We start from the raw sequence: 54,961 nt of genomic DNA on the forward strand, positions 1-54,961 counted from the left end.
GGTCGCCGGCCTCGACCATCTGGCCGTTGCCGATGATCATCGCCACGTGCCCGTCCCACACCACGAGGTCGCCGGGCAGCACCTGGTCCGCGGGCACCGAGGCGCCCATCGCCTGGGACGAGGCCGGGCGCGGGATGTCGAAGCCCGCGCCCCCGTAGGCCCACTGCGTGAGGCCGGAGCAGTCGGTGCCCTGGGGCGGGTTCGCGCCGCCCCACACGTACGGGGTGCCGAGGGCTGACAACGCGTTGCGCACGGCCTTGGCCGCGGTCTCGTTCGGTGCCTCGGCGCTGCTGCCGTCGGGCAGGTTCACGCCGACGCCCTCGCCGGGCTGCGGCGGGATCGCGACGGGCAGGCGCGGGCCCGAGCCGCCGCCTCCTCCTCCGCCGCCGCCGCTGCCCGAACCTCCGCCACCGCCGCCGCCTCCTGAACCGCTGCCGCCACCGCCGCCAGAGCCGGAACCGCTGCCGTTGTTGGAGCCGGGGCCGGATTCCTGCTTCGGGGTGTCGGAGGCGCCGGAGGTCGAGGTGGTGCCCTCGTCGCCGCCCAGCGGGTCGCCGAGTTTCGCCAGCGCGCCCGCGTCCGGCTTCTGCAGGCCGTTGAGCTGCCCGACGAGTTGCGTGAGCTGGTCGCGCACCTTCTGCAGTTCGGCGGCGGTCTTGCCCTGGTAGCCGGACGCCATTCCGGCGAGGTCGGCCACGGCCGCCAGCACGACACCGGGGCCTGCCACGAGCGACAGGGCGAGCGCCGCGGCGAGCTTCGGGGTCGCCTTGGACGTGAACTCGTCGATGAGGCCCTGGATCGCGGTGCGGCCGCCGGTCACCGCGGACACGCCGGTCGAGGCCGCGGTCTTGAGCGCGGAAGCGTTGGAGGACAAGAGGGTCGCGGCCGAGGCGAAGGTCGAGACGCGGGCGGTGAAGGCGTTGGCCTTGTCGCCGGACCACGTGTTCAGCACGGCCGTCGAGGCCGAGCCGTGCCGCGTGCCCAGGTCGGTCATCGCGGTCTGCGCGCGGCCGAAGGCGTCACCGGCCCGCGTGGCGCCGCCGGTGTCACCGTCCAGCTTGGCCAAGTCCTCCTTCATGGGCGCGATGAACTGGCTCAGCAGCCCCTCGACGCTCATGCCTGGCCCGCCTTGGTGATCGCCGCCTTGTGCGCTTCTTCCTGGGCGATGTACGACTCGCGGGCCTTCGAGACCGCGGTGCCGAGACCGGCGAGCCCCGTCGACGCGGCCTTGAGCGCGTCGAGCTGCGCCTGCGCGGCCGTCTGGAAGGCGGCGTTGAGGCCGACCTCGTTGCCCAGTTTGCCGAAGCAGTCGCCCGGGAGGCTGGTCGTGCCGTTCAACGTGCCGCTGCCGACGGTGCCGACCTCGCTCGCCAGACCGCTCACCGCGGACGCGTATCCGGTCAAGGCGTCGAAGTCGACCTTGAGGCCTTGTTCCGCCATCTGAAAGCTCTTCCCCCAGTAGTGACCTGTTCGCGTTGATCCTGCCCCGATGGGCGGTACCTCGCCCGTCGTTCCGCCAAGATCATGGAACGGTGGGTGTGATCGAGCACTGGAACCGGATCCTGGCATGGCTGGCGGAGCACGCTCCGGCCACCCGTGCCGTGTTGCGTCCGAGGTATGACGCGCTGCCGGAGCTTCGGGTTCCGATCGATCTCCAGCTGTGGTGGAGCGTCTACGGCGGCACCGAACAGGGGCGCTTCGCCGAGATCCTGCCGCCCTTCTACACGCCGCTGGGCGCCGATCGCGCGTTCGTGCTCAGGGACACCCACGTGAGCAAGCCCGTCGACGTCTCCGAGGCCGGCGCGCCGACTTCGGGTTTCCACCCCGAGTGGCTGCCGATCGCGTTCGACGGCACCGGCGACGTGCTCGCGGTGGACCTCCGCCCCGGCGTGCTGCGCGGCTGCGTGGTCGAGTGGGACCAGGAGCGCAACGAGATGGTCAAGCCGGAGTGGACGTCGATCGTGGAGATGTTCGACCAGGTCGCGACGGCCCTGGAGACGCGCAGCGCGGTCGGCCACTGCTTCCCGGAGATCAACTCCGCGGGCGAGCTGGGCTGGCGGACGAGCTAGTGGCGTGACCCAGCCCCTTGGCGGGTGAATTCACGCTCAGCAGGGCGCCTCGCGGCACCGCCCCCACACCCCCATACGGTCCAGTATGAGGACATGGGGGCGGCACCACGATGCACCCGTCTGACCGCGAATTCACCCGGCAACGTTCTGGGCCACGCCACTAGACCCGTTCGAGGATGCCGAGCGTGATCAGGCCCTCGACGATCTGGTCGACGCCCAGCGCCGCGAGCAGCACCCCCAGCACCCGCACGAGCACCCAGGCGTAGGTCATCTTCACCCAGCGCATCGCGATGCCGAGCACGGCGATCGCCGCCAGGTCGAGCGCGATCACCGCCGCGAACCCGCCTGCCAGCACGAACGTCGTCTCGACCGACTTCGTGTCCGAGAGCAGGAACAGGTAGGCCAGCGCCACGGGGTTCGCGTAGTAGGCGGTGGCCAACTCGTGCGTGCCGCGCGTGTCGTCGTGCGTCGGTTCCTGCTTGCGTCCGAGCACGAGATCAAGCGCGTGCACGAACAGGATGACGCCGCTCGCCAGGTACAGCGCACCCTCGCTGATGTGGAAGACCGAGAGCAACGCCCGCCCGGCCACCACGACGAACAGGCCGACGCCCAGCGCGATCGCGGTCGAGGTGAACGCCACCCGCCAGCGCGTGCGGGAGTCGGCGCCCTCGGTGTCCATCAGGAACGCCAGCAGGATCTTCGGCGGGCCGACGACGGCGACCAGGATGCTGAACGCCTCCACGAACTTCATGGCGGCCATGATCAGGGGATGGGCCCGGCGGCGCGCGTCACCTCACGCCGCCGGGTGAACGTGGGGTCAGGCGAGTCCTGTCACGCCGAGGTACTTGTCCTTGGCCCAGCCGAAGGAGTTCACCGGGTCGCTGGAGGGGACGGACTGGCTGCGGCCGAAGCAGACCGACCACGAGTTCGCCCCGACACCGGACGACGGGCACTCCCAGATGCCCATCTGACTCCGGCCCTCGGACCACAGGTCCACCGTCGCCGTGGCGGAGAAGAGGCCGGACTGGTTGTTGCGGACGATCACCGCACCCTGCGCGGAACCCCCGCTGGCCGACCTGATCGCACACACCTGCGCGACTACGTTGGTCGTGACCGCCTTGCTGGCGGCGCAGACCCACGTGTGCGGGCTGGACGTGATCGGGTTCGTGTTCCCGTACGCCTTCCAGCTGCCCGCCGCGGCCGAGGCCGGGCTCACCGTCATCGCGGTCAGGCCGAGAAGGGCGGCGGTGACCGCGATCGTTCGCTTGGCTCTCATGCGGACAGGATCCACACAGGTCTTGCAGGCTTTCTGGAATCCGCAGGTCAGCCTGCGCTGACGAGCTCGCGCTGCGGCACAACGGTCTTCACGCGGGCGTAGACCTTCACGGCGGCCAGCGCGCCGAGCCAGCCGAGCGCGGTGCCGGTGGTGTTGGTGATCAGGTCGTCGACGTCGAAGATCCGGTTGGCCCACAGCAGTTGCGAGCCCTCGATCAGCAGCGAGACGCCGTAGCCGATCAACGCGGTCTGGCCGATCGTGCGCCTGCCCCAGAACATCAGCATCGCGCCGAGCGGCACGAACAGCAGCACGTTCAACGTCATCTGGTCGAACGCGATCTGCCCGTCGCGGAAGGTGTCGGCGACCCACTGGAACGGGACGAGCTGCACGGACTGGCGCGGCGGCGCGGTCTGCATCGGCAGGAACGTCGCCGAGAACAGCATGCTCGCGTAGACGGTGACGGTGGCGCCGCGGAAGGTGAGCTGACGGAACAGCAGCTGCGGGAGCAGGAAGACGACAGAAAGGAAAACGCCCCACTGGATGCTAGCGAGCTGTGCATTCGTCATGAATCCAAGTTATGAAAAAGGCCCTCCGCGCACATCGCGCTGAGGGCCAGTTCCATCCTCGTACTTCCGGCCGAGTACTACTCGGCCGCGTAATCCCGAGGGCTGATGCCGCGTAGTACCGGGCCGCACGCCAGGGCCGCCACCAGCGCGACCACGACGCCGACGCCCACCGGGGCGATCACCCACGGCGTGATCGGCATTTCGCCGTGACCCACCAGTCCGCGCGCCAGGGTGAGCAATCCGAGGCCCACGACAATTCCCGCACCGCACGCCGCGATTGTGACGGCGAACACCGGCAACATCACTTCTCGGCGCAATGCGTGAGCCAGGACACGAATCGGAGTCCCTGCCGCGATCAACGCGCCGAAAGTGCGCCTGCGGTCGATCACCGAACCCGCCGCGGCCACCGCCGCGCCGATGCCACCGAGCACCGCCGCGATGGAGAGGCCGATGATCGTGGCCCGCTGGAGGTCCGCCATCAGCGTGTCGCCGAAGAGGCCCCGCTGCTCGCCGTCCACGAGCCGCACGCCCGGCAGCGTGCCGAGCAGCGCGGTGTGCACGGCGTCGCGGTTCTCCGGCGTCGTCGGCACGCCGACCATCGACACCTCGCCCGCCAGCGACGGCAGCAGGTCGCGGTCGATCACCGCGCTCACCCGGCCGCTGCCCTCGAACGGCCGCGTCTCGTACTGCGCCGGCAGCTGCGCGGTCAGCACGTCCTTGCCGCCGCTCGACTTGAACTCGTTGCCCTGCAACGGTCCTGGCGAGTAGACGGCGGGTCCCTCCTGGCAGTGGAGGCCGGTCAGCACCTTCGCGACTTCGGCGCACTCACCGACGACGACGTACGTGCCGTAGTCGCCGCTCCTGATCGTGCCGTCGAGCATCGTGACGATCGGTCCCGAGGTCGCCAGGCGCAACGGCGTGATGTCGTGCGTCACCTGCTCCGCCACGATCGCGTTCTCCAGCCACGTCGAGTCGCGGTACGGGACCTGGCTCTCCAGCCCCGGCAGCATCGTGAGCGCCATCGAGCCGGTGAACACGGCGATCACCACGCCCGCCGAGCCGCGGAACGCCGCCACCGGGTCACCGGCGAGCCTGCGTCCGGCCAGCAACGTCGACGGCCTGCGCCACCGCCCGACGAAGAACCTGCCGACCCACGCGGTCAGCACCGGTCCCGCCAGCACCAGCGCGAGCGCCACCGCGCCGAGGCCGAGGAGCACGACGGTGAACTGGCCGTCGCCGCTCGCCTCCTGCGCGTACATGATGCCGAGGAAGAACACGCCCAGCGCGCCGGCGATGGTCAGCAGCCGCCACGACCTGACCTTGCGCTTCGCCTCCGCCGCGAGCGGCTGGTTCACCACGCGCCGCAGTCCCATGATCGCGGCTCCGACGACCAGCAACGGCGCGAGCACCGCCACCGCCGCCACGACCGCGGGTTCCGGCACGAAGTCACCGGGGTACCAGGTGCCGCCCTCCCACGGGACTTCGGCGGTGACGTGGCTGAACGGCCGCGCCAGCACCACACCCAGCACGCTGCCGACGACCGCACCGATCGCGGTCTCGACGGCGGTCATCACCACGACCTGCCGCGGACTGGCACCGGCGAGCCTGAGCGCGGCGAGGCGCCGTTCCCGTTTCGCCGCGGTCAGCCGGGCGGCCGAGGCGACCAGCACCAGGCACGGCACGACCAGCACCACGAGCCCGACGCGCGTGAGCAGGTAGAGCATGCCGTGGTAGTCGTCGCGGTACGAGCCGGCGCCGCCCCGCAGATCCGCCGCGGGGTAGCCGTTGTCGACCTTCTCGTGGCCGATGATCGCGACGAGTTCGCCGGGGAACTTGAGCGCATCCGGCCCCAGTTCCGCGATCCGCGTGCCGGGGAAGCGGTTGCCGAGTTTCTCCGGAGGGGTGTCGCGCACGAGGTCCGCGAGTGCGGGCGACAGCAGCACCTCGCCCGCCTCCGGAAACCTGGCGATGCCGGCCGCGACCGGGATGGTGCCCTGTTCGGTGCGGGCGACGTCGAACCGTTCGATGAGCTTGCCGTCGTACGAATCCTGGTTCATGGCAACGGAAACGGCGCCCTTGTCGTTCTGGCCGATTCCGTCGCGCCACGCCGTGCGGTCGGCTCGCGCCTGCAGGCCGTTCGGAGCGGCGAGCAGCCACAGGACCAGCGACACCGCGATCATCACGCCCAGTGCGACCAGCACCGTCGCGACCTGGCTGCGGCGGTCCCTGCGCAGCACCGCGAGAGCGATCCTCACGCGGACACCCCCGCCGCGATGCGCCCGTCCTGGATCTCGACGACGCGCAACGCCCGGTCGGCGATCGCCTTGTCGTGCGTGACGATCACGATCGCCGCGCCGGTCTCCTCGGCGGCCTGCAGGAGCACGGTCATCATCTCCTGGCCGGTGCGGGTGTCGAGGGCGCCGGTCGGTTCGTCCGCGAAGATCACCCGCGGGCTGTGCGCGAGGGCCCGCGCGATCGCGACCCGTTGCGCCTGCCCGCCGGAGAGTTCGCTCGGCAGCCGCTTCTCCATGCCCTGCAGGCCGAGCCGGGACAGCCACAGCCGGGCCGCGCCGAGCGACTCCGCGCGTGCACCGCCGGCGAGCAGCATCGGCAGCGCCGCGTTCTCCTCGGCGGTCAGTTCGGCCACGAGCATGCCCGACTGGAACACGAACCCGAACGCCGTGCGCCGCAGCGCGCTGCGTCCCGTCTCGTTCAGCTCGCCGATCGCCCGCCCGTCCAGGAACACCTCGCCGCCGTCGGCGCGCAGGATGCCGGACAGCACGTGCAGGAGCGTCGTCTTGCCGGATCCGGACGGACCGACGACCGCCAGCACGTCCCCGGCCTTGATGTCGATGTCCACCCCGGCGAGCGCGTGCACGTCGCCGTAGGTCTTGACCAGGCCACGAGCGGCCAGAACCGAATTCATGTTTCTCAAGGTGCCGTGCGCGGCGAGGGAAAACCTCGGCCTTAACGACACACCGGATCAGCCGGATGACCGAGGCCGTAGAGGTGTGGTGGTCCTACCGTTGTCTCCCGTGGACAGTCATCGGGGCCAATGGCCGATCGCCGCCGTTCTCGCCTTGCTGATGCTCGGCGAGCTCCTTCTGATGAGCGGGGGCGGCAGCCCCGAGGCGCTGGTGTGGCTGATGACCGTGCCGGTGTGCATCGTCGCCGTCATGTCGTTCAAGTCGCGCGCCTTCACCATCCCGGTGGCGGTCGCGTCGATCTTCCTGTCGTCGTTCGTGATCCGGCTCTTCAACGTGAACCTGCCGACGCTGCTGAGCCCGCTCACCGTCGCTGAGACCGCCGCGTGCCTGGTCATCACGGCCGTGGTCGTGCGAGAAGAGCCCCGCCGCGCCGCCACGTGGTCGGTGGGCTGGCTGGTCGCCGTGAGCTTCTTCGCCGCCATCGTCCGGGACAACTGGATCTCGTCGAGCAACTACAACGAGATGCTCGGCTCGCTCGTGCTGGGCTTCACCGCCGTCGGCACCGGCCTGTACTTCCGCGCCCGCGACACCGAGGGCGGCCGCCTGATCGCCGCCGCCGTCACCGACGCGCAGAAGGAAGAACGCATCGCCCTGGCCCGCGAACTGCACGACGTCGTCGCCCACCACGTGACGGGCATGCTCGTGCAGGCCCAGGCTGCGTTGGAGGTCTCCGACGACGACCCGCACGCCGCCCACCGCCTGCTGCCCGGCATCGTCCGTTCGGGCACCGAGGCCCTGGGCGCGATGCGCCGGCTCGTCGGCACGTTGCGCCAGGGCGAGAACGAGGCCGCCACCACGGACCTGGCCGCCGACGTCATCTCGGCCGTCGAACGCACCCGCGAGCTCGGCTTCGAGACCCGCCTGCGCATCGACCTGCCCGACGTGGTGCCGCCGGAGCTCGGCCGGTCGGTGCTGCGCCTGGTCCAGGAGTCGCTCACCAACGTGCACAAACACGCCGTACGGCCCACCATGATCGACGTGGAGATCTCGCGGACGTCCGGTGGGGCGTTGCGCGTGATCGTGGCCGACGACGGGCAGCTGCACGAGCTGAACCAGGGTGGCTACGGTCTCGTAGGTATGCGTGAGAGGGTCGACCTGCTGGGCGGCCTGTTCTCCGCGGGTCCGCGCGAGCACGGCTGGCAGGTGCTCGCCGAGCTACCCCTGGAAGGGAAGAAGTGATCTCGGTCCTCATCGCCGACGACCAGGAGATGGTCCGCGTCGGGTTTCGGATGATCCTGGAGAAGCAGCCGGACATCACCGTCGTCGCCGACGTTCCCGACGGGATCTCGGCCGTCACCGCCGCTCGGGAGCACAACCCCGACGTGGCACTGCTGGACATCCGCATGCCCGGGATGGACGGGCTCGAGGTGACCAAGAAGCTGTCGCCCACGACGAAGGTGGTCGTCGTGACCACGTTCGACCTGGACGAGTACGTGCACACGGCGTTGGAGAACGGGGCTTCCGGGTTCCTGACCAAGGACGCCGGGCCTGCACTGCTGGTCGAGGCCGTTCGCGCGGCCGCCGCGGGAAACGCGTTGATCTCGCCTCAGGTGACAGTGCGGATGCTGGAGCACTTCGCCCGGCCCGCCCAGCGGCCTGACCTGTCGTTGCTCACGGCTCGCGAGCAGGACGTGGTCCGCGAGGTGGCGCGGGGGCTCTCCAACCAGGAGATCGCTTCGTCGCTGTTCCTGTCGCTGTCCACGGTGAAGACCCACCTGGCTTCGGTGCAGACCAAGCTGAACGTGCGCAACCGCGTCGGGATCGCTTCCTGGGCGTGGCGCGCGGGTCTGGTGAACTCGTGACCGAGCCGGAGTTCCCGCGCACGATCGGCAAGGTGGCGGCGCGTGAACTGGCGTCGCACGGCTACACGACGTTCGACTCGCTGACGAAGGTGTCCGCGAAGACGTTGCTGAAGATCCACGGCGTCGGTCCGAAGGCCATCAGGATCCTCGGCGAGGAGCTGGCGGCGCAGGGCAAGGCCTACGCCGCCGACTAGCTTCCCTAGACACCCATCGGGTGCCAGACCGTCTTCGTCTCCAGGTACGCGCGCAGGCGCGACATGTCCGGCGTGGCGGTGAAGTCCTCGCTGGGCTTGTTGCGCAGCACGCGCTTCACGGTGCCGGCCGCCGACCGCTCCAGGTCCGCGCGGATCGACTCCGGCGCACCGGTGAGGTCCAGCGCGTTCACGTCGCCGTGCGAGGCCAGCCACGGCGCGATCTCCGCGGTGCGGCCGGTGATGATGTTGACGACGCCGCCGGGGACGTCGCTGGTGGCCAGCACCTCGGACAACGTGATCGCGGGCAGCGGGCGGTCCTGCGAGGTGATGACCACGCAGGTGTTGCCGGACGCGATCACCGGTGCGATCACCGAGATCAGGCCGAGCAGCGACGACTGCTGCGGCGCCAGGACGGCGACCACGCCCGTCGGTTCCGGGGTGGAGAACGAGAAGTACGGACCCGCCACCGGGTTCGACGAACCCAGGACGGCCGCGATCTTGTCGGTCCAGCCCGCGTACCAGACCCAGCGGTCGATCGCGGTGTCCACGAGGGACTGCGCCTTCTTGAGCGCGACGCCCTCGGACGTGCCGACCTCGGCGATGAACTGCTCGCGGCGGCCTTCGAGGACCTCGGCCACGCGGTACAGGACCTGGCCCCGGTTGTAGGCCGTGGCGCCGGACCAGCTCGCGAAAGCCTTGCGGGCGGCGGAAACGGCGTCGCGCGCGTCCTTGCGGGAGCCCTGCGCGGCGTTGGCGAGGAACGTGCCCTTCGCATCGGTCACCGGGTAGCTGCGGCCCGACTCGGAGCGGGGGAACTTGCCGCCGATGTAGAGCTTGTAGGTCTTCTCGACCGTGATGCGATCAGACATCGAGGTAGGCCTCCAGACCCGTGCGGCCGCCCTCACGGCCGAAGCCCGACTCCTGGTAACCGCCGAACGGGGCGGTCGGGTCGAAGCGGTTGAACGTGTTGGACCAGACGACGCCGGCACGCATGCGTTGTGCCATCCAGAGAATGCGCGAGCCCTTCTCCGTCCAGATGCCCGCGGACAGGCCGTACGGCGTGTTGTTCGCCTTGGCCACGGCCTCTTCCGGCGTGCGGAACGTCAGCACGGACAGAACCGGGCCGAAGATCTCCTCACGGGCGATGCGCATCGCCTGCGACACACCGGAGAAGACGGTCGGGGCGAAGAAGAAACCCTTGTCCGGCAACGGGCAGGAGGACGTCCACCGGGTGGCGCCCTCGGCGTCGCCCGCGTCGGTCAGCTCCTTGATCTTGGTGAGCTGCTCGCGGGAGTTGATCGCGCCGACGTCGGTGTTCTTGTCGAGCGGGTCGCCGACGCGCAGGGTAGAGACGCGCGCGTGCAGCTTCTCGAGCAGTTCGTCGGCGATGGACTCCTGCACGAGCAGGCGGGATCCGGCGCAGCAGACGTGGCCCTGGTTGAAGAAGATGCCGTTGACGATGCCCTCGACGGCCTGGTCGAGCGGGGCGTCGTCGAACACGATGTTCGCCGCCTTGCCACCCAGTTCCAGCGTGAGCTTCTTCGACGTGCCCGCGAGCTGGCCCTGGATGATCTTGCCGACGTCGGTCGAGCCGGTGAAGGCGACCTTGTTGACGTCCGCGTGCTCGACCAGCGCGGCGCCGACGTCACCGGCGCCAGGGATGATGTTCACGACGCCCGGCGGCAGGTCGCACTGCTGGATGATGTCGGCCAGCACCAGCGCCGTGAGCGGGGTGGTCTCGGCGGGCTTGAGCACGACGGTGTTGCCGCACGCCAGCGCCGGTGCGATCTTCCACGCGGCCATCAGCAGCGGGAAGTTCCACGGGATCACCTGGCCCGCGACGCCCAGCGGCTTCGGGTCGGGCCCGTAGCCCGCGTAGCCGAGCTTGTCCGCCCAGCCCGCGTGGTAGAAGAAGTGCGAGGCCGCCGTCGGGATGTCGGTGTCGCGCGACTCCTTGATCGGCTTGCCGTTGTCGAGCGACTCCAGCACCGCGAGCTCACGGCCGCGTTCCTGGATCTGCCGCGCGATCCGGTAGATGTACTTGGCCCGTTCGGATCCGGGCATCTTCGACCACACGCGGTCGTAGGCCTTGCGCGCGGCCTTGACCGCGGTGTCCACATCGGACTGACTCGCGGTCGAGACCTCGGCGAGCACCTCTTCGGTGGCCGGGTTGATGGTCTTGAGCGGCTCGCCGGTGCCCTCGACGAACTTGCCGTCGACGAACATCTTGTAGCTCGGCTTGAGGTTCGCGATGTCCCGCGACTCGGGCGCGGGGGCGTATTCCCACATGTCTTCAGTCCACCGTCACGTAGTCCGGGCCGCTGTAGTGGCCGTCCAACTGGGTCCGACGCTGCATGAGCAGGTCGTTGAGCAACGTCGACGCGCCGAACCGGAAGAGGTGCGGGTCGAGCCACTCCGGACCGGCCACCTCGTGCACGGCCACCAGGTACTTGATCGCGTCCTTGGTCGTGCGGATGCCACCGGCGGGCTTCACCCCGCGCAGCTCACCCGTCTGGTCCTTCCAGTCCCGCACCGCCTGCAGCATCACGTGCGTCACCGGCAACGTCGCGGCGGGCTGCACCTTGCCGGTCGACGTCTTGATGAAGTCACCACCGGCCAGCAGCGCGAGCCACGACGCGCGGCGCACGTTGTCGTACGTCACGAGCTCGCCGGTCTCCAGGATCACCTTGAGGTGCGCGTCCCCGCAGGCTTCCTTGATCTTGACGATCTCCTCGAACACCTGCCCGTACCGGCCAGAGAGGAACGCGCCGCGGTCGATCACCATGTCGACCTCGGCCGCGCCCTGCTCGACGGCGAACCGGGTGTCGGCCAGCTTGATGTCCATCGTGCTGCGGCCACTGGGAAACGCGGTCGCGACGCTGGCGACGTTGATGCCGGTGCCTTTGAGGTCGTCGGCCGCCGTCTTCACCATGTCCGGGTAGACGCAGACCGCCGCGACCTTCGGCACGTCGGGCCGTTCGGGATCGGGCCTGCGCGCCTTGGCGGCGAGACCGCGCACCTTGCCGGGGGTGTCAGCGCCTTCCAGCGTGGTCAGGTCCACCATGCTGATCGCCAGGTCGATGGCGTGCAGCTTCGAGGCCTTCTTGATGCTCCGCGTGCCGAGGCCCGCGGCTCGTTGCTCGACGCCGACCTGGTCGACGCCGGGGAGCCCGTGCAGGAAACGCCGCAGCGACGATTCGTCGCGCACGGCGTCAGCCAGGGCCGACGGCAGTGTCGTTGGAGCAGCCATGCCTGGGAGTCTAAGCGGAATGGGACGCCCGTCCTAAGTGAGGACGTTTGCGCAGATCAAGGTACGTCTGCGGCCGGTCTGAGGGTCCGTTCGCCAGTGCCGTCGACGACGACGATCGCGCCGCGGCGACCCAGTTCCTCGTAGTGCTCGGCGAACGCGTCCAAGTCCTCGATCTCGTCGTCCAGCCAGGACCACTCACCCGGCAGCTTCGCCAGTTCGTTCCGCAGGATCCCGAGCACCTGGTCGATGCGGTTGACGTCACGCCGATACCGGAAGTCCAGGTCCGGGTACGAGATCAACACGGTCCACCGGTGGGTGGCGCGTTCCCCGTCGATCTTGAGCATGATCGAAGCGCCTGCGAAACCGGCGAGTTCGACGAGGTCGGCGACCTTCATCAGTCGAGCAGCTCGCGCAGGATGTTCTTCTTGGGCTTCTTCGGCCCCTTCACTTCCACGCCACCCATGAGCGCGAGCCCGGTGATCCGCACCGTCGGCGCGCCGGGGATGTAGCGGCGACCAGGCGCGCGGTCCTCGAAGGCGCCCATGAACCCGAACCCGTCGACCTTCACGTTGATGTCGTCCGGCACGCGGATCTCGACGCCGCCCCAGAACGCGAAGACGCTGATGGTGACCTCGGCCTCGGCGAAGCTCGCGTGGGTGAGGTCCAGCTCGATGCCGCCCATGACGGCGACGGCGTTGTGCAGGCGCGGGACGACCCACTGGCCCTTGCGGTTGACGCCCGACCAGAAGGCCACGGACACCGCGCTGCCGGGCTGGCCGCCGATGCGGTCGCTCGTCGCCGGCTGGTACTGCGGCACGGCCGGGGTCTGCGGCAGGCCGCTCAGCACCAGGTCGGCGGTGATGGGAACGAGTTCGCCGTACGTCTTCGCGGCGTAGACCGCCACGAGCCGTTCGTCCAGCTCGTGGATGTCGAGGCGGCCCTCGGCGGTCGCCTTGTGCAGCACCTGCGCGATCCGTTCCCGGTCCGCGTCGGAGGCCCGCATGTGACTCTGGTCAGCCGGTACCAGCTCGTCGCTCACCCGATCGAGTCTAGTGCGGCGCCTGCACTCTTCGCCGCGTCTTTCACCAGTGGGCAGGGCACCGCGATGCACTCGTCCGAGGGGCGAAAGACGCGGCGACTGATCAGTACCCCTGAACCCAGGGCGTGCAGGCGACGAACCGGTCGCCGAACTGGTTGTAGAACCACGAGCACCCGCGCCAGCGCAGCGGCGAGCCCGAGTAGCGGTACTGGGCGTAACCGCGACCGGCGGCGAGGTGGTTGGTCCTGTCGCTGTCGATCCACACGTCGACGTTGCGGCTGTTGTTCAGCCCGGCCTTGATGATCCCGGGGTAAGCGGTGACGCTGACGAAATCGCCGTTGTAGTCGTAGCGGCAGTTCCGGAACCCGCTGCCCTGGCTGCAACCGGTGGCCGACGCGGCCGGTGCGGCGACAACGGCGGCCCCCAGCAACAACCCGGCGGCGGTCAGTGCGGTGGCGAGACGGTTGAACATCCTCATGCCGAAAACGCTATCCATTCGATGTTGGAACAATCTTGCACAGCAGGTCAGGAGGCCTGAACGTCGACGAGGCCGAGAACGCTCACTTGCGGTTCGGCGCGTACTTGACCGTGATCGCGAAAGCGATCACGAGGAGAGCGGCGAGCGCCGCCGCGAGCGCCGGGCTGTAGCCCCACGTCAGCGGCAGCACACCGATCAACACGGCGAGTGACCCCGACACACCCAGGATGACCAGCGGGGATTCACACAATTGCTGGACGGGCTTCTGTTCGATCGTCACCGTTCGCACCTCCGCGTCTCAACTGGCTACGAGACTCTTCGGAGCTGCTTTGGTGATTCTTTACTCCCGGATCGGGTTGTGCGGGCCCCTGATCAGGTGGTCATCGGAACGGGTTGGTCACCGGAGGGTTGGCCAGTCGCAACGACTTCTCCAGCGCCTCCACCTCCGCGCGAGGCGCCTCGCCCTGCGCGAAGCCGACGCCGCCGCGAAGGGCGAGCCGGATGCCGTTCTCGAACTCCAGCTGGACGTCGCCGTCGTCGTCGAAGACGCGGTTGAGCTTCCAGGAGGTCTCCACGGTGTACGGGACCTTGATCGCGATGTGCTCGCCGAACGTCAAGTTCTCCGCGAGGCGTCGCGTCCGCTCGCGGTCGTCGGGGAAGCCCTGGACCCTCACGACCGCCCACGCGCCCGGCGACCACTCGAGTGCCAGCGAGTCGCCGTTCCACCGCGCGCGCATGCCGTTGACGTCCGGCACGGGCTCACCCGCCGGATAGCGGAAGCTGTCCGCGGTGAAGACGTTGACGCTTCCCGCCTGGTCGCCGTTGCTGACCGGCCGCAGGAGGATCACCTGCATGTCCCACCCGGTGATGTAGCTCCACGGCCGCAGCCCGTCGGTTTCACGCACGCTCACGTTGCGCACCAACGGATCGAACGCGGACCCGGCTGCCGGAGGCGCTCCGCCCGGCCGGAGCAGCAACGGCAGCACGCCGGCGACGATCAGCACCAGCACCCCGGCCGCCGCCACCCGCAACGACCTCGTGCGCTTCCCGGTCCTGATGGCCCGCGACACGCTGACCCCGTCCGACGCGGGCGCCTCCACGGTCCGCAGCGACCCGAGCAGCCGGGCACCGTCCTCTTCGGACATCACTGAGTCACTCCCAACTGTGTGCGCAGGGCCGCGAGCCCTTCCGACGTCTGGCTCTTCACGGTGCCTTCCGAGCACTTCAGGACACGCGCGACCTCGGCGACGGGCAGGTCGAACAGGAATCGCAGGACGAGCACCGCGCGCTGGCCGGGTGCCACGCGCATCAGGGCGACCCGGACTTCCTCACGGGTCTCGACGTCCGGGTTCGCGACGGCGCGCAGCTCGTCGACCCGGTCCAGCAGGCGCACGCGGCTCCACGGCCGCCTGCGTTCGTTGAGGAACGTGCGCACGAGGATCGTCCGCACGTACGCGTCGATGTTGTCGGCGGCCTTGGCTCTTCGCCAGTTCGTGTAGAGCCGTGTGATCGCGACCTGCACGACGTCGTCGGCGCTGTGCACGTCGCCGCAGAGCAGGTAGGCCGTGCGCCGCAACCAAGGCAGTGCCGCCGTGACGTACTCGGTGTACTCGTTGTCGGCCAACCCTCCCCCTTCCGTCCGCACTCAGGACACGGCGCGGAACGGGGGAGGTTGGGTGACCTGGGTCACGGAGTCGGCTGGCGCAGCGGCAGTCCGGCCGCCCGGTAGATCGAGTCGATCACCGTCATGTTCTTCACCGCGTCGTCCGCGGTCGTCGGGAACGGCTTGCCGTGCAGCACGGCGTCGGTGAACGCGTCGAGCTGGTAGGCGTACGTCGCGCGTTTCCCGAAGGTCTCCGACGACTTCTTGTCCTTGAGCTTCAACGACAAGCGGTGCAACGCCTGCGGGCCGAGCGGGTTGAAGACGCTCAGCGTGCCGTTCTCGCCGACCGCCTTCATCGACAGCTTGAACACCGTCGACGACCACAGCGAGGCGTGCACGGAACCCGTGTGGCCGGAAGGGAATCGCAGCGAGGCACGCATCGCGCGGTCGATGGAAGGCCCGCGCAGCAACGCTTTCGCGGACCGCACCTCGGGCTCTTCGGCACCCAGCAGCCGTGCCATGTGCACGGCGTAGCAGCCGGCGTCCATCATCGCGCCGCCCGCGAGCGAGTAGTCGTAACGGATGTTGGAGAACATCGGCAGCGGGAAGCAGACCGAGGCCTCCACGTGCCGCAACGGGCCGAGCACGCCGGAGGAGATGATCTCGGCGACGCGCAGGGCCAGCGGGTGGTAGCGGTAGTGGAACGCCTCCATGACCACCAGGCCGGACGCTTCGGCGGCCTTGGCGACGGTGGCGGCTTCGGCGGCGTTCGCGGTGAACGGCTTCTCGCACAGCACGTGCTTGCCGGCCTCCAGCGCGGCGAGCGTCCACTTGCCGTGCAGGCCGTTGGGCAGCGGGTTGTAGACGGCGTCCACCGCCGGGTCCGCCAGCAGGTCCTCGTACGAGCCGTGCACGCGCGCAATGCCGTGCTTGTCGGCGAAGGCCTTGGCCTTGTCGGCCGATCGCGCGGCGATCGCCACCACTTCGGCGACCGTCGAGGAGCGGGCCGGACGGATGACAGCGGGTGGCGCGATCATGGCCGCGCCGAGCACTCCGATGCGCACGTGGTCTGTCACGCGGCCGACCCTACACCTCTTCAGTTAACGGCGTTTACTCCACCAGGTCGCTCTCTCGCGTGGGAAAGAACGAGATCTTCTCGATCGGCGACCGGTCCGACCAGTTCCACGACTCCATCTGGGCGCGCGAACGCCTGCCGAAGAACGCGCGCCACAGCTCGTAGCCCTCGACCTCCAGCGTGATCGGGCCGTCGCCGAGGTCGCCGAACTCGGTCTTCACCGTCACGTCCGTCAGCACGCGCGGCGCCATCCACACCAGGGTCGGCTGCCACACGGCGTCCGGCAGGCGTTCCCTGCCGAGTGCCGCGCGCAGGTCGGCCTCGTGCGTGATCGCGTCCAGTGCCAGCTGGAACGGCAGGCGCGGCATCTCGCTGATCTTGTCGCCGAAGGCGTTCCACTGCTCCAACAGGTCTTCCACCGGGACGTCCGCGCGCTCGGCGACGTGCCGCGCCGTCCACTCGTCCGACGGCGCGCCCTCCATGCGTCCGTTGACCAGATCGGACGACTCGCCCGACAGGTGCGCGATCACCTGGTGCACGGTCCATTCAGGACAGGCGGGCACGGTCCGTGCGAGCTCGTCGGCGGTCAAGCCCATCGTCAGACCGACGATGCGCTGACGTGCCTCGCGGTAGATCTCTTCGAACACCCCTAGCTCCTCCCAGCGGGTTACGGTGTCGAGCATGGACGTCCTGGTCGTCGATCATCCACTCGCCAAGGCGAGACTCACAACGATGCGTGACGCGCGCACGGACAATGCCGCATTCCGCGCCGCGTTGCAGGAACTCACCGTGATGCTGGTCTACGAAGCGATGCGCGAGGCGCCGCTGAAGGAAGACCGCACGCACACACCGGTGGCCCGTACCACCGGCTACAAGCTCGCGAACCCGCCACTGCTGGTGCCGGTGCTGCGAGCGGGGCTCGGCATGGCCGACCAGGCGCACAAGCTGATCCCGGACGCCCAGATGGGGTTCGTCGGATTGGCCCGCGACGAGGAGACGTTGCAGCCGACGCCGTACATGGAGTCTCTGCCGGAGGACCTCGCGGGACGCCCGGTGTTCGTCCTCGACCCGATGCTCGCGACCGGCGGTTCGATGGCGTACACGATCCGCCTGCTGACCCAGCGCGGCGCGACCGACGTGACGGCCGTGTGCGTGCTCGCGGCGCCTGAGGGAATCAATCACCTGGAGGACTCGAAGCTGCCGTGCCGTCTCATCACGGCGTCGGTGGACGAGAGGCTGAACGACTCCGGCTTCATCGTGCCCGGTCTGGGCGACGCCGGTGACCGGCTGTACGGGGCGGTTTAGGACATACCTCCGATCGGACGTAGCAGTGGTCTAGACCTCAGGCCTATCGTGCTGTGGACCACATCGCCGCTGCCGCGAACGACTTAGGAGACTCATGTCCAGACGGAGATGGGGTGTCGCCGCTCTCGCGGTCGGCGCCCTGTCCGCGTCGCTGGCTGTTGCGCCCGCGAACGCCGACGTCGAGACCAATGGGCACCACGGTTACTCGAAGACCCGCACCGTTGGGTACTTCATCCAGTGGGGCGTGTACGACCGGAACTTCCGCGTCAAGAACCTCGTGGACAGCGGGGCCGCCGCGCGGCTCACGCACCTGAACTACGCCTTCGGTTTCCTCGACGAGTCGGGCAAGTGCGTCAGCGCCGACCCGTGGGCCGACTGGCAGATGCCCTACACCGCGGAGCAGTCCGTGAGCGGCAAGGCCGACGAAGCGGGCCAGGTCCTGCTGGGCAACCTGAACCAGCTCAAGCAGCTCAAGGCCAAGTACCCCAAGCTGAGGATCAACATCTCGCTGGGCGGCTGGACGGGCTCGCGCTACTTCTCCAACGCCGCGCTGACGCCCGAGTCGCGGGCCGCGCACGTCAAGTCGTGCACCGACATGTGGATCAAGGGTGACCTGCCCGGTCTGCCCGCTGGTGCCGCGAAGGGCGTCTTCGACGGCGTCGACCTCGACTGGGAGTGGCCGTCGAGCGCGGGCAACCCGACCCCGCCGAACGTCATTCGTCCTGAGGACAAGCAGAACTTCACCAAGCTGCTCGCCGAGTACCGCAGGCAGATGGGCTGGAACCGCGACCTGACGGCGTTCCTGCCGGCCGACCCCAAGCAGGTCGACGCGGGTTTCGAGGTCGCGAAGGTGTTCACCTACCTCACTTTCGGCACGCTGCAGGGCTACGACTACCACGGCGCCTGGGACGCCCCGGCGAACCAGCAGTCCGCGCTGAAGGTGCCCAAGGGTGACCCGTCGGAGTTCGAGTTCAGCTCCGAGGTGACGGTCAACGCGTGGCTCCGTCGCGGTGCTCCGCGCTCGAAGGCCGTGCTCGGCGTTCCGTTCTACGGCCGCGGCTGGGACGGCGTCGCCCCCGGCAAGCGTAACGGCCTGTTCGGCACCGGTGTGCCGGCGCCCGCCAAGTACGAGGCCGGTTACGAGGACTTCCACCGCATCAAGGCGAAGCTCTCCGAGCCCGGCAACGCGTACAAGGTCTACCGCGACGAGAAGGCCGGCTTCGCGTGGATCTACGACGGCAAGACGTGGTGGACCTACGACGACGCGACCGAGATGAAGCGCAAGGCCCGCTACATCAACGACCGCAGGCTCGGCGGCGCGATGATCTGGTCCCTCGACGGCGACACCGCCAACGGCGAACTGATCAAGGCGCTCGACGGGGCCCTCGAGTAAGACCGCACCACCGAGACGGACTGTCCTAACCGGACAGTTCAGCGGGTCCGGGGAGGTTTCGCGGCGGCCGCCTCCCCGGATTCCGTGGTGTTCACGGAGTCCGTCCGCCAACCCCTGCCGTGCGCGCGCAACGCCAGTTCGTACGTGGCGGCCGCGTCGATGCCGGGCGGCAGGTTCCCGTTGAGCTCCAGGCTCACCAGGCCGTGCGCGATGCCCCACATCGACATCGCGATCTGCTCCGGGTCCTCCGCGACGTAGACGCCCTGCTCCACCGCGCGCCGCACCGCGTTGATCACCGGCGCGAACGTCCTGCCCGCCGCGCGGCTCATCTCCTTCGTCGGTTCGACGACCTTCGAGTAGAGCACCGAGTAGAACTGCGGGTCCTCCAGCGCGCCGCGCCGGTACGCGAGCCCGATCTGCAGCAGGTCCTCCGCGGGGTCGTCGGTGACCGGAACCGCCGCGAGGTTCTTGCCGAACTGGGTGAACGCCTCGTCGTAGAGCGCCTCGAGCAGCGCTGGTTTTCCGCCGAAGAGGGAATAGACCGCCGTCGTCGAGGTGTTGACGTCCGTAGCGATCTTGCGCAGGCTCACCGCGGCGGGGCCCTCGGTGCTGAGCAACTCGCCCGCTCGCTCGAGCAGACGCCGTCGCAGAGCGTCGTCGTGGGTCTTGGGCCTGGGCATCACGCAATCCTAACGGCCGCTGGCCTGAGTGGTATCAGGTTGATACCGTCACTCCATGGCGATGACCTTGCGGTTGACCGAGGAGGAGAACCTGCGGCTCGCCGAACTGGCGCAGTCCGAGGGGCGCTCCAAGCAGGAGGTCGTGCGGCTGGCGATCGCGGATCGCTACCAGCGCATGCAGCAGGAGGAGAAGCTCGGCGAGGTGCTTGGGCGAGTCCTGCCGAAGTACCGAGGTCTTTTGGATAGGCTCGGTTCTTCCTGAAACTGTCAGACCTCTGTGATCAACTGGGTGCCGTGATCTCCTACCTCGACGCCGGGGACCTCTTAGTGCTGGCCACGGCCGTGACCGGTGGCGATCTTCTCGTCAGGGACATCGGCCTGCTGGACACGGCGGCCTACCGTCCCCGCGCCACCGTGCTCGGCGTGGAGGCCTACGACACGCTGTGGCTGAAGTCCTCCGCTCTGCTCGACTCGATCGTCCGAACCCGCCCCCTGGTCGAGGGGAACTGGCGGCTGGCCTGGGTCGCCGCCGTCACGATGTGCGACATCAACGGCTACTGGATCGACGCCGACGAGGACGACGCGCTCGACCTCGTCCGATCCCTCGGCCGCGACAAGATCGACGTCCCGGAGATGGCGGGCCATCTCGAAGCGTGGGGACTCCCGAAGGATTCCGCTTGACCTAGAGTGCACTCCAGGTCTTAGCGTCGAACTCGTGAGTTACTCGATAGCCCAAGCCGCGCAGCGCAGTGGGTTGTCCATCGACACCTTGCGCTACTACGAACGAATCGGGCTCGTCGACCCGCCAGCGCGTGACTCGGGCGGCCGTCGCAGCTACTCGGAGGAGGACCTCGGCTGGCTGGCCTTCGTGACGCGCCTGCGCACGACCGGCATGCCGATCCGCATGATGCGCGAGTTCGCGCAGCTCAGGCACCACGGCGACCTCACGGCAGGCCGCCGCAAGCAGATTCTCGTCGAACACCGAGGTGACGTCCGCGCCCGCATCGCGGAGCTGCAGACGTGCCTGGAGGTGCTCGACTACAAGATCGACCACTACGCGGTGGTCGAGCAGGACTTGGAGGCGACGGCGTGAGCCGTTTGTTGGGATCGCTCGAGGTCGGGCCGCAGGGCCTCGGCTGCATGGGAATGTCGGAGTTCTACGGCGCCGGCGACGAGTCGGAGTCGATCGCGGTGATCCACCGGGCCCTGGAGCTCGGCGTGACGCTGATCGACACCGCCGACATGTACGGGCCGCACGTGAACGAGGAACTGGTGGGCCGCGCGCTCGCGGGCCGTTCGAACTACGTGCTGGCCACGAAGTTCGGCATCGTCCGCGAAGAGGGCGGCGGCCGTTCCGTCCGAGGCGACCGCGCCTACGTGCGGTCGGCGGTCGAGGGCTCGTTGAAGCGCCTCGGCGTGGACGCGATCGACCTGTACTACCTGCACCGGGTGCCCGCGGACACGCCGATCGAGGAGACCGTCGGCGCGATGTCCGAGCTGGTCACCGAGGGCAAGGTGCGGTTCCTCGGCCTGTCGGAGGCAGGCGCTTCGACGCTGCGCCGCGCCCACGCCGTGCACCCGATCACCGCTCTGCAGAGCGAATGGTCGCTGTGGTCGCGCGACATCGAGGCCGAGATCGTGCCCACGGCCCGTGAGCTGGGCGTCGGCATCGTGCCGTACTCGCCTCTGGGCCGTGGCGTGCTGACCGGTCGTTTCACCTCTGCCGCGGACTTCGGCGCCGGCGACTTCCGCGGCGTCGCGCAGCCGCGGTTCACCGGCTCGAACCTCGACGCGAACCTCAAGATGGTGGAGGCGCTGCGCGCTCTGGCGGCGGACCGCGGCGTGACCGCCGGTCAGCTGGCGCTGGCGTGGGTGCAGCACCGCGGCCAGGACGTCGTGCCCATCCCGGGCACGAAGCGGATCAAGTACCTGGAGGAGAACGTGGCGGCGGCCTCGCTGGAGCTGTCCGCCGACGACCTCGCCGCGATCGAGGCCGCCGTGCCCGCGTCGGCCGTGGCCGGAGACCGGTACCCGGACATGAGCTCGATCGGCCGCTAGAACATACGTTCGAACATATCCCCGGGGTTGTCCACAGGTTGGGGACAAGAGGCTGTGGACAACCCCGGGTTCATGTGGACAACTGGGCCGCAACGGTGGCGCCGAGCTCCCAGCACGCCTCCAGGTCGGCCTTCCCCGGCTCGCCCGTGACGACCACGTGCTGCGCCGCCTTCTCCCAGCCCAACCCGGTCGTGGCGGTCTCCACGCTGCGCACCGCACCCGTCGTGTCGTTGTTGCCGTGCACGTAGAGCCCGAACGGCCTGCCACGCGTGGAGTCGAGACACGGGTAGTAGACGGTGTCGAAGAAGTGCTTCAACGCACCGCTCATGTAACCGAGGTTCGCGGGCGTGCCCAGCAGGTAGCCGTCGGCTTCCAGGACATCCACAGCGGTTGTGGACAACGCGGCTCGGCGGACCACCTCGACGCCCTCGATCTCGGGGGTGGACGCGCCGGCGACCGCGGCCTCGAACATCGCCTGGACGGCGGGCGACGGCGTGTGGTGGACGATCAAGAGGCGCGGCATGTGCACACGCTGACGGGTGATCTGGACGTTCGCAACCTCGTTCGAAGCGGAACAGCGAGGGTGTGCTCAGGACTGCGGCGAGTGATCGGTCTGCGGACCGGTGGAGCGACGTGGAGTCCTTTCGGTGATTCGCACATCGAGGCGAGCAGGGCCCGCGTCGGGGTATCGCCGAAAAGCTCCCACGCCCCCGCCAGTAGTTCGGCAACATGAGCGCCCGTGACCCGCGCCTCCTACGACATCGTCGCCGCCAGCTACGCCCAGCTCATCCCGGACGCCCACGACGGCCGCCCGCTCGACGCCGCGATCATGCGCGCGTTCGCCGAACTCACCGAGGGCCCGGTCGCGGACCTCGGCTGCGGCACCGGCCGCATCACCCAGCACCTGCACGAACTCGGCCTCGACGCGTTCGGCATCGACCTCTCCGACGGCATGTTCGACCAGGCGAGAAGGCTCTACCCGCACCTCACCTTCACCCAGGGCGACATCACGAGCCTGGACCTCGCAGACGACAGCCTCGGCGGCGCCGTCGTCTGGTACTCCACGGTCCACATGCCGGCGGACGAGGTGCCGTGGCAGGAGTTCCACCGTGTCCTGAAGCCTGGTGGACACCTGTTGCACGCCTTCAAGATGGGTGACCTGAAGAAACGCCTCGACTTCGCGTACGGCCACGACGTGGACCTCTGCGTCCACTGGCACGACATCGACAAGACCGTGAGCAACGCGACCGAAGCCGGGTTCAACGAAGTGGCACGCCTGCAACGTCAGAAGGGTGTGGACGAAGGCGGGCCGCAGGCCTTCTTGTTGATGAGCAAACGGAACCCCGCGGCCGGAAGCACGTCTTAACGGGTGTACACAGGAGGGACCATGAAGACCACTGCCCTTATGCACACCAGTCCTCGTCAGCGCCGCATCACCTGGGGTTTCGGCCTTGCGGTCGGCATCGGGATGATCGGGATCGGGCCCCTGTTCGCGTCGTTGTGGCCCGGGTTCGACCACAGCCCGTGGGACGTCAACACGATGTTGCTCGGACTCGGCGTGGGGCTCTGCGCGATCGCGTACATCTTCGGCCGGATCGCCGTCGCGGCGGTCACCGAGGGACGCCGCAACGCGGTGTCCCCGCCGACCAGAAGGGCCTACTTCGTGGCCGGCGGGGGTTTCGTCCTCGCCGCGCTCGCACTGACGATCGCGCTGATGTCTAGCTGACGAGCGCAGTCACCCGTTCTCGCAGTTCAGCCAACCGGGCCCTACCTGACGCACGGGCGGACTCCAGTCCGTCCGTGACCGGTTCCACGACCTCCAGGTAGGCCTTGAGCTTCGGCTCGGTACCGGACGGGCGCACGATCACGCGCACACCGTCCGCCGTCCACCGCAGCACGTCCGCGCTGGGCAGCAGGTCTTCCGCCGCGAAGTCGGCAGGCGGTGCGGAGCGCAGCCTGGCCATCGTCGCGCCGATCAGGCTCAGATCGGTGTACCGCAAGGAGACCTGGTCGGTCAGGTGCAGCCCGTGGTCCGTCGCGAGCTGGTCCAGCGCGTCCAGCAACGTGCGGCCGGAGGCCTTCAGCCCGGCGGCCAGATCAGCGGCGACGACGGCGGCCGAGATGCCGTCCTTGTCCGCGACGTGCTCGGGATCGACGCAGTTGCCGAGTGCTTCCTCGTAGGCGAACACCAGGCCCTCGCCCGCGCGCGCCAGCCACTTGAAGCCCGTCAGCGTCTCCGCGTACCGGGCAGCGTGCGCGGCCGCGATCGACTTCAGCAGTGACGACGACACGATCGTCGTTGCCACCAACGGATCCGTGGACTCGGTGGTCGACAACACGAGCGAACCGAGCAGCACGCCCGTTTCGTCGCCGCGCAGCATCCGCCACTTGTCGCCGTCCTTGACGCCCAGCGCGCACCGGTCCGCGTCCGGGTCCAGCGCGATGGCCAGGTCCGCGTTCACCGACGCTGCAAGGGAAAGCAGCTCGTCGGACGCGCCGGGCTCCTCCGGGTTCGGGAACACCACGGTCGGGAAGTCCGGGTCCGGCACCGCCTGCGACCGCACCACGTGCACGTCGGTGAAACCCGCGCGCCGCAACGCTTCCACGGCGAACGCGCCACCCACGCCGTGCATCGGCGTCAACGCGATCTTCAGCGAACGGGAGTTCCCGCGAGGCAGTGACGCCACCCGTTCCAGGTACGCGTCCACCTCGGCGTCGGAAACCGTGGTGTAGGTGACGTTGCGAGGCACGGACACCGCGGCCGGAACGGCCTCGATCGCCTTCTCGATCTCGCCGTCGGCGGGCGGCACGATCTGCGAACCACCGGTCAGGTACAGCTTGTAGCCGTTGTCCGCGGGCGGGTTGTGCGACGCGGTGATCTGAATCCCCGCCACCGCACCATGTGCGCGCACCAGGTACGCCAGCACGGGCGTCGGCAACGGGCCTGGCAGCACGCGCACGTCGAAGCCCGCGGCCGCCATCACCTCGGCGGCGGCCACGGCGAAGTCCTCCGAGCCGTGCCGGGCGTCCCGGCCGACGAACACCAGGCCGGTCCCACCGAGCCACGACGCCAGGCCGGCCGTCGTGCGGACCACCGTGGCGACGTTCATGCCGTTGGTGCCCGCCCGCACCGGCCCGCGCAGCCCGGCGGTGCCGAACGTCAGCGGCCCGGCCATGCGGTCCTGGAGATCTTCCAGCGCGGCGGGATCGCCGCCCATCGCCCGTGCCAACACGCCCTGCAGCTCGGTTCGAGTCGCGTCCGACGGGTCGTCAGCGATCCACCGGAACGTCGCGTCACGCAGTGCCGGCGGCAGGCTCATGCGCGGTCCACCAGCTCACGAAGCAGCGTGCCCATGCGCTGAGCGGCGGCGGCGCCGGCCTCCAGCACCTCCTGGTGGTTCAGCGGCTCACCGGTGATGCCCGCCGCGAGGTTCGTGACCAGCGACAGACCGAACACCTCGACGCCCTCGGCGCGTGCGGCGATCGCCTCGTGCACGGTCGACATGCCGACCAGGTCCGCGCCCATCGTGCGGAGCATCCGGATCTCGGCGGGCGTCTCGAAGTGCGGGCCCGGGAGCCCGGCGTACACGCCCTCCTCCAGCGACGAGTCGATCTCCTGCGCGACCTTGCGCAGCCGCGGCGAGTACAGGTCCGTGAGGTCGACGAACCGTGCGCCGACCAGTGGCGACACGGCCGTCAGGTTCAGGTGGTCGGAGATCAGCACGGGCTGCCCGACGGACATGCCCTGACGCAGGCCACCGGCCGCGTTGGTCAGCACGACCGTGGACACGCCCGCGGCGGCGATGGTGCGCACGCCGTGCACGACCTTCTGGACGCCCTTGCCCTCGTAGCCGTGGGTGCGGCCGAGAACGACGAGGACCTTCTTGCCGCCGACCTCGACGGAACGGATGGTGCCGCCGTGGCCGAGCGCGGTCGGCGCCTCGAAGCCCGTCAGCTCGCCCACCGGGATCTCGGTGACCGGTTCGCCGATCACGTCGGCGGCGGGCCGCCAGCCCGAGCCGAGCACGATGGCGATGTCGTGCTTCGCGTTGCCGGTGCGGCTCTGGATCTCTTCCGCGGCCTTGCCGGCCAGCTCTTCTGGAGTCACCGCGAGAGCTTAAACCGGTGCGAAGGTGGAGGCGATCGCGTCGAACAGTCGCACGCGGGCCTCGTCCTCCTGCTCGGTCGGCACGATGACCTCGACCACCCACAGGTCGTTGCCGTAGGGGAGCAGGCGGGAGAAGTGCGACCTGCGCAGCGCGGTGGGCTCGTCACCCTCGACCGTCTTGTAGAGGAACTGGATGCTGTTCTCGCTGCGCGGCCCGGGGAGGTCCGGCGTCGAGGTCGTCTCGCCGCCGAAGAACCTGCCGGGCCAGCGTCCCTGCACGCCGGCCACGTACGTGTCGATGTCGCGCTTCGGGTAGTACTCGGGGAACCGCTGCACCGTCACCTCGTACGCGCCGCTGCCCGACACGAGGTGCACCATCGCCGAGACCGGGAACCGCTGGTCGGCGGCACGTTGCTCGGTGTAGACCGACCAGCTCTGCTCGACGTTCAGCGTGAACCTGCCGCCCTGGTCGCCGTTCGCCAGCACGGCCGAGAGGGTGCGGGGTTGCAGGGTCGCCGACGTGGGCAGGGTCGGCAGGGTGGGCAGCGTCTGCTCGGCCGGCGGCAGCAGCGGCGCGCCCGCGGCCAGCCTGGTCAGCGCGAACCCGCCGCCGGAGCCGGCCACGAACAGCAGGACCGCCGCCACCAGCACGAACGTCGTGGCCACGCGTCCGCGTCGCCGCTCCGGCGCCATCGGCTTCGTGATCATGAACGGCAACGGGCCGGGGTCGTCCGCCAGCGGCGCGTCCGGCTCGATCTTCGGCTTGGGCCGCACGACGATCGGCACCTGCACCGGTTCGCGGACCTCGAACGCGTCCGTGCCCGGCTCCGGCAGCAGCGGGTAGACCTGCCTGCGCACGTCGACCAGCGACAGCCGCTCGGCCGGGTCCTTCTGCATCAACCCGCTGATCACCGGCGCGAGCCGCCCGGCACCCGCCGGCACCGGCACGTCGCCGTGGATCACCGAGTTGATCGTCTGCATGACGTTGCGGCCCACGTACGGCGGCTCGCCGGACATCGCGGCCCACATCGTCGCGCCCAGCGACCACCTGTCCGCGGCCGCCGACACGTCACCGCCCTGAGCCACCTCCGGCGCGATGTAGGCGGGCGTGCCGAGCGTGATGCCGCGCGCGGTCATGGTGGCCTCGGCGACGTTGCGCGCGATGCCGAAGTCCGTGAGCTTCACCCGGCCGTCGTCGGCGATGAGCACGTTGCCGGGCTTCACGTCCCGGTGCGTGATGCCGGCCCGATGCGCCGACGCCAGCGCCGCCGCGATCGCGTCCAGCACCGCCGCGCCCTGCTTCTCGGTGAGGCAGCCCTGTTCCTGCAGCACCTCGCCGAGGCTGCGGGACGGCACCAGTTCCATCACCACGTACGGGTCGCCGTCCTGCTGCAGGACGTCGTAGAGCGTCACGAGGTTCGGGTGGGACAACGCGGCGACGGCCCGCGCCTCGCGCATGGTCCGTTCACGCAGCTGAGCGGCCTCGACCTCGGGCATGCCGGGCGTCTGCAGGATGCCCTTCACCGCGACCTGCCTGCCCAGCACCTCGTCGTGAGCGGCCCACACGGTGCCCATCGAGCCCTGACCGAGCACGTGCAGCAGCCGATATCGATCTGCGATCAGGCGCTTCAGGTCACCTTTGTCCACGCCTCAATTGTTCCTGACACACTGACTGCATCGTTAACGGCGGTGAACCTCACATAGCCGTGTCGGTACTGGTCGGTAACACTGCAACGCATGATGGAGTTGGCATTGACCGCCGAATTCCGCCCGAACGAGTTCCCCTCAGCGTCGAGGGAACAGTGGCGAGAGCTGGTCGACGCCGTGCTCCGCAAGACCGGCGCGAGCTTCGACTCCCTGGTCACGAAGACGTACGACGGCATCGAACTCCAGCCGCTCTACACCCTCGACGACGCCCTGGAGCCCTACGCGCTCGCTCCGGTGAAGCAGGGCTGGGACATCCGGCAGCGCCACGCCGTGCCCGATCCGGTCGCTCTGATGAACGACCTGGAGGGCGGCGTCACCTCCCTGTGGCTCGCCGTGCCGGCCGCGTCGCTGGAACGTCTGCTCGACGGCGTGTACCTCGACCTCGCGCCGATCGTCCTCGACGGCTCCGTGGACGCCGCACGCGCGATGCTGCGGATCTACGACCAGGCGCCGCTGCTGGCCGACGAGGTGCGCGGCAACCTGGCTCTGACGCCTCACGGCGAGGCCCTCGACGTCATCAAGCAGGCTCGATCGCAGTTCCCCTGGCTGCGGACCGTCGTGGTGGACGCGTTGCCGTTCCACGACGCCGGTGGCTCCGACTCCGAAGAGCTGGGCGCCTCTCTCGCGCTGGCTGTTTCGCACCTGCGCGCTCTGACCGGTGCGGGGCTTTCGGCTGAGGAGGCTTTCGCGCAGCTCGAGTTCCGCTACGCCGCGACGGCCGACCAGTTCATGACGATCGCCAAGCTGCGCGCCGCTCGTCGGCTGTGGGCGCGCGTGGCCGAGGTGTCCGGCGTTTCTGATGCCGTGCAGGTGCAGCACGCCGTGACGTCGTCGGCGATGATGACCCGCCGCGACCCGTGGGTGAACATGCTGCGCACCACCGTGGCGTGCTTGTCTGCCGGTCTCGGTGGGGCGGATGCGGTGACGGTGCAGCCGTTCGACGCGGCGATCGGGCTGCCGGACGAGTTCGCCAGGCGGATCGCGCGCAACACGCAGAACCTGCTGCTGGAGGAGTCGCACCTCGGCGAGGTGATCGACCCCGCGGCCGGGTCCTGGTACGTGGAGAAGCTGACCGACTCGCTGGCCGTGTCGGCCTGGGCGTGGTTCCAGGAGATCGAACGGGCGGGTGGGCTGGACTCGGCTCGGTCGCTGGTCGCCTCGCGGATCGCTGCCACCTGGGAGGCCCGGTCGGCCCGGCTCGCGAACCGGAGCGACCCGATCACGGGGGTGAGCGAGTTCCCGAACCTCGGCGAGAAGCCGGTCGTCCGCGAGCCCGCCGCGCCCGCCGCTGAAACCGGAGCCGAGCCCGCGGTCGGAATCGATTCGGACTCGCAGGCCCCCTGGGGGGAAACACCCCCCATCCCAAGTTTCTCAGGCAGGTCTGACAATTTCGGGCTGCCGCGCGTCCGTTACGCACAGGCCTTCGAGGAGCTGCGCGACCTGGCCGACGCCCAGCCCGAACGGCCGCAGGTCTTCCTGGCCACCCTCGGCCCGGTCGCCGCCCACACCGCCAGAGCCACCTTCGCCGCGAACCTCTTCAACGCCGGCGGTTTCGCCACCCCGAACGCGGGCGCGACCAAGACCCCCGAAGACGTGGCCCAGAGGTTCAAGGAGTCCGGCGCCAAGGTCGCCGTCCTGTGCGGCAGCGACACCAGCTATGCCGACCAGGCCGTCCCCGCCGTCGAGGCGCTGCGTCAGGCCGGAGCCGAGCGGGTACTCCTGGCGGGCAAGAAGACCGACGCGGACGTCGACGGTTTCGTCTACACGGGATGCCCGGCGCTCGAGATCCTCAACGACACCTACGGATTCCTGGGAGTGGAGCGATGATCCCCAACTTCGCGGACATCGACCTCGGCCCGCTCCCGCAGGCGAAGTACGAGACCGACCTGCCGCCGTGGGAGACGCCGGAGGGCATCGCGGTCAAGCCGGTCTACGGTCCGTCCGATGTGGACGGTCTCGACTTCCTGCGAACCTACCCCGGCGTGGCGCCGTTCCTCCGCGGCCCGTACCCCACGATGTACGTCAACCAGCCGTGGACCGTCCGCCAGTACGCGGGTTTCTCCACTGCTGAGGAGTCGAACGCCTTCTACCGCCGCAACCTCGCGGCCGGCCAGAAGGGCCTCTCGGTGGCGTTCGACCTCGCCACCCACCGCGGCTACGACTCGGACCACCCGCGCGTCGCCGGTGACGTCGGCATGGCCGGGGTGGCGATCGACTCGATCTACGACATGCGCACGCTGTTCGACGGCATCCCGCTGGACAAGATGTCCGTGTCGATGACGATGAACGGCGCGGTGCTGCCGATCCTCGCGCTGTTCGTGGTGGCGGCGGAGGAGCAGGGGGTGAAGCCGGAGCAGCTCATGGGGACGATCCAGAACGACATCCTCAAGGAGTTCATGGTCCGCAACACCTACATCTACCCGCCCGCGGCGTCGATGCGGATCATCTCCGACATCTTCAGCTACACCAGCCAGAACATGCCGAAGTACAACTCCATCTCGATCTCCGGCTACCACATGCAGGAGGCAGGGGCGACGGCCGACCTGGAGCTGGCGTACACGCTCGCGGACGGCGTCGAGTACATCCGCGCAGGTCAGGCAGCGGGGCTGGACGTCGACGCGTTCGCGCCACGGCTGAGCTTCTTCTGGGCGATCGGCATGAACTACTTCATGGAGATCGCCAAGATGCGGGCCGCGCGGCTGCTCTGGGCCAAGCTCGTGAACGACTTCCAGCCGAAGAGCCAGAAGTCGCTCAGCCTCAGGACCCACTGCCAGACATCCGGATGGAGCCTCACCGCGCAGGACGTGTTCAACAACGTCGCGCGCACGTGCGTCGAGGCGATGGCGGCGACGCAGGGACACACGCAGTCGTTGCACACCAACGCACTCGACGAGGCGCTGGCGCTGCCCACCGACTTCTCCGCGCGCATCGCCCGCAACACGCAGCTGCTGCTCCAGCAGGAGTCCGGCACGACGCGCGTGATCGACCCGTGGGGCGGCAGCGCGTACGTCGAGCGGCTCACGAACGAGCTCGCCGCCAAGGCGTGGGAGCACATCGCCGAGGTCGAGAAGGCCGGCGGCATGGCCCGCGCGATCGACGAAGGCATCCCGAAGCTCCGCATCGAGGAAGCGGCGGCCCGCACCCAAGCGCGCATCGACTCCGGACGGCAGCCCGTCATCGGCGTCAACAAGTACCTGGTGGGCACCGACGAGCAGATCGAGGTGCTCAAGGTCGACAACGCCGGTGTGCGCACGCAGCAGCTCGAGAAACTGCGCAGGCTCAGGGAGGAGCGCGACCAGTCCGCTGTGGACAGTGCGCTCGACGCCCTCACGAACGCGGCGAACGGCGGCGGCAACCTGCTGGAGCTGGCGATCAACGCCGCCCGCGCCAAGGCGACCGTCGGCGAGATCTCCGAGTCCCTCGGCAAGGTGTGGGGGCGGCACACCGCCCAGATCCGCACCATTTCCGGCGTCTACCGGCAGGAGGTCGGATCGGTGTCCAACGTGGACGCCTGCCGCGAGGTCGTCGAGGCCTTCGCGGTGGAGGAAGGTCGCCGGCCGCGCATTCTGGTCGCCAAGATGGGCCAGGACGGGCACGACCGCGGCCAGAAGGTCATCGCCACGGCGTTCGCGGACCTCGGCTTCGACGTCGACGTCGGCCCGCTGTTCCAGACGCCGGACGAGGTCGCGCGCCAGGCCGTCGAGGCAGACGTGCACATCGTCGGCGTGTCCTCGCTCGCCGCCGGCCACCTCACGCTGGTGCCGGCGCTGAAGGAGGAGCTGACGAAGCTCGGCCGCGAGGACATCATGATCGTCGTCGGTGGCGTGATCCCGCCGCAGGACTTCGACGAGCTGTACGCGGCGGGTGCGGCGGCGATCTTCCCGCCCGGCACCGTGATCGCGGACGCGGCGAAGGACCTACTGGTGAAACTCGCGAAGCAACTCGAGCACCATGGCTAGGGTGATCGATGTCGCCGAGTACACCAAGGGCGTCCTCGACGGCAATCGCGGCGTGCTGGCCAGGGCCATCACGCTCGTCGAGTCGACGCGCGCCGAGCACCGGGCCAAGGCCCAGGAGCTGCTGATCGAGCTGTTGCCGAAGTCGGGCGACGCGATCAGGGTCGGCATCACCGGTGTGCCCGGCGTGGGCAAGTCGACGTTCATCGACGCCCTCGGCACGACGCTGACCGAGCAGGGGCACCGGGTCGCGGTGCTCGCCGTCGACCCGTCCTCGACCCGCACCGGCGGCAGCATTCTGGGCGACAAGACTCGGATGCAGCGGCTGTCGGTGAACCAGGACGCGTTCATCAGGCCCTCGCCGACGTCCGGCACGCTCGGCGGCGTCGCGCAGGCCACCCGCGAGACGATCGTGCTGGTCGAGGCCGCCGGCTTCGACGTGGTGCTGGTCGAGACCGTCGGCGTCGGGCAGTCCGAGGTGGCCGTCGCGAACATGACGGACTGCTCGCTGTTCCTCACCCTCGCGCGCACCGGCGACCAGTTGCAGGGCATCAAGAAGGGCATCCTGGAGCTCGCGGACGTCATCGCGGTCAACAAGGCAGACGGTGATCACGAGCTCGATGCCCGCAAGGCCGCCCGCGAACTGGCCGGGGCGCTGAAGCTGCTGCGCCCGCCGGACGCGTTGTGGCACCCGCCGGTCCTCACCTGCTCGGGTCTCACCGGTGCCGGTCTGGACGAGCTGTGGTCCCGAGTGATGGAACACCGGCGCATCCTGGAAGACGCCGGGGAACTGGACGAACGCCGTCGCCGTCAGCAGGTCGAATGGACCTGGATGATGGTCCACGACGAACTGTGGCGGCAGGTGCGCGAGAGCACCGCCGTGCGTTCCCTCGCCCCCTCTCTGGAAGAGAAGGTGCGCCTCGGAGAGCTCACCGCCACCCTTGCGGCCGAGCAGATTTTGAAGGCGTTCCAATCGGACTCACGGTAGGCGCTTAACTAGTTTGGGTGACCTTCGATCGTGGTATTCGAGGTAGAGTTCAGGCCATGTCGAGGTTGCTGCTGGCCTGCGTGTTCTCGCTGATGAGCGTTCTCGGGATCGCCGGAGTGGCGTCCGCGCAAGAGGCGGCGAGCGCGCCTGTGGCGGCTGCGCAGCAGACGACCGTGAACCCGGCTCCCGACGTGAACGCACCGCAGGTGCCGTCGCCTGAGACCCGTGAAGAGACCAAGCGCAAGCTGTGGATCGGCGGCATCGCCGTGCTGCTGTTCGTGCTGGTCTACTACCGCAACAAGAAGCGGTGGGCGAAGTGGCGCAAGGAACGGGCTGCCAAGAAGGGCTAGCCGAACGGTAGGTGCGCTGAGACCGCACGTCCCACATGCTGGGACGTAATAGTCAAAATTAAGCGTGTCTCGCGACCATTTGCGTCATCGTTGATCGGTCAGACCGAAACTCGCTCGCCGCTTGGCGCAGCGCCGCGACCGGCCGTCCGGTTGATCATCATCAGCGCGCTGCGTCCTGTGAGTGGTGATGCAGGATGGTGGCAAATGGGTACCGACTTGAAGATCAGCACACGCTCGACCGTCGAGCGGTACTCGGACGCGCTGCTGGACCTGTCGCACTCGATCCACGCAGAGCCTGAGCTGGCCTTCGAGGAGCACCGCAGCGTCGAGAAGATCACTTCTCTGCTCGCTCGCGAGGGCTTCAAGGTCGACCGCGGGGTCGCGGATCTCGACACCGCGTTCGTCGCGACGTACGGCGACGGCGAGCTGGTGCTGGGACTTTGTGCCGAATACGACGCTCTGCCCGAAGTCGGGCACGCGTGCGGGCACAACGTCATCGCCGCCGCTTCCGTCGGCTCGGCGCTTGCTCTGCGTGACATCGCCGACCAGTTGGGTATCACCGTCAAGGTGATCGGAACTCCAGCGGAAGAGGTCGGCGGCGGCAAGGTGCTCATGCTGGAACGGGGCGTGTTCGACGACGTCTCGCTCTCGATGATGGTGCACCCGGCGCCGTACGAGTCGTGCGCCGCCAAATCGCTCGCCATCACCGATCTCGAGGTGCGCTACACGGGCAAGCCGTCACACGCGGCCGCGGCCCCCCACCTGGGCATCAACGCCGCGGACGCGGTGACCGTCGCGCAGATCTCGATCAGTCTGCTGCGGCAGCACTTCGAACCGGGCCAGATGGTGAGCGGCATCGTCACCAACGGCGGCACCGTGCCGAACGTAATACCCGCCCGCGCATCGGCGATGTTCGATGTGAGGGCGGAAAACCTGGAATCGTTGCAGCGTCTGGAGAACCGGATCCGCGACTGCTTCTCGGCCGGCGCGCTCGCGACCGGTTGCACCCATGAGGTCGTGCAGGTCTCACCGATCTACGCCGAGTTGACTCCCGATCCGTGGCTGGCGGACGCCTACCGGCGTGCGGCCACTGAGCTGGGAAGACGACCGCTCTCGCCCGAACAGGAACAACGAGAGAAGATCGGGAGCACCGACATGGGCAACGTCACCAGAGTGTTGCCCGCCATCCACCCGACCATCGCAATCGACTGCGGAGACGCGGTGAACCACCAACTAGAGTTCGCGACCGCCTGTGCCTCGGCGTCGGCCGACCGTGCGCTCCTCGACGGAGCACTAGCCATGGCTTGGACGACGATCGCGACAGCCACCGATTCCCAGCAGCGAGCACGGCTGCTGGCCCGCGGAGGTGCGGCATGACGGTTCTGGACTCCCGGCCTTCGGGCTCCTCAACTGTGAAGACGTCCACCGAGATGCTCGTGGACCCCACCGGGGTGAGCATGTCTCCTGTGGATGATCTGGGAGAAGGCCGTGGCCCCGCCTGGCTCGACGACTGGCTGAAGGCGAACTCCGCCGACGTCGTCGCCTGGCGCAGGCACATCCACGCCAACCCCGAGCTCTCCCGGCGCGAGTACAACACCACCGAACTCGTCGCGAAGCTGCTGCGCGAGGTCGGCCTCAAGCCGCGCATCCTCCCCGGCGGCACGGGCCTGATCTGCGACATCGGTCACGGCCCCCGCTGCGTGGCTCTCCGCGCGGACATGGACGCCCTGCCGCTGCACGAGAACACCGGCCTGCCGTTCGGATCCACTGTGGACGGTGTGTCGCACGCGTGCGGTCACGACGCCCACACGACGGTCCTGCTCGGCACCGCGCTGGCGCTCGCGTCGGCGACGGAGCTGCCCGGCCGCATCCGGCTGGTGTTCCAGCCGGCCGAGGAGGTCATGCCGGGCGGCGCGCTCGACGTGCTGGCCGCGGGCGGACTCGACGGCGTGGAGCGAATTTTCGGTCTGCACTGCGACCCGCGCCTGCAGGTCGGCCGCATCGGCACGCGCATCGGCGCCATCACGTCGGCCTCCGACCTGCTGGAGCTGCGGCTGTCGTCGCCGGGCGGCCACACCTCGCGCCCGCACCTCACCGCGGACCTGGTGCACGCGCTCGGCACGGTCATCACCGGCCTGCCGACGATGCTGTCGCGCCGCGTCGACCCCCGCTCCGGCACCGTCCTGGTGTGGGGCGCGGTGCACGCGGGCGAGGCGCCCAACGCGGTGCCGCAGGACGGCCTGGTGCGAGGCACGCTGCGCACCGGCGACCGCGACATCTGGGCCGAGCTGGAGCCGTTGGTCAAGGACCTGGTGACGGGTCTGCTGGCTCCCACCGGCGTCGGCTTCGACCTGCACCACCGCCGCGGCGTGCCGCCGGTGGTGAACGAGCGCGAGTCGACCCAGATCCTGCGCGCCGGCATCGAGGCCGCACTGGGCGACGACGCGCTCGCAGGCACCGAGCAGTCGTCCGGTGGTGAGGACTTCGGCTGGTACCTGGAGCACGTGCCCGGCTCGTTCGCGCGCCTCGGCGTGTGGAACGGCCAGGAGAAGCAGCGCGACCTGCACCAGCCGACGTTCGACCTCGACGAGCGTGCGCTCCTCGTGGGCGTCCGCGTGATGGTGCACACCGCGCTGGCTGCTCTCGCCTAGAGGACGACCCTTTCAGTTCGAGCTGTGTTGTGGCGCGTGCGGAACGAATGCGCACGCGCCACAGCGCTGTCCGGGTTCTTCTTGTCCACGACGTAGTGCCAGTCGAACCGCACCTCGTCCGCGGTCACCCGCAACGTCGAGACGCCGTGCGAGTCCAGCTCCACGAACCGCACGTGCGGGTTGAGCGCCTGGAACTGCGCCTCGACCTGCAGCGCGACCGTGCGCGGCGGCACCTTCAGCAGGTCGTCGAAGTTGTCCGACGTCAGTGACGTGACGACGTACTCGGTGGCCACCGACTGGTCGCCGAGTGGCACGTCGTTGGCCCACGAGCTGTGGATGTCGCCGGTCAGGAACACCGTGTTCTTCCGCTCGCCCAACGACCTGAGCACCAGCTCCCGGTCGGCGGGAAAGCCGTCCCACTGGTCGGGGTTCGTCTGCGGCAGCCCCGGCAGCGGCGGCACCTTGAGCGGGCTGAGCATCACCGAGTTGCCGACGAGCTGCCAGCGGGCGCGGTCGGTGGTGAGGGTGTCGATCAACCAGTCCCGTTGCGCGGCACCGAGAATCGTGGTGTCGGTGCGGTACGAACGCAGGTCGAGCATGGTCAGCGTCGCCAGTTCGCCGAAGCGGAACGTCCGGTCGAGCCTGCCCTCGCGCACGGGCATCCACTCGAAGTAGGCCTGCGTCGCTGCGGCCAGCCGTGCGCCCCACGGGCCCTCGGTGGCCGGATCGTGTTGCGGCGAACCGATGCTGGACGAGTTGTCGGCGCTCTCGTGGTCGTCCCAGGTCGCGATCATGGCGTGGGCCGAGTGCAGCGCCTGGACGTGCTGGTCGGTCTTGTACTCCGCGTGCCGGCGCCGGTAGTCGTCGAGGGTGAGGCACTTGTGCGGTGGGTCCTGCACCCGGACCTCGCCGTCGACGTTCTCGTAGATGTAGTCGCCGAGGTGGATCACGGCGTCGAGGTCCTGGCGGGCCAGGTACCCGTAGCCGGCGAAGTACCCGGCCGACCAGTTCGCGCACGACGTGACGCCGAAGTTCAGCTCGGACCCGCAGCCGCCGGTCTTGGTCCTGCCGACCGGTGACACGACGTCGCCGACGCGGAACCGGTACCAGTAGCGGGTGTTCTCGTGAAGGCCGTGGACCTCGACCTTCACCGTGTGGTCGCGAGCAGCGGAAGTGCGGGTGACACCGCGCTTCACGATCCGGTGGAAGTCCTCGTCACGAGCGACCTCCCACCGGATCGGCCCGGACGTGATCACGCGCGTCCACAGCAGGACGCCATCGGGCAACGGGTCGCCGGACGCGACACCGTGCTCGAACACAGGAGGGGCAGCGTGGGCGGTACCGGTCGAAGCGGCACCGGCCACGGCTGCACCGATCAGGAAAGTTCGTCTGCCAACCCCGGTCATGCCCTACAGCATGCCGAAGATCAGCTCACGGGTTCGGTCAACTGAGGACGCGCTTCCGGTGCCGAGGCACGAATCGCGTCCGCCGCCTGGTCGTCCGGCTTGGTCTGGGACGTGCGCTCGGCCTCGACGCGGGCGTTGTAGATCTCGACCTCGCGCTTGATCGCGTCCTCGTCCCACCCGAGGATCGGCGCGACCAGCCTGGCCACCGCGTCCGCCGAGTCGACGCCGCGGTGGGCGTACTCGATGGAGATGCGGGTGCGCCGCGTCAGCACGTCCTCGAGGTGCATCGCGCCCTCGTGCGAGACCGCGTACACCGCCTCCACCTGCAGGTAGTCGGGCGAGGCCGGGATCGGCTTGAGCAGCTCCGGGTTGTCCGCCGCCAGCGACAACACCTCGTGCACCAGCGAGCCGTAGCGGTCCAGCAGGTGCCGCACGCGGTACGGGTGCAGGCCGTGCTTGGCCGCGAGCTGGTCGGCCTGGTTCACCAGGGCGTGATAGCCGTCGGCGCCGACCAGCGGCACCTTGTCCGTGATGGACGGCTGGATCCGGCCAGGCAGGTCGACGTGCGCCGCGTCGACGGCGTCCGCGCCCATCACCCGGTACGTCGTGTACTTGCCGCCCGCGATCGCGACCAGACCGGGGGAGACCCGCGCGACCGCGTGCTCGCGCGAAAGCTTGGACGTCGAGTCGTTCTCGCCCGCCAGCAACGGGCGCAGGCCCGCGTAGACGCCCTCGATGTCGTCGTGCGTCAACGGGGTCGCGAGCACCGAGTTGACGTGTTCGAGGATGTAGTCGATGTCGTGCTTGGTGGCCGCGGGGTGCGCCAGGTCGAGGTTCCAGTCTGTGTCCGTGGTGCCGACGATCCAGTGGTTGCGCCACGGGATGACGAACAGCACGGACTTCTCGGTGCGCAGGATCATGCCGGCCTCGGCGACGATCCGGTCGCGCGGAACGACGATGTGCACGCCCTTCGACGCCCGCACCCGGAACCGCCCGCGCGAGCCCGAAAGCCGCTGAAGCTCGTCGGTCCAGACGCCGGTCGCGTTGATCACGGCGTGCGCCCGCACGTCGACCTCGCGCCCGTCCTCGACGTCGCGCACCCGCACGCCGGACACGCGGTCCGCCTCGCGCAGGAACTCGACCACCTGGGTCGACGTCCGCACCACGGCGCCGTAGTGGGCGGCGGTGCGGCCGACCATCATGGTGTGCCGGGCGTCGTCGGCCTGGGCGTCGTAGTAGCGGATGCCGCCGATCAAGGCGTCGCGCTTCAACGCGGGAACCAGCCGGAGCGCACCCGCTCGGGTGAGGTGTTTCTGCCCCGGCACGGACCGGGCGCCGCCCATCGTGTCGTACAGGAACAGACCGGCCGCCGAGTACGGGCGTTCCCAGATGCGGTTGCTCAGCGGGTAGAGGAACGCGACGGGCTTCACCAGGTGCGGCGCGATGCGGGTCAGCATCAGCTCGCGCTCGCGCAGTGCCTCGCGCACCAGACCGAACTCCAGCTGCTCCAGGTAGCGCAGGCCGCCGTGGAAGAGCTTGGAGGACCGGCTGGAAGTGCCCGACGCCAGGTCACGGGCCTCGACGAGCGCCACCCGCAGTCCCCGCGTGGCGGCGTCCAGTGCCGCGCCGACACCGACGACACCGCCGCCGACGACCACGACGTCGAACGTCTCGGCGCCCAGCCGCTGCCAGGCCTCCTCGCGTTCGGCCGGACCGAGCCGGCCGGTGATCGGCGGTTCGGCATGGGTTCGCGGTGGTGCAGCTGCGTTCTTGCGCGTGGCCACGACTGACGCCTCCCTGCTACGACTTCGCCTCACGCTACCTTCAGCGACCGCCTCCCGCCCACGGGCGCGCGGGCCAGAACCGGATGGCCCAAATCCGGCCTGACTGCACGCACTTGGCGTGGACAACTGATCAGGTCGGTAATAGCGTCCGGTCACGTTGTAGGCGGGCGGCGCGGCCCTGACCTCGGGTTTGCGCGTCCTGCCTGGCCGCAAACGAGTGGAGGTCGACGATGAGCGCAGGCTCGATCTTCGTCTGGGAGATGCTGGGGACCGCGGTCCTCATCCTCCTGGGCACCGGTGTCGTCGCGAACCAGGTGCTCAAGAACACCCTCGGAAACAGCACAGGATTCCTCTTCGTCAACGTCGGCTGGGCCTTCGCGGTCTTCACCGGCGCGAGCATCGCCGCTCCGAGCGGGGCGCACCTCAATCCGGCGGTGACGCTGGGACTCGCGATCGCGGACAAGACTCCGTGGGGCGACGTGCCCGTCTACGTCCTCGGCCAGATGGTCGGCGCCATCATCGGCGCGATGCTCTGCTGGGCCACCTACAAGCTGCAGTTCGACACGCACGACGAACCGCAGGGCACACTCGGCATCTTCTCCACCGGCCCGACCGTGCCGAACAAGCCGTGGAACCTCGTGTCCGAGATCATCGGCACGTTCGTCCTCGTCGCGTGGATCCTGCTGTCGCCGGCCGCGAAGGTGTCGGTGGACGGGGTGCCGACGTTCGGCAACTCGGCGCTCGGGTACGCGGGTGTCGCGTTCGTCGTGCTGGTCATCGGCACGTCGCTCGGTGGCCCGACCGGCTACGCCATCAACCCGGCGCGCGACCTCGGTCCGCGCATCGCCTACGCCTTCATGATGCCGATTCACAACAAGGGCGACGCCAACTGGGGCTATTCGTGGGTCCCCGTCGTCGGCCCGCTCGTGGGTGGCGCGCTCGCCGCGCTGCTCTTCCTGGTTCTCCCGGTCTGAAAGGACTTCTCGCATGACGCAGTACGTGGCCGCGATCGACCAGGGCACCACCTCCAGCCGGTGCATGATCTTCGACCACTCCGGGCGGGTGGTCTCGGTCGACCAGAAGGAGCACGAGCAGATCTTCCCCAAGGCGGGGTGGGTCGAGCACGACCCGAAGGAGGTCTGGCAGAACACCCGCCAGGTCGCCGCGGGCGCGCTCGCGAAAGCCGACCTGTCCACTTCGGACATCGCTGCCGTCGGCATCACCAACCAGCGCGAGACCGCGCTGGTGTGGGACAAGAACACCGGCGAACCCGTCTACAACGCCATCGTCTGGCAGGACACGCGCACCGACAAGATCGTGCAGGAACTGGGTGCGCTGGGCGGTGGCCAGGAGCGCTACCGCCAGAAGGTCGGCCTGCCGCTGGCGACCTACTTCTCCGGCCCCAAGGTCCGCTGGATCCTCGACAACGTCGAAGGCGCGCGGGAGAGGGCCGAGGCCGGCGACCTGCTGTTCGGCAACATGGACACGTGGGTGCTGTGGAACATGACCGGCGGCACGGACGGCGGCGTGCACGTCACCGACCCGACCAACGCGTCGCGGACCATGCTGATGGACCTCGACACGCTGCAGTGGGACGAGTCGATCGCTTCGGACATGGGCATTCCGATGTCGATGCTGCCGGAGATCCGTTCCTCGTCGGAGGTCTACGGCCAGGTGCGCGAACGCGGCGCGCTGGCCGGCGTGCCGATCGCGGGCATCCTCGGCGACCAGCAGGCGGCGACGTTCGGCCAGGCCTGCCTGTCACCCGGCGAAGCCAAGAACACCTACGGCACCGGCAACTTCATGCTGCTCAACACCGGCACCGAGAAGGTGATGAGCGAGAACGGGTTGCTCACCACCGTCTGCTACAAGATCGGTGAGGCGCCCGCCGTCTACGCCCTGGAGGGCTCGATCGCGGTCACCGGCTCGCTGGTGCAGTGGCTGCGCGACAACCTCGGCATGATCGGCTCCGCTGCCGAGATCGAGGACTTCGCCAGTTCGGTGGAGGACAACGGCGGCGCGTACTTCGTGCCCGCGTTCTCCGGCCTGTTCGCGCCCTACTGGCGTTCCGACGCCCGCGGCGCGATCGTGGGTCTCACGAGGTTCGTCAACAAGGGCCACCTCGCGCGGGCCGTGCTGGAGGCGACGGCCTTCCAGACGCGGGAGGTGCTCGACGCGATGAACGCCGACTCCGGCGTCGACCTGACCGCGTTGAAGGTCGACGGCGGCATGGTCGTGAACGAGCTGCTGATGCAGTTCCAGGCGGACATCCTGGGTGTGCCGGTGATCAGGCCGGTCGTCGCGGAGACGACCGCGCTGGGTGCCGCCTACGCCGCCGGTCTCGCGGTCGGGTTCTGGAAGACCGAGGACGAGATCCGCGAGAACTGGGCGCAGGACAAGCAGTGGGAACCGCAGATGGACGAGTCCCGCCGCGCGTCCGAGTACGCGAACTGGAAGAAGGCCGTCAGCAAGACCTTCGACTGGGTCGAGGACTGAGTTTTGGTCGCTGCTCCGCAGACTCCGATTTTCTGGTGAAGGCGGCCGCTGCTTCGTCCTGATAGGGCTTCGCCGAATCAGGACGAAGCAGCGGCGTGCACGATCACGTTGTCGCGGGTGCCACACGTGATCAGCCGCAGCCCCTGCTCGTCCTTGTCCCGCGCGACGGCCTCCGCGAAGAAGTCGTCGCGGATGATCCGCTCCGTGCGCGTCACGGTGAAGCGGGCGACCGAACCGTCCTTCTTGGACACTTCGATGACGTCGCCCGTCAACAGGTCGTTCAGCCGGAAGTAGACGCCTCTGGCCTTGTTGCTCTCGATCCGGCCGACGATGATCCACTGCTGCGGTTGCGTTTGGTACCAACCGGCCTGCATGCCCTCGTTGGCGGGCGGCATCTGGACGACGCCCTGCTGGTCGAGGCCGAGCGCGACCAGTGACGACCGCACGCCGATCCGCTCGATCCTCAGCTCCATCGGGTCGGAGTTGCCGAGCGGTGACACCACCGGCGGCGGCGCGCTGTCGCTCGTCGCCGCCGACGGCTTCGGTGCCGGTCCCTGCGAACAGGCGGTGGCCAGGGCCACACACAGCACCGCGATCAAGACACGAGTCCCCACGGACCCATTGACGCACATCTCGTGGGTTAGTTGCGCGTCCGGCCAAGACAGGATCGAAATGTGATCATGATCAGGCGGTGCCGCCACCACCGGTCTGCGGCGCGCCCTTGGGCTTCACGACGGGAGCCTTCGCGACGGGAGCCGTCACGACGGGAGCCTTCGCGGCCCCGACCACGACCGGAGTCACCGGAGGCGTCAGCGGCACGATCTCGAACTCCGCCGCACCGCGCGTGCCGCCCACGCAGGTCAGGATCGCGGTGTACTTGCCGGGCTTGTCGCCCGCGACCCCGTACGGGCTGCTCACCGGGACCTCCGTGCGGAATCCAGGTGAGTCGATCGTGCCGCCGTCGGGGCAGTCGCCCTTCTCGATCCGTGCCTCGAACTTCTGTCCCGGCTCGAGGGTAGAAGGCTCGATCTTGAACTGCGGCCGCACGTTCCGGTCGATGACCTGGTACTCGGTCGTGCCGGTCTTCGAGGTGCCGTTGCACGTCAGCGTCGCCGTGTACGTGCCCGGCGTGGTGCCGGTCGTGCCGTGGATGCTGCCGGCACCGACCGGCGCGGCGAATCCGGCCGAGGTGATGGACGCGGACCCGCCGGGGCAGGTCCCCTCCTCGATCTGCACCTCGAACCACTGGCCCTTCATGAGGACGTCCGGCGCCAGCTGGAACTTCGGCGTCACGTCCTCCTGCGCCTGCGCGCTCGGTCCGAACGCGCACGCTGCCGCCGCCAGCGCTGCCAAGGCGACGATGGTGTTGATGGTCTTCATTTCCGTTATCCCCCAGGATGTTCCGGCAATTCGAACATCGTCCTAAGTGGACGAAATCCCCCAGTTTTTCGCTTGCCCACAGAAGACGCCGGTGCCGAGGGGGTGGTTGCTTCCTTCCTCAGACCAGTTTCGCGTACACGATGACGTTGTCCCGATAGCTGTGCGCGGCCGTGTCGAAGCTGCCGCCACAGGTGATCAGCCGGAGTTCGGGCGTCGTGGTGTCGCCGTAGACGGCTTCGGTGGGGAAGCTGTCCTTGGCGATCTGCTCGGTCCTGGTCACGCGGAACCTGGCCGTGGTGCCGTCCTTTCTGGACACCTCGACCTCGTCACCCGCCACGAGTTCCTTGAGCCGGAAGAAGATGCCGGGCTGCTTGTTGCCGTCCACGTGCCCGAGCAGGACGGCGGGACCCGGCTCACCCGGCGTGCGGGCGAGCTCGTACCAACCGGCCTGCATCGGCTGCTCGACCGGCGGCACCTCGATCGTCTCGTCCGGGTTGAGGCCGAGCGGGACGAGCGAGGACTTGGCGCCGATCTTCGGGATCCGCACCTCGGTCGGTTCCGACGCAGGCAGACCCGCGCCCGAAGTGGACGAAGCGGTCGCGGTGGTGGATGGTGCCGGTCCGGTGGGCAGGGCGGCGTCCGGTGCCGCGGCGCAGCCGGTCAGCAGCGCCAGCGCCACCAGCGCGGTGACGAGAGTCTTCACGCGGTACCGCCACTGCCGGTCTGCGGGGCACCCTTGGGCTTCACGACGGGCGGCGCCTTCGGCCTGGGCTTGGCGGCAGGCGGCGTGGTCGTGGTGGCCGGTGGCGTGCTCGTGCTGGTGGGCGGGGTCCCCTTGATCGTGAACTCGGTGGTGAAGGGGACCGGCGACTCCGCGCAGCGCAGGGTCGCGGTGTAGGTGCCGGGCGTCGTGATCACCGTCGTCCTGCCCTCGACCCAACGCGGCTCGTGGACGTAGAAGTAGAGCGGTTCGGCGAAGCCGGGTGACGTGACGGGGCCCTCGTAGTCGCAGTGGTTCTTGATGAGCCTGGAGCTCACCTCTCCGCCCGGCTCGACGACGGCCGGGTCGACGCCGCTCCAGCCGTTCAGGCCCGGCCCGTTCACGGTGACCTGGCCCGAATACGACTTGCCCGCGCACTCCGCCGTCGCGGTGTAGGTACCCCACTGGCTGACGACCTGCGTGCTGCCGGTCGTGTTACCCGACTTGTCCGGCTCCAGCCGGGCGGGGCTGACGAAGCCGGGGGACGTGGCGACGGTCGGCTCGTCGCAGCCCCGCAGTGTCACCGACACGGTGGAACTCGGCATCGTGTACCGCGGATAGATGTCGAGATAGATGTTGTCCTGCGCCTGCGCGGTGGCCGGGACGACCGCCAAGAGGCTCAGCCCGGCCAGCAGTGTTGCGATCCTTCTTCCCACGACTTCCTCCCCGGAGTCCTGCGTGCCCAGGACACGCAGGACTCCGAGAGGAGGTTGCCTTGGTCAGTCCAGGTCGTCGTGGCGCATGAGCTGGCGGCCGGCCTCGGTGATGGAGCCGGACAGCGACGGGTAGACCGAGAAGGTCGTCGCCAGGTGCTCGACGGTGAGCTGGTTCTGCACGGCGAGCGCGATCGGCAGGATGAGCTCGCTCGCGTTCGGCGCGACGACCACACCACCGATGACCACGCCGGTGGCCGGGCGGCAGAACAGCTTCACGAAGCCGCGGCGCAGACCCTCCATCTTGGAACGGGGGTTCGTGGCCAGTGGAAGCATGATCGTGCGCGCGGGCACCTCGCCCGAGTCGATCGCCTGCTGGCTGATGCCGACGCTGGCGATCTCGGGGTTGGTGAAGACGTTCGCGGCGACGGTCTTGAGCTTGATCGGGCTGACGCCCTCGCCCAGCGCGTGCCACATCGCGATGCGCCCCTGCATGGCGGCGACGGACGCGAGCAGCAGCACACCGGTGCAGTCGCCGGCCGCGTAGACGCCGCTGACGTTGGTCCGGCTGACCCGGTCGACGGGGATGTACCCGCCACGCCCGAGCTCGATACCGATCTTGTCGAGGCCGATGTCGGTCGTGTTCGGCACGGAGCCGACGGTCATCAGGGCGTGCGACGCCTCGATCGTGCGACCGTCTTCCAGGTGGATCAGAACGCCGTCGCCGGTGTTCTCGACCTTGTCCGCGCGGGCGTGCTTGACGACGGCCGTGCCGCGCTCGGCGAACACGTCCTCCAGCACCGCGGCCGCGTCGGCGTCCTCGTGCGGCAGGACGCGGTCCCGGCTGGAGACCATCGTCACCTTCACGCCCATCTCGGTGTAGGCGCTGGCGAACTCGACACCCGTGACGCCGGAACCGATCACCGCGAGGTGTTCGGGCAGCTCAGGCAGGTCGTAGATCTGCCGCCAGGTGAGGATCCGCTTGCCGTCGGGCTCGGCGCCCTGCAACACGCGCGGGGTCGCACCGGTTGCGATGAGCACCACATCGGCGTTGAGGATCTCGTCGGAACCGTCCGCGCCGGTCGCCACGACCTGGTGCTGGGCGAGTCCGCGCGAGTCGTCGACGAACTTCGCGCGCCCGTTGATCAGCCGCACGCCCTCCCGCTGGAGGCGTGCCCGCACGTCCGCGGACTGGGCGAGAGCGAGGCCCTTCACCCGTCCGTGCACGACCGGAAGATCGACCGTCGCGAGTTCGTTGTGGGTCTGAATGCCCAGCTCACCGGCGTTGCGGAAGGCACTGCGGGCCCCTGCCGACGCGATGAAGGTCTTGGACGGCACGCAGTCGTACAACACGCACGCGCCACCGGCCCCGTCGTTCTCCACCACGGTCACGTCGGCGCCGTGCTGCGCAGCGACCAGGGCTGCTTCGTAACCTGCGGGTCCGCCGCCGATGATGACGATGCGGGTCACGATCAGTTCCCTTCTGCGTGCTTGCTGGGCGGCTCAACCGTACGCGTTGACCGAATCGACCGTGTCGTCAGTACCGAAAGCTGATCGCCGGGTCGCTACGCTGTCGGACGTGCCGCTCTATGCCGCGTACGGGTCGAACATGGATCCGAACCAGATGATGGAGCGAGCCCCGTACTCCCCGCTCGCGGGGACCGGCTGGCTCGTTGGTTGGCGCATGACGTTCGGTGGCGAGGACCTCGGCTGGGAGGGTGCCCTCGCGACGATCGTCGAGGAGCCAGACCACCAGACGTTCTGCGTGCTCTACGACGTGTCGCCACGCGATGAGTCGCGGCTGGACCGGTGGGAGGGTGCGCTCGGCCTGTACAAGAAGATCCGGTTGCGGGTGCAGACCCTCGAGGGGTCCGTGGTCGCCTGGCTCTACGTGCTGGACGCCTACGAGGGCGGGTTGCCGTCCGCCCGCTACATCGGGGTGGTCGCCGACGCGGCCGAGGCCGCCGGGGCGCCCGACGACTACGTGAACGACCTGCGGACCCGGCCCTGCCAGGGCATCGGGCCCTGATCCCTAGCTGAGGCTCCTGACCCGGTGGTCAGGAGCCCGCGGCCTCCGCGAGCAGTTCCACCAGGTGGTGGTGCATGCGCCGGTAGTCGACGGGCGTGATGGTCGACCACGGAGGCTGACCGTCCACCGCGCGGCGCATCTGCAGGTAGCGGCCCTTCGGCGTGTCGTAGAAGGCCACGACCCGGTCCGGCCGGACGCGCTTGCCCCACTTGTCGCGGGCGGCCGCGCCGAACTGGCCGCGGTTCGAGGCGTCGCGGACCATTTCGGCCAGCGTGTGGGCGTCGTCGCCGCGCAACTTCGTGCTCAGCGCGGCTTCCAGGTCCTCCGGAGTCGCCGCTGAGGCCGCTGCTCCGTCCAGGTCGGCCGAGGGCAGGGTGATCGAGTGGCCCTCGCCCGCCGGAGCGGCGGGCAGGGCGGTGAGCGCCTCGCGCGGGAGTCCGTCGGCCTCCGCAGGGCGCAGGATCAGCTGGGTGCCGTCGAGGATCGCCAGCACGCCCGCCTGGCCCTTGCCCGCGGCCAGCACCCGGAGGCTGCGTTCGTGCAGCCACATCCGGGCGTCGATCTCCTGCTGCGGCCGGTTGAGGACGTGCAGCAGGTCTTCCAGGGTCGGGTCCAGGGAACGCGGGCCGCCGAGACCGCGGGCGCCGAGCTGCAGCCAGACCCGGTCCTCGATGGCGCGGCGTTCCTCCGTGGTCTTGCCCGGTGACGGGACCTTCAGGACCAGCGGCATCGTCTCCAGGCCCAGGTGCTCCCAGAGAACGTCGAACTCCAGCGTGGAGATGATCACCGGGTCGCGCGTGTCGCTCGTCCCGACGTCCAAGCCGAACAGAGTCATCAGTCGGTCGTGCTCTCCCCGATGACGGGCAACGTGTAGCTGCCCACGCCGTAGATGTCGTCGCGCTCGCGGAGGTAGTCGGCGGCCTTGTGTTCCAAGTCCTCCTCTTCCTCGCCCTTGCGCCCGCCGCCCATGCCGCCGAACGGGTCGAACGACTGCGGCATCGGCACGGCCCTGCGGTGGACCTGGTCGCCGTTGTTCCCGGCACCGACGGTGCCCAGCGAGCCCATGGCGGAACCCGCCGCGCCCGAGACGCCGGCGGCGTGACCCTGGTTCATGACCGTGCCCATGGCGGCACCGGAGGCGGCGGTCGCGCCGTCCTCCATCTGCTTCACCTCGTGGCCGGCGGAGTTGCCCGAACGGCTGGAGGAGCGCTGACCCGCCAGGCCGACGCCCGCCGTGCCCGTGCCACCGGGACCGGTGGTGCTCGCCGTGACCGAGCCGTGCGTGCCCTTGGTGCCGGGAGCCGTGCTGGTGCCCGTGCTGGACGTACGCGTCGTGGAGCCCGGAGCGGGCGTGCCGCCACGAGGCGGCGGGGCAGTGGCGCCGCGCGTGCCCGTCGAGGTGCGGCCACGGGTCGCGCTGCCGCCGTTGCCGTACGCGCTGGCGCCCCAGACAGTGGCCGCGCCGATCTGGGCGCCACCGCCGTGCACGGTGCCGGAGCCGCTGATCTGCAGCTGTGGCGGCTGGGTGAACTGGCCGAGCGTCGAGGTGTTCGAGGTCGTGGACGACGCGTAGGTGGACATGACCTCACGAGCGCGGCGCTCGGCGGCGTCCTGGGCCGCCTCCTGCTTCTCGTGGTCGGTCTGGCCGCCGAAGAGGTGGGTGATGCCGCTGACGAGGGCACCCGGCTGCTCCGCGGTCACGTTGACCGGCGCCGGCATGTCCGCGCGGGCCTTCGAGACGTATCCGGCCTGCAGTTCGGCCGAGTAGCGCATGACGTCCGAGCCGGTGCGCGCGCTGTCCGCCCAGGCGGCGATCGGGTTCAGGCCCGCCTGCGCCAGGTCGGCGGCCTTGCCCTGCCACTTCGCGCCCGAGAGCGCGATGCCGGAGTGCAGGTCGTCGTTGATCTCGGTCAGCGCTGCCGACACGCCCTGCCAGCGCTCCATCGACGCGAACGACGCCGAGGCGCCGGGACCCGCGTGGATGCGCTCGTACAGTTCCTTGTGGCTGTAGCCCTGCCAGCGGTGATCTGCCATGGTCAGCACCCGCTCTTGTTCATCATGCCGGTGTTGTCGCCCTCGACCACGTTGTACTGCCGTTCGATCTGGTTGAGGTTGTCCATCGCGGTCTTGAGCTGCCGCTGGTAGTTCAGCAGGGCCTGCAGGGCCGAGTCGCCGTCCGAGATCGAACGGTCGTTGAACTTCTCCGCGGCCTCGGCGCTGACCGGGTCACCCGCCCACGGGCGCACGCGGAACTCGGTGATCGCCATCTCGATCTGCTTGTCCAGCTTGATCAGGGCGGCCGAGAACGTGCTGCGCAACGCCGGGATCGCCTCTGGCTCCACGTTCAGCTCGTGCGAAGCGGGCGGCGAGGAGTCGGCCCCGCTGCGTCCCCCTGGCGGCATGGTGGAACCTCCGGCGGTTGTACGTGCAAGCGCATCGACACTCTAACCACCGAAGGTAACGCTGGGGAGTGCGATCAGTGACATCCGCCCGAGTGGGTCAGCGCTTCTGGAGCAAACTGGCCATCGCGGCCTCTGCCACGCGCTGGGCACCGAGACAAAGATGATCTTGTTGCACGGCAGTCGAATTGCCGCCGTCGCGGAACATGACGTCGAGGAACTGCCCATCGGCAACGTCTATTTCCACATTGCAGACGTCGTGCACGTCGGGTGTGCGGACAGTGATCGCCGCGAATCCCTCGATCGCGCCCACCGTGAAGTCGACCTGGGCGTTCTCCGAGAGCCACACGTCCGCGCCCGAGGCGAGCACGAGTGCGATCCTCGCCACATTCCCACTCGTCGTGCTCCGGATCGTGCACGCCCGCGCGCTGCCGAAGCTCGGTTCGACGTACGCGCTGGGCGGGTTGTCGAGGCTCAGCGACATGCGCTGGTCGGCGGTCAGCACCCCGCAGGGGTCCACCTGGTCGAGCGGCACCGCGCGCGGCCGCTGCGGGAAGTCGAGCTGCGAGGTCGTCGTGGGTGGCGGCGGAGGGGGCGGCGGGGTGGTCAGCGAACTCTGCTTGGGCGCCGCCGTGCACCCGGCCAGCACCATCGCGACGATGAGGAGCCCCGTGGTCCGCATGGCCGGTCACCGTAGCTGCTCTGGGAAGGGGTCCGACGCCAGCCGTGACCACAGCAACTGGTCTTCGCGCTGATCATCGACCATCGCCTCCTCGCGAAGTCGACCCTCCAGGGTGAATCCGCACTTCTCCGCGACCCGCTGCGACGCCGTGTTCGACACCGCGTGCCGATACGTGACCCGGTGAACGTCCATCGCGCCGTAGACCCAGCCGAGCACGGAGTTCAGCGCGGCGGGCAGCACACCCTTGCCGCGGTGCTGCGGCTGACTCCAGCACATCACCTCGGCCGATCCGAGGTGGTGGTCGACGTTGTGGATGACGATCCCGGCCATCACCTCGGCGGTGACGGCCTCGCAGACCGCCCACGACCAGCGGTAGTCCTTCTCCCAGCCGTCGGTCATCAGCAGGACGAACGTCTCCGCGGACGGCGCGCCGTCCGCGGTCAGGCGCGGCATGTACCGCTTGGTCTCCGCGTCCGCGAAGGCCTCGGTCAACGCCGGCACGTCGTCGATGCGGTCGTCGCTGCGGAAGGCGCGCAGGTAGTACTCGCCCGCGTTGATCTCAACTGGCTCCACGGCCAGCAGGCTAGTGGTCGCCCGTGAAACCGTCGTGCCGCTCGGCCAGTTCGTCGAGTTCGTGGCGGTGTGCGGACGCCGGAAGGCCGTCCGGTGCTGTGACCAGCTCGACCACCCAGTCCACGGCCTCGGCGTCGTCCTCGCCCGCCAGCATGTCCCTGTGCACGGCGCACGGGCCCCAGCCGGCCTCCAGCAACTCCGCCGCCAGTTCCTCGGCCTCGTCGCGGTCCGGCAGGATCAGCAGCACGGTCGGCGGGATCAGCCCCCGCACGGCCAGCGCCGTCCGCAACGCCGCCGTGTCCGGCACGTGCACGCCGTCCAGCCCCGCCGCCGTCGCCGCGGCCGCGTTCGCCGCGGTGTCGTCGCAGAAGACCGCCGTCTCGTGGCCGAGCTCGTCCAGCACCCTGCGGTAGATCGCGGGATCCGGCTTCGCGAGGCCGAGCCGGGACGAGTTGAAGACCGCGTCGAACTCGGCGTCGAGGCCGAGCAGCGCCAGGTCCGCCTCCAGCCGTGTGGTCGCGTTGGACAGCAACGCCACGAAGCACTGCCGTCGTGCGGTGCGCACCAACGCCAGCGCCTCGGGGATCACCTCGCCGGGGTCGGCCGCGAAGTCAGGGCCGACCGCCTGCCGCCACTGCTCGTCGGAGATCTCCCCGGTGACCGCGCGGTGCAGCAACGACGGCTCGAAAGCTCGCGCGGCGAGCTCCGCGGACATCGGCGGGAACCTGCGCACCACGCCGTCGAGATCGAGCAACAGCAAGGGTTTCAGCGCCGGCGTCCGTTCCACTGGCCCCACAGGATCGCGACGGCGGGGATGAGCAGGAAGATCAACGGGTTCTTGACGAAGGCGAAGAACACGATCGCCACGGCCACGCCCACGACGGGAATGACCGCGCCCTCCCACCGGCGCGCGGGCGCCCTGGGGGGTTCGTTGAACATCGGCACGGGCGCGACGAACTGCGGCCGTGGATCGGGCAGGTCGTAGAACAACGCCATCAGCTCGCCGCGGGTCTTCGCCGTAGTGATCTTCGCGGACCTGTCGCCGTACTCGTTGATGTCGATGCGGCCCGCGCTCATGTGCTCACCGAGCACCTGCAACGCCTGCTGACGCTCGGTGTCACCGATGCGGATGTCCCTGCTCGGGTCGCTCACGAACCAATCGTAGGTGAGCGACCCGGCCGGTCGGTCCCGCAGCGGGCGGATCACAGCCCGCCGGTCGGTCCTGCGGCGGGCGGATCACAGCCCGCCGGTCGGTCCCGCAGCGGGCGGATCACAGCCCGCCGCCTCGGTCCACCGCGAGTGTCAGACCCCCTGAGTACGTTGGGACGCGGGGGACCCAACGCCCAGGGGGACCCCTGCGCGAGCCTGCGAGCTCAGTCCTTCAGCTCGCAGATCACGGTGCCCTGGGTGATCGGGTCGCCGGGCGCGGCCGCGAGACCCGTCACCGTGCCGGCCTTGTGCGCCGTCACCGGGTTCTCCATCTTCATGGCCTCCAGCACCACGATCAGGTCGCCCGCCTCGACGGTCTGCCCGTCCTCGACGGCCACCTTCACGATCGTGCCCTGCATCGGCGCCGCCACCGCGTCACCCGAGACAGCCGCGGAACCGCCACCGGCACGCTTCGTCTTGGGCTTCTTCACCGCGGCCGCGGGCCGGGAACCGACCGCGAGATCGCCCGGCAGCGACACCTCCAGGCGACGCCCACCGACCTCGACCACCACGGTCTGGCGCGGCGACTCGTCCTCGGCGGCCTCGGCGGCTCCGCTGAACGGCGCGATCTGGTTGTCGAACTCCGTCTCGATCCACCGCGTGTGCACGGTGAAACCCTCGGGCTTCTCGGCGGTGAACGCCGCGTCCCGCACGATCACGCGGTGGAACGGCAGCACGGTCGCCATGCCGTCGACGACCATCTCGTCCAGCGCGCGCCGCGCACGGGCCAGGGCCTCGTCGCGGTTCTCCCCGGTCACGATCAGCTTGGCCAGCAACGAGTCGAACTGCCCGCCGATCACCGAACCCGACTCGACACCGGCGTCCACGCGGACACCGGGACCGGACGGCGTGATGAACGTGGTCACCGTGCCGGGTGCGGGCAGGAAACCACGACCGGCGTCCTCGCCGTTGATCCGGAACTCGATGGAGTGCGCGCGCGGCGTCGGGTCCTCGGTGAACCGCAGCTTCTCGCCCGCGGCGATGCGGAACTGCTCGCGCACCAGGTCGAGGCCCGTCGTCTCCTCCGACACCGGGTGTTCGACCTGCAGGCGCGTGTTGACCTCCAGGAACGAGATCGACCCGTCCATCCCGACGAGGTACTCGACGGTGCCGGCGCCGTGGTAGCCGGCCTCCAGGCAGATCGCGCGAGCGGACGAGTGGATCGTGGCGCGCTGCTCGTCGGTCAGGAACGGCGCGGGCGCCTCCTCGACCAGCTTCTGGTGGCGGCGCTGCAACGAGCAGTCACGCGTGCCGACGACGATCACGTTGCCGTGGGTGTCGGCGAGGACCTGCGCCTCGACGTGGCGCGGCTTGTCCAGGTAGCGCTCGACGAAGCACTCGCCGCGGCCGAACGCCGTGACGGCCTCGCGGACCGCGGAGTCGAACAGCTCGGGGATCTCCTCGAGGGTGCGCGCGACCTTCAGGCCACGGCCACCACCGCCGAACGCCGCCTTGATCGCGACCGGCAGCCCGTGCTCGGACGCGAACGCGATGATCTCGTCCGGTCCGTTGACCGGATCCTTGGTGCCGGGCACCAGCGGCGCGCCCGCCCGCATCGCGATGTGCCGCGCGGTCACCTTGTCACCGAGGTCGCGGATCGCCTGCGGGGTCGGGCCGATCCAGACCAGACCGGCGTCGATCACGGCCTGCGCGAACTCCGCGTTCTCGGACAGGAAGCCGTAACCGGGGTGCACGGAGTCGGCGCCGGACTGGGCGGCGGCCGCCAGCACCTTCTCGAACGACAGGTAGCTCTCGCCGGGAGTGCTGCCGCCCAGCGCGAACGCCTCGTCGGCGAGCCGCACGAACGGAGCGTCGCGGTCGGGTTCGGCGTAGACGGCGACGCTCGTCAGACCGGCGTCACGGCAGGCGCGGATGACCCGGACGGCGATCTCACCGCGGTTCGCGATGAGGACCTTGCGCAGCGACACGGCGTCGTACCTCCTGCTGGACCGGTTAATTACGGCTCTGGCTGGTGCCGCAGTCTACGGAAATCGACGAACTCCGAGAGGGAGAGACGGCTCACTTCACATCAATCGTGAGCCCATCGGCAACAATCTGCGACGTGGGTGGAACCAGGTCCGTGCAGGTGATCGCCATCGTCGCTGCCGTGGTCGTCGTCGCGGGGCTGACGTTCGCCTATTTCCGGAGACCGAACAACACCGATTCAGGTCAATCCGGCACCGACCCCGGAATGCGCTGCGGTACCACCGTCTGCCAGGTCGTCATCGGCAAATCGGTCGGCAAGGACCTCGTGGAACTGCTCGCCGGAACCGGCGGCGGGCGGATCAGGGTGACCGGCGAGTCGGGCCCGTTCATCTTCGAGATGACCATCGCCGAGTCCGGCGCGACGGTGACAGCTGAGTCGCTGGAGTGCCGGGCGGCGGCGATCAGCGTGTGCCTCGTGCGCGGGGACGCCGGCGGCAAGGTGCTCGGCGAGGTGCTGTTCCGCAAGGACGGCACGTGGTCGCGCGCGCAGGCCGCCTATCTGTCCAGTGCCGGGTACCTCGGACTGCACGACGTCAACGAGGACGGCACGGCGGACATCGTCTCGGCCCAGCGCGCCTGCGACGGCCAGTGCAACGACGCGTTCGTCCAGGTGTTCTCGGCGCTCGGCGCGAACGTCGGCTGTACGACGCCGGCACCGGCGCGGGAGCAGCTTCCAGGCTGGCCCGCACCGGTGCCGAAGTTGTCGCAACTACGTCCGTGCGCTGATTCCTAAGCGGTCACGAGTTCCTTGTCGTCGGCGGTGACGGGCTCCTCGATCAGGTTCTCGCTGCGCGCCACCAGCACCGGCACGGTGATCTGGCCGGCCACGTTGGTCGCGGTGCGCATCATGTCGAGGATCGGGTCGATCGCGTAGACCACGGCCACACCGGTCGCGATCACGGCCGGCGGCAGGCCGACGACGCTCAGCGTCAGGGTGAGCATCGTGTACCAGCCGGTCGTTCCGGCCGTGGCCAGCGCGCCGAACACGGCCACGAGCACGATGCCGACGTACTGCCACACCGAGAGCTGGATGCCGAACAGGTTCGCGATGAAGATCGTCGCGACGGCCGGGTAGACCGCGGCGCACCCGTCCATCTTGGTCGTGGTGCCCAGCGGCACGGCGAAGTTCGCGTACTCCTGCGGCACGCCGAGGTCGGTGGCGGCCTTGCGGGACAACGGAAGCGTGGCGCCGGACGACCGCGACACGAACGCGAACTGCAGCGCCGTACCGGCCTTGCGGAAGAACTCGACCGGCGAGGTCTTGCCGACGAACTTCAGCAGGATCGGGTAGACGACGAACAGCACCAGAGCGGAACCGGCGTACACGGCCAGGATCAACGAGAACAGCGGCTTCACGAACGCGTTGCCGTAGGACGCGACGGCGTTGCCGATGAGGCCGAAGATGCCGATCGGGGCCAGCAGGATGATCCAGCCGACGACCTTCTGGATGATCTCGAAGAACGAGCGGACCAGGTTCGTGAACGGCGCGGCCTTCTCGCCGAGCGCGTAGGCGGCGAAGCCGACCAGCACCGCGATGAACACGACCTGCAGCACGTCGCCCTCGGTGAACGAGCTGAAGATGTTGGTGGGCACCAGGTTGTCGAGCAACGCCTGCCACGAACCGGAAGCGCGCTTGGCGAGCTTGTCGACGGCACCGGCGGCGGGTTCGATCTGCACGCCCTGGCCGAGCCGCAGGACCGAGGCGACCGCGATGCCGATCAGCACCGCGATGAACGACGTGATGGCGAACCACAGGAACGTCTTGCCGCCGAGCCGGGCGGCGGTGCGGCCGCCGCCGAGGTTCCGCAGCGACGCGATGCCGACGACGATCGCGGTGAAGACGAGCGGGATCACGGTGAGCTGCAGCAGCGCCGTGAAGGTGGAGCCGATCTTGGCGAGGACGGGCGCGAGCCACGTGCCCTTGCCGAGCCAGCCCGCCAGCGCGCCGAGGACGAGCGCGCCGAGAACTGTCAGTCCGAAGACCTTGGGCTTGCGGTATGTCTGAACGAGTGACACTGGAACATCTCCTGGGCAGGGATGAGCTGAGTGAGGGGTGGCGGAGGCGTTAG

General features: G+C 69.2%; 61 protein-coding genes (1 of these 61 running past the window's edge). 22 read left to right on the plus strand and 39 right to left on the minus strand.

The window, feature by feature from the left end:
• Positions 1–1,117 carry the 5' portion of a C40 family peptidase gene (locus tag ACIQF0_RS40150; RefSeq protein ID WP_401038924.1) on the minus strand. Its footprint begins 74 nt before the window's first position, so the window shows 1,117 of its 1,191 coding nt (coding positions 1–1,117); the start codon lies at positions 1,115–1,117; its stop codon lies off the left edge, out of view.
• Positions 1,114–1,440 carry a hypothetical protein gene (locus tag ACIQF0_RS40155; RefSeq protein ID WP_401038926.1) on the minus strand — a complete coding sequence of 109 codons (327 nt, stop codon included), beginning with the start codon at positions 1,438–1,440 and terminating at the stop codon, positions 1,114–1,116. Before ACIQF0_RS40155 ends, ACIQF0_RS40150 begins: the two co-directional genes overlap by 4 nt.
• A 92-nt stretch (positions 1,441–1,532) precedes the next feature.
• Here ACIQF0_RS40155 and ACIQF0_RS40160 point away from each other — a divergent pair, with 92 nt between their 5' ends.
• Positions 1,533–2,069, plus strand: a complete 537-nt coding sequence (locus ACIQF0_RS40160) for an SMI1/KNR4 family protein (protein ID WP_360044347.1) — start codon at positions 1,533–1,535, stop codon at positions 2,067–2,069.
• 160 nt (positions 2,070–2,229) lie between these two features.
• Here ACIQF0_RS40160 and ACIQF0_RS40165 read toward each other — a convergent pair whose 3' ends face one another.
• The 5 genes from ACIQF0_RS40165 to ACIQF0_RS40185 form a co-directional block, all read right to left on the minus strand.
• Positions 2,230–2,820 carry a MarC family protein gene (locus tag ACIQF0_RS40165; protein ID WP_360044344.1) on the minus strand — a complete coding sequence of 197 codons (591 nt, stop codon included), beginning with the start codon at positions 2,818–2,820 and terminating at the stop codon, positions 2,230–2,232.
• Positions 2,821–2,886: 66 nt separating this feature from the next.
• Entirely contained in the window at positions 2,887–3,345 is a 459-nt protein-coding gene (locus ACIQF0_RS40170) for a hypothetical protein (RefSeq protein ID WP_401038930.1), read from the minus strand.
• Between the two features lie 47 nt (positions 3,346–3,392).
• The gene (locus ACIQF0_RS40175; protein ID WP_401038933.1) at positions 3,393–3,911 is read right to left on the minus strand and encodes a VanZ family protein; all 519 of its coding nucleotides are present in this window, start codon (positions 3,909–3,911) and stop codon (positions 3,393–3,395) included.
• Between the two features lie 77 nt (positions 3,912–3,988).
• The gene (locus ACIQF0_RS40180; protein ID WP_401038935.1) at positions 3,989–6,166 is read right to left on the minus strand and encodes an FtsX-like permease family protein; all 2,178 of its coding nucleotides are present in this window, start codon (positions 6,164–6,166) and stop codon (positions 3,989–3,991) included.
• On the minus strand, positions 6,163–6,837 hold the full coding sequence (locus ACIQF0_RS40185; RefSeq protein WP_360044333.1) for an ABC transporter ATP-binding protein: 675 nt from the start codon (positions 6,835–6,837) through the stop codon (positions 6,163–6,165). Before ACIQF0_RS40185 ends, ACIQF0_RS40180 begins: the two co-directional genes overlap by 4 nt.
• A gap of 109 nt (positions 6,838–6,946) precedes the next feature.
• On the opposite strand from ACIQF0_RS40185, the gene ACIQF0_RS40190 reads away from it, so the two are divergent.
• The 3 genes from ACIQF0_RS40190 to ACIQF0_RS40200 are packed head-to-tail and all read left to right on the plus strand — an operon-like array spanning position 6,947 to position 8,894.
• The gene (locus tag ACIQF0_RS40190; protein WP_360044330.1) at positions 6,947–8,077 is read left to right on the plus strand and encodes a histidine kinase; all 1,131 of its coding nucleotides are present in this window, start codon (positions 6,947–6,949) and stop codon (positions 8,075–8,077) included.
• Positions 8,074–8,700, plus strand: coding sequence for a response regulator transcription factor (locus ACIQF0_RS40195; protein ID WP_319975078.1), 627 nt, complete (start codon positions 8,074–8,076; stop codon positions 8,698–8,700). Before ACIQF0_RS40190 ends, ACIQF0_RS40195 begins: the two co-directional genes overlap by 4 nt.
• Positions 8,697–8,894, plus strand: a complete 198-nt coding sequence (locus ACIQF0_RS40200; RefSeq protein ID WP_360044326.1) for a helix-hairpin-helix domain-containing protein — start codon at positions 8,697–8,699, stop codon at positions 8,892–8,894. The genes ACIQF0_RS40195 and ACIQF0_RS40200 overlap by 4 nt, the downstream gene beginning before the upstream one ends.
• Before the next feature lie 5 nt (positions 8,895–8,899).
• Here the strand turns inward: ACIQF0_RS40200 and ACIQF0_RS40205 are convergent, their stop codons facing one another.
• The 11 genes from ACIQF0_RS40205 to ACIQF0_RS40255 all read right to left on the minus strand — a co-directional run bounded on the left by ACIQF0_RS40205 (position 8,900) and on the right by ACIQF0_RS40255 (position 17,022).
• Positions 8,900–9,763 carry an aldehyde dehydrogenase family protein gene (locus tag ACIQF0_RS40205; RefSeq protein ID WP_401038938.1) on the minus strand — a complete coding sequence of 288 codons (864 nt, stop codon included), beginning with the start codon at positions 9,761–9,763 and terminating at the stop codon, positions 8,900–8,902.
• A complete protein-coding gene (locus ACIQF0_RS40210) occupies positions 9,756–11,183 on the minus strand; it encodes an aldehyde dehydrogenase family protein (protein WP_360044320.1) in 1,428 nt (475 codons plus the stop codon). The genes ACIQF0_RS40205 and ACIQF0_RS40210 overlap by 8 nt, the downstream gene beginning before the upstream one ends.
• Before the next feature lie 4 nt (positions 11,184–11,187).
• Positions 11,188–12,144, minus strand: a complete 957-nt coding sequence (gene deoC, locus ACIQF0_RS40215; RefSeq protein ID WP_401038942.1) for a deoxyribose-phosphate aldolase — start codon at positions 12,142–12,144, stop codon at positions 11,188–11,190.
• Between the two features lie 56 nt (positions 12,145–12,200).
• Positions 12,201–12,539: a hypothetical protein gene (locus ACIQF0_RS40220; RefSeq protein WP_401038944.1), complete on the minus strand. Its 339-nt coding sequence runs from the start codon at positions 12,537–12,539 to the stop codon at positions 12,201–12,203.
• Positions 12,539–13,183 carry a DUF1707 domain-containing protein gene (locus tag ACIQF0_RS40225; protein ID WP_401038947.1) on the minus strand — a complete coding sequence of 215 codons (645 nt, stop codon included), beginning with the start codon at positions 13,181–13,183 and terminating at the stop codon, positions 12,539–12,541. Before ACIQF0_RS40225 ends, ACIQF0_RS40220 begins: the two co-directional genes overlap by 1 nt.
• 103 nt (positions 13,184–13,286) lie before the next feature.
• A complete protein-coding gene (locus tag ACIQF0_RS40230) occupies positions 13,287–13,661 on the minus strand; it encodes a hypothetical protein (protein ID WP_401038949.1) in 375 nt (124 codons plus the stop codon).
• An 82-nt stretch (positions 13,662–13,743) separates the two neighbouring features.
• Positions 13,744–13,941 carry a hypothetical protein gene (locus ACIQF0_RS40235; protein WP_143138612.1) on the minus strand — a complete coding sequence of 66 codons (198 nt, stop codon included), beginning with the start codon at positions 13,939–13,941 and terminating at the stop codon, positions 13,744–13,746.
• A gap of 100 nt (positions 13,942–14,041) precedes the next feature.
• Complete coding sequence (locus ACIQF0_RS40240; protein ID WP_401038953.1) at positions 14,042–14,806, minus strand: hypothetical protein; 765 nt, start codon at positions 14,804–14,806, stop codon at positions 14,042–14,044.
• A complete protein-coding gene (locus ACIQF0_RS40245) occupies positions 14,806–15,285 on the minus strand; it encodes a SigE family RNA polymerase sigma factor (protein WP_401038956.1) in 480 nt (159 codons plus the stop codon). Before ACIQF0_RS40245 ends, ACIQF0_RS40240 begins: the two co-directional genes overlap by 1 nt.
• Before the next feature lie 62 nt (positions 15,286–15,347).
• Entirely contained in the window at positions 15,348–16,340 is a 993-nt protein-coding gene (locus ACIQF0_RS40250) for a Gfo/Idh/MocA family oxidoreductase (RefSeq protein WP_360044302.1), read from the minus strand.
• A 34-nt stretch (positions 16,341–16,374) separates the two neighbouring features.
• Positions 16,375–17,022, minus strand: a complete 648-nt coding sequence (locus tag ACIQF0_RS40255; RefSeq protein WP_360044299.1) for a maleylpyruvate isomerase N-terminal domain-containing protein — start codon at positions 17,020–17,022, stop codon at positions 16,375–16,377.
• Between ACIQF0_RS40255 and upp the strand changes: the two genes are divergently transcribed.
• Together upp and ACIQF0_RS40265 are read left to right on the plus strand one after the other, a co-directional pair.
• The gene (gene upp, locus ACIQF0_RS40260; RefSeq protein WP_093591645.1) at positions 17,021–17,644 is read left to right on the plus strand and encodes a uracil phosphoribosyltransferase; all 624 of its coding nucleotides are present in this window, start codon (positions 17,021–17,023) and stop codon (positions 17,642–17,644) included. The two genes, ACIQF0_RS40255 and upp, sit on opposite strands and share 2 nt — an antisense overlap.
• Positions 17,645–17,738: 94 nt before the next feature.
• A complete protein-coding gene (locus tag ACIQF0_RS40265) occupies positions 17,739–19,037 on the plus strand; it encodes a glycoside hydrolase family 18 protein (protein WP_401038959.1) in 1,299 nt (432 codons plus the stop codon).
• A gap of 38 nt (positions 19,038–19,075) precedes the next feature.
• Here ACIQF0_RS40265 and ACIQF0_RS40270 read toward each other — a convergent pair whose 3' ends face one another.
• Positions 19,076–19,717 (minus strand): TetR/AcrR family transcriptional regulator, encoded by a 642-nt coding sequence (locus tag ACIQF0_RS40270; protein WP_401038961.1) that lies wholly within the window; start codon positions 19,715–19,717, stop codon positions 19,076–19,078.
• A gap of 55 nt (positions 19,718–19,772) precedes the next feature.
• Between ACIQF0_RS40270 and ACIQF0_RS40275 the strand changes: the two genes are divergently transcribed.
• Genes ACIQF0_RS40275 through ACIQF0_RS40290 form a run of 4 tightly spaced genes read left to right on the plus strand, consistent with a single transcriptional unit; the run spans position 19,773 to position 21,775 of the window.
• Positions 19,773–19,979, plus strand: coding sequence for a ribbon-helix-helix protein, CopG family (locus ACIQF0_RS40275; protein WP_030478506.1), 207 nt, complete (start codon positions 19,773–19,775; stop codon positions 19,977–19,979).
• Positions 19,980–20,011: 32 nt separating this feature from the next.
• Positions 20,012–20,398 carry a Fic family protein gene (locus ACIQF0_RS40280; RefSeq protein ID WP_319975093.1) on the plus strand — a complete coding sequence of 129 codons (387 nt, stop codon included), beginning with the start codon at positions 20,012–20,014 and terminating at the stop codon, positions 20,396–20,398.
• Between the two features lie 34 nt (positions 20,399–20,432).
• Positions 20,433–20,810, plus strand: a complete 378-nt coding sequence (locus ACIQF0_RS40285; protein ID WP_093591660.1) for a MerR family transcriptional regulator — start codon at positions 20,433–20,435, stop codon at positions 20,808–20,810.
• Between the two features lie 47 nt (positions 20,811–20,857).
• Entirely contained in the window at positions 20,858–21,775 is a 918-nt protein-coding gene (locus ACIQF0_RS40290) for an aldo/keto reductase (protein ID WP_401039151.1), read from the plus strand.
• A 70-nt stretch (positions 21,776–21,845) separates the two neighbouring features.
• Here the strand turns inward: ACIQF0_RS40290 and ACIQF0_RS40295 are convergent, their stop codons facing one another.
• Positions 21,846–22,298, minus strand: a complete 453-nt coding sequence (locus ACIQF0_RS40295) for a flavodoxin family protein (protein ID WP_401038963.1) — start codon at positions 22,296–22,298, stop codon at positions 21,846–21,848.
• Positions 22,299–22,514: 216 nt separating this feature from the next.
• On the opposite strand from ACIQF0_RS40295, the gene ACIQF0_RS40300 reads away from it, so the two are divergent.
• Positions 22,515–23,141, plus strand: coding sequence for a class I SAM-dependent methyltransferase (locus tag ACIQF0_RS40300; RefSeq protein WP_401038965.1), 627 nt, complete (start codon positions 22,515–22,517; stop codon positions 23,139–23,141).
• 21 nt (positions 23,142–23,162) lie between these two features.
• Positions 23,163–23,501, plus strand: coding sequence for a hypothetical protein (locus ACIQF0_RS40305; protein ID WP_401038967.1), 339 nt, complete (start codon positions 23,163–23,165; stop codon positions 23,499–23,501).
• Here the strand turns inward: ACIQF0_RS40305 and ACIQF0_RS40310 are convergent.
• Genes ACIQF0_RS40310 through ACIQF0_RS40320 form a run of 3 tightly spaced genes read right to left on the minus strand, consistent with a single transcriptional unit; the run spans position 23,494 to position 27,530 of the window.
• On the minus strand, positions 23,494–25,095 hold the full coding sequence (locus ACIQF0_RS40310; protein ID WP_401038969.1) for a phospho-sugar mutase: 1,602 nt from the start codon (positions 25,093–25,095) through the stop codon (positions 23,494–23,496). The genes ACIQF0_RS40305 and ACIQF0_RS40310 overlap by 8 nt on opposite strands.
• Positions 25,092–25,883, minus strand: coding sequence for a purine-nucleoside phosphorylase (locus ACIQF0_RS40315; protein ID WP_360044277.1), 792 nt, complete (start codon positions 25,881–25,883; stop codon positions 25,092–25,094). The genes ACIQF0_RS40310 and ACIQF0_RS40315 overlap by 4 nt, the downstream gene beginning before the upstream one ends.
• A gap of 9 nt (positions 25,884–25,892) precedes the next feature.
• Positions 25,893–27,530: a serine/threonine-protein kinase gene (locus ACIQF0_RS40320; protein WP_401038972.1), complete on the minus strand. Its 1,638-nt coding sequence runs from the start codon at positions 27,528–27,530 to the stop codon at positions 25,893–25,895.
• 93 nt (positions 27,531–27,623) lie between these two features.
• On the opposite strand from ACIQF0_RS40320, the gene ACIQF0_RS40325 reads away from it, so the two are divergent.
• The 6 genes from ACIQF0_RS40325 to ACIQF0_RS40350 all read left to right on the plus strand — a co-directional run bounded on the left by ACIQF0_RS40325 (position 27,624) and on the right by ACIQF0_RS40350 (position 35,535).
• On the plus strand, positions 27,624–29,417 hold the full coding sequence (locus ACIQF0_RS40325) for a methylmalonyl-CoA mutase family protein (protein WP_401039154.1): 1,794 nt from the start codon (positions 27,624–27,626) through the stop codon (positions 29,415–29,417).
• Entirely contained in the window at positions 29,414–31,549 is a 2,136-nt protein-coding gene (scpA, locus tag ACIQF0_RS40330) for a methylmalonyl-CoA mutase (protein WP_401038974.1), read from the plus strand. The genes ACIQF0_RS40325 and scpA overlap by 4 nt, the downstream gene beginning before the upstream one ends.
• Complete coding sequence (gene meaB / locus ACIQF0_RS40335; RefSeq protein ID WP_401038975.1) at positions 31,542–32,534, plus strand: methylmalonyl Co-A mutase-associated GTPase MeaB; 993 nt, start codon at positions 31,542–31,544, stop codon at positions 32,532–32,534. Before scpA ends, meaB begins: the two co-directional genes overlap by 8 nt.
• 56 nt (positions 32,535–32,590) lie before the next feature.
• Positions 32,591–32,884 (plus strand): hypothetical protein, encoded by a 294-nt coding sequence (locus ACIQF0_RS40340; protein WP_401038978.1) that lies wholly within the window; start codon positions 32,591–32,593, stop codon positions 32,882–32,884.
• Positions 32,885–33,088: 204 nt separating this feature from the next.
• The gene (locus tag ACIQF0_RS40345; RefSeq protein WP_360044593.1) at positions 33,089–34,261 is read left to right on the plus strand and encodes a M20 family metallopeptidase; all 1,173 of its coding nucleotides are present in this window, start codon (positions 33,089–33,091) and stop codon (positions 34,259–34,261) included.
• A complete protein-coding gene (locus tag ACIQF0_RS40350) occupies positions 34,258–35,535 on the plus strand; it encodes a M20 family metallopeptidase (RefSeq protein ID WP_360044260.1) in 1,278 nt (425 codons plus the stop codon). The genes ACIQF0_RS40345 and ACIQF0_RS40350 overlap by 4 nt, the downstream gene beginning before the upstream one ends.
• Here ACIQF0_RS40350 and ACIQF0_RS40355 read toward each other — a convergent pair.
• Positions 35,532–36,941, minus strand: a complete 1,410-nt coding sequence (locus ACIQF0_RS40355) for an alkaline phosphatase D family protein (protein WP_401038980.1) — start codon at positions 36,939–36,941, stop codon at positions 35,532–35,534. The genes ACIQF0_RS40350 and ACIQF0_RS40355 overlap by 4 nt on opposite strands.
• Positions 36,942–36,961: 20 nt before the next feature.
• Positions 36,962–38,671, minus strand: coding sequence for a glycerol-3-phosphate dehydrogenase/oxidase (locus ACIQF0_RS40360; protein ID WP_401039157.1), 1,710 nt, complete (start codon positions 38,669–38,671; stop codon positions 36,962–36,964).
• Positions 38,672–38,955: 284 nt separating this feature from the next.
• Here ACIQF0_RS40360 and ACIQF0_RS40365 point away from each other — a divergent pair, with 284 nt between their 5' ends.
• On the plus strand, positions 38,956–39,699 hold the full coding sequence (locus ACIQF0_RS40365) for an MIP/aquaporin family protein (RefSeq protein WP_401038982.1): 744 nt from the start codon (positions 38,956–38,958) through the stop codon (positions 39,697–39,699).
• Between the two features lie 13 nt (positions 39,700–39,712).
• The gene (glpK, locus tag ACIQF0_RS40370; protein WP_401038984.1) at positions 39,713–41,221 is read left to right on the plus strand and encodes a glycerol kinase GlpK; all 1,509 of its coding nucleotides are present in this window, start codon (positions 39,713–39,715) and stop codon (positions 41,219–41,221) included.
• A 77-nt stretch (positions 41,222–41,298) separates the two neighbouring features.
• Here the strand turns inward: glpK and ACIQF0_RS40375 are convergent, their stop codons facing one another.
• The 5 genes from ACIQF0_RS40375 to ACIQF0_RS40395 form a co-directional block, all read right to left on the minus strand.
• A complete protein-coding gene (locus ACIQF0_RS40375; RefSeq protein WP_360044248.1) occupies positions 41,299–41,835 on the minus strand; it encodes a sortase domain-bontaining protein in 537 nt (178 codons plus the stop codon).
• A gap of 70 nt (positions 41,836–41,905) precedes the next feature.
• Complete coding sequence (locus ACIQF0_RS40380) at positions 41,906–42,601, minus strand: hypothetical protein (protein WP_401038987.1); 696 nt, start codon at positions 42,599–42,601, stop codon at positions 41,906–41,908.
• A gap of 118 nt (positions 42,602–42,719) precedes the next feature.
• On the minus strand, positions 42,720–43,304 hold the full coding sequence (locus ACIQF0_RS40385; protein WP_401038989.1) for a class F sortase: 585 nt from the start codon (positions 43,302–43,304) through the stop codon (positions 42,720–42,722).
• Positions 43,301–44,017 carry a hypothetical protein gene (locus ACIQF0_RS40390; protein WP_401038991.1) on the minus strand — a complete coding sequence of 239 codons (717 nt, stop codon included), beginning with the start codon at positions 44,015–44,017 and terminating at the stop codon, positions 43,301–43,303. Before ACIQF0_RS40390 ends, ACIQF0_RS40385 begins: the two co-directional genes overlap by 4 nt.
• A 63-nt stretch (positions 44,018–44,080) precedes the next feature.
• A complete protein-coding gene (locus tag ACIQF0_RS40395; RefSeq protein ID WP_360044237.1) occupies positions 44,081–45,484 on the minus strand; it encodes an NAD(P)H-quinone dehydrogenase in 1,404 nt (467 codons plus the stop codon).
• Between the two features lie 109 nt (positions 45,485–45,593).
• On the opposite strand from ACIQF0_RS40395, the gene ACIQF0_RS40400 reads away from it, so the two are divergent.
• A complete protein-coding gene (locus tag ACIQF0_RS40400) occupies positions 45,594–46,043 on the plus strand; it encodes a gamma-glutamylcyclotransferase family protein (RefSeq protein ID WP_030478530.1) in 450 nt (149 codons plus the stop codon).
• 28 nt (positions 46,044–46,071) lie between these two features.
• On the opposite strand, the gene ACIQF0_RS40405 is transcribed toward ACIQF0_RS40400, so the two are convergent.
• The 8 genes from ACIQF0_RS40405 to ACIQF0_RS40440 all read right to left on the minus strand — a co-directional run bounded on the left by ACIQF0_RS40405 (position 46,072) and on the right by ACIQF0_RS40440 (position 52,834).
• Positions 46,072–46,878 (minus strand): ESX secretion-associated protein EspG, encoded by an 807-nt coding sequence (locus ACIQF0_RS40405; RefSeq protein WP_360044233.1) that lies wholly within the window; start codon positions 46,876–46,878, stop codon positions 46,072–46,074.
• Entirely contained in the window at positions 46,878–48,077 is a 1,200-nt protein-coding gene (locus ACIQF0_RS40410; protein ID WP_401038995.1) for a PPE domain-containing protein, read from the minus strand. The genes ACIQF0_RS40405 and ACIQF0_RS40410 overlap by 1 nt, the downstream gene beginning before the upstream one ends.
• A 2-nt stretch (positions 48,078–48,079) precedes the next feature.
• The gene (locus ACIQF0_RS40415; RefSeq protein WP_360044227.1) at positions 48,080–48,445 is read right to left on the minus strand and encodes a transcriptional regulator; all 366 of its coding nucleotides are present in this window, start codon (positions 48,443–48,445) and stop codon (positions 48,080–48,082) included.
• A 97-nt stretch (positions 48,446–48,542) separates the two neighbouring features.
• On the minus strand, positions 48,543–49,124 hold the full coding sequence (locus ACIQF0_RS40420) for a DUF3558 domain-containing protein (protein ID WP_360044224.1): 582 nt from the start codon (positions 49,122–49,124) through the stop codon (positions 48,543–48,545).
• Positions 49,125–49,130: 6 nt separating this feature from the next.
• A complete protein-coding gene (locus ACIQF0_RS40425; protein WP_401038998.1) occupies positions 49,131–49,697 on the minus strand; it encodes a GNAT family N-acetyltransferase in 567 nt (188 codons plus the stop codon).
• Positions 49,698–49,707: 10 nt separating this feature from the next.
• Complete coding sequence (locus ACIQF0_RS40430) at positions 49,708–50,484, minus strand: HAD-IA family hydrolase (RefSeq protein WP_401039001.1); 777 nt, start codon at positions 50,482–50,484, stop codon at positions 49,708–49,710.
• The gene (locus ACIQF0_RS40435; RefSeq protein ID WP_401039003.1) at positions 50,463–50,849 is read right to left on the minus strand and encodes a DUF1707 domain-containing protein; all 387 of its coding nucleotides are present in this window, start codon (positions 50,847–50,849) and stop codon (positions 50,463–50,465) included. The genes ACIQF0_RS40430 and ACIQF0_RS40435 overlap by 22 nt, the downstream gene beginning before the upstream one ends.
• Positions 50,850–51,070: 221 nt before the next feature.
• Complete coding sequence (locus ACIQF0_RS40440) at positions 51,071–52,834, minus strand: acetyl/propionyl/methylcrotonyl-CoA carboxylase subunit alpha (RefSeq protein WP_401039005.1); 1,764 nt, start codon at positions 52,832–52,834, stop codon at positions 51,071–51,073.
• Between the two features lie 134 nt (positions 52,835–52,968).
• On the opposite strand from ACIQF0_RS40440, the gene ACIQF0_RS40445 reads away from it, so the two are divergent.
• Entirely contained in the window at positions 52,969–53,625 is a 657-nt protein-coding gene (locus ACIQF0_RS40445) for a hypothetical protein (protein ID WP_401039007.1), read from the plus strand.
• On the opposite strand, the gene ACIQF0_RS40450 is transcribed toward ACIQF0_RS40445, so the two are convergent.
• Positions 53,622–54,908 carry a dicarboxylate/amino acid:cation symporter gene (locus tag ACIQF0_RS40450; protein ID WP_401039010.1) on the minus strand — a complete coding sequence of 429 codons (1,287 nt, stop codon included), beginning with the start codon at positions 54,906–54,908 and terminating at the stop codon, positions 53,622–53,624. The genes ACIQF0_RS40445 and ACIQF0_RS40450 overlap by 4 nt on opposite strands.
• Positions 54,909–54,961: the final 53 nt, after the last annotated feature.

It is taken from the genome of Lentzea sp. NPDC092896 (assembly GCF_044754905.1).
Classification (GTDB): Bacteria; Actinomycetota; Actinomycetes; order Mycobacteriales; family Pseudonocardiaceae; genus Lentzea.

Excerpts from the sequence above, each read along its gene's own strand:
- ACIQF0_RS40155 (WP_401038926.1), bottom strand. The coding sequence starts at position 1,440 with ATGGCGGAACAAGGCCTCAAGGTCGACTTCGACGCCTTGACCGGATAC.
- ACIQF0_RS40165 (WP_360044344.1), bottom strand. The coding sequence starts at position 2,820 with ATGAAGTTCGTGGAGGCGTTCAGCATCCTGGTCGCCGTCGTCGGCCCG.
- ACIQF0_RS40170 (WP_401038930.1), bottom strand. The coding sequence starts at position 3,345 with ATGAGAGCCAAGCGAACGATCGCGGTCACCGCCGCCCTTCTCGGCCTG.
- ACIQF0_RS40175 (WP_401038933.1), bottom strand. The coding sequence starts at position 3,911 with ATGACGAATGCACAGCTCGCTAGCATCCAGTGGGGCGTTTTCCTTTCT.
- ACIQF0_RS40185 (WP_360044333.1), bottom strand. The coding sequence starts at position 6,837 with ATGAATTCGGTTCTGGCCGCTCGTGGCCTGGTCAAGACCTACGGCGAC.
- ACIQF0_RS40205 (WP_401038938.1), bottom strand. The coding sequence starts at position 9,763 with ATGTCTGATCGCATCACGGTCGAGAAGACCTACAAGCTCTACATCGGC.
- ACIQF0_RS40210 (WP_360044320.1), bottom strand. The coding sequence starts at position 11,183 with ATGTGGGAATACGCCCCCGCGCCCGAGTCGCGGGACATCGCGAACCTC.
- deoC (WP_401038942.1), bottom strand. The coding sequence starts at position 12,144 with ATGGCTGCTCCAACGACACTGCCGTCGGCCCTGGCTGACGCCGTGCGC.
- ACIQF0_RS40220 (WP_401038944.1), bottom strand. The coding sequence starts at position 12,539 with ATGAAGGTCGCCGACCTCGTCGAACTCGCCGGTTTCGCAGGCGCTTCG.
- ACIQF0_RS40230 (WP_401038949.1), bottom strand. The coding sequence starts at position 13,661 with ATGAGGATGTTCAACCGTCTCGCCACCGCACTGACCGCCGCCGGGTTG.
- ACIQF0_RS40240 (WP_401038953.1), bottom strand. The coding sequence starts at position 14,806 with ATGTCCGAAGAGGACGGTGCCCGGCTGCTCGGGTCGCTGCGGACCGTG.
- upp (WP_093591645.1), top strand. The coding sequence starts at position 17,021 with ATGGACGTCCTGGTCGTCGATCATCCACTCGCCAAGGCGAGACTCACA.
- ACIQF0_RS40255 (WP_360044299.1), bottom strand. The coding sequence starts at position 17,022 with ATGCTCGACACCGTAACCCGCTGGGAGGAGCTAGGGGTGTTCGAAGAG.
- ACIQF0_RS40265 (WP_401038959.1), top strand. The coding sequence starts at position 17,739 with ATGTCCAGACGGAGATGGGGTGTCGCCGCTCTCGCGGTCGGCGCCCTG.
- ACIQF0_RS40270 (WP_401038961.1), bottom strand. The coding sequence starts at position 19,717 with ATGCCCAGGCCCAAGACCCACGACGACGCTCTGCGACGGCGTCTGCTC.
- ACIQF0_RS40275 (WP_030478506.1), top strand. The coding sequence starts at position 19,773 with ATGGCGATGACCTTGCGGTTGACCGAGGAGGAGAACCTGCGGCTCGCC.
- ACIQF0_RS40290 (WP_401039151.1), top strand. The coding sequence starts at position 20,858 with ATGGGAATGTCGGAGTTCTACGGCGCCGGCGACGAGTCGGAGTCGATC.
- ACIQF0_RS40295 (WP_401038963.1), bottom strand. The coding sequence starts at position 22,298 with ATGCCGCGCCTCTTGATCGTCCACCACACGCCGTCGCCCGCCGTCCAG.
- ACIQF0_RS40305 (WP_401038967.1), top strand. The coding sequence starts at position 23,163 with ATGAAGACCACTGCCCTTATGCACACCAGTCCTCGTCAGCGCCGCATC.
- ACIQF0_RS40310 (WP_401038969.1), bottom strand. The coding sequence starts at position 25,095 with ATGAGCCTGCCGCCGGCACTGCGTGACGCGACGTTCCGGTGGATCGCT.
- ACIQF0_RS40325 (WP_401039154.1), top strand. The coding sequence starts at position 27,624 with ATGGAGTTGGCATTGACCGCCGAATTCCGCCCGAACGAGTTCCCCTCA.
- scpA (WP_401038974.1), top strand. The coding sequence starts at position 29,414 with ATGATCCCCAACTTCGCGGACATCGACCTCGGCCCGCTCCCGCAGGCG.
- meaB (WP_401038975.1), top strand. The coding sequence starts at position 31,542 with ATGGCTAGGGTGATCGATGTCGCCGAGTACACCAAGGGCGTCCTCGAC.
- ACIQF0_RS40340 (WP_401038978.1), top strand. The coding sequence starts at position 32,591 with ATGTCGAGGTTGCTGCTGGCCTGCGTGTTCTCGCTGATGAGCGTTCTC.
- ACIQF0_RS40345 (WP_360044593.1), top strand. The coding sequence starts at position 33,089 with ATGGGTACCGACTTGAAGATCAGCACACGCTCGACCGTCGAGCGGTAC.
- ACIQF0_RS40350 (WP_360044260.1), top strand. The coding sequence starts at position 34,258 with ATGACGGTTCTGGACTCCCGGCCTTCGGGCTCCTCAACTGTGAAGACG.
- ACIQF0_RS40355 (WP_401038980.1), bottom strand. The coding sequence starts at position 36,941 with ATGACCGGGGTTGGCAGACGAACTTTCCTGATCGGTGCAGCCGTGGCC.
- ACIQF0_RS40365 (WP_401038982.1), top strand. The coding sequence starts at position 38,956 with ATGAGCGCAGGCTCGATCTTCGTCTGGGAGATGCTGGGGACCGCGGTC.
- glpK (WP_401038984.1), top strand. The coding sequence starts at position 39,713 with ATGACGCAGTACGTGGCCGCGATCGACCAGGGCACCACCTCCAGCCGG.
- ACIQF0_RS40380 (WP_401038987.1), bottom strand. The coding sequence starts at position 42,601 with ATGAAGACCATCAACACCATCGTCGCCTTGGCAGCGCTGGCGGCGGCA.
- ACIQF0_RS40405 (WP_360044233.1), bottom strand. The coding sequence starts at position 46,878 with ATGACTCTGTTCGGCTTGGACGTCGGGACGAGCGACACGCGCGACCCG.
- ACIQF0_RS40410 (WP_401038995.1), bottom strand. The coding sequence starts at position 48,077 with ATGGCAGATCACCGCTGGCAGGGCTACAGCCACAAGGAACTGTACGAG.
- ACIQF0_RS40415 (WP_360044227.1), bottom strand. The coding sequence starts at position 48,445 with ATGCCGCCAGGGGGACGCAGCGGGGCCGACTCCTCGCCGCCCGCTTCG.
- ACIQF0_RS40420 (WP_360044224.1), bottom strand. The coding sequence starts at position 49,124 with ATGCGGACCACGGGGCTCCTCATCGTCGCGATGGTGCTGGCCGGGTGC.